This is a genomic window from Neomesorhizobium albiziae (genome assembly GCF_900114255.1).
Lineage (GTDB): Bacteria > Pseudomonadota > Alphaproteobacteria > Rhizobiales > Rhizobiaceae > Neomesorhizobium > Neomesorhizobium albiziae.
Genome location: NZ_FOSL01000013.1, coordinates 56,371 through 109,182 on the forward strand (window position 1 = coordinate 56,371; position 52,812 = coordinate 109,182).

At 60.7% G+C, this 52,812-nt stretch carries 65 protein-coding genes, 2 tRNA genes and 1 riboswitch (1 of these 68 only partly in view); of the genes, 38 read left to right on the plus strand and 29 right to left on the minus strand.

Going from position 1 to position 52,812, the window contains the following annotated elements; all coding sequences use genetic code 11:
- Positions 1-1,230: the 3' end of a hybrid sensor histidine kinase/response regulator gene (locus tag F3H98_RS19425; protein WP_149762000.1), read on the plus strand. It extends 2,265 nt beyond the left edge of the window; 1,230 of the gene's 3,495 nt are visible here — the last part of the coding sequence; the start codon falls outside the window, past its left edge; it ends in the stop codon at positions 1,228-1,230.
- Positions 1,231-1,334: 104 nt separating this feature from the next.
- On the opposite strand, the gene F3H98_RS19430 is transcribed toward F3H98_RS19425, so the two are convergent.
- Both F3H98_RS19430 and F3H98_RS19435 read right to left on the minus strand, forming a co-directional pair.
- Positions 1,335-1,994 (minus strand): response regulator transcription factor, encoded by a 660-nt coding sequence (locus tag F3H98_RS19430; RefSeq protein ID WP_149762001.1) that lies wholly within the window; start codon positions 1,992-1,994, stop codon positions 1,335-1,337.
- Positions 1,995-2,141: 147 nt separating this feature from the next.
- On the minus strand, positions 2,142-2,579 hold the full coding sequence (locus tag F3H98_RS19435; protein ID WP_149762002.1) for a hypothetical protein: 438 nt from the start codon (positions 2,577-2,579) through the stop codon (positions 2,142-2,144).
- Positions 2,580-2,699: 120 nt separating this feature from the next.
- On the opposite strand from F3H98_RS19435, the gene F3H98_RS19440 reads away from it, so the two are divergent.
- The 3 genes from F3H98_RS19440 to F3H98_RS19450 all read left to right on the plus strand — a co-directional run bounded on the left by F3H98_RS19440 (position 2,700) and on the right by F3H98_RS19450 (position 5,142).
- Entirely contained in the window at positions 2,700-3,047 is a 348-nt protein-coding gene (locus F3H98_RS19440) for a DUF952 domain-containing protein (protein ID WP_149762003.1), read from the plus strand.
- The gene (locus F3H98_RS19445; RefSeq protein WP_149762004.1) at positions 3,047-4,135 is read left to right on the plus strand and encodes a quinone-dependent dihydroorotate dehydrogenase; all 1,089 of its coding nucleotides are present in this window, start codon (positions 3,047-3,049) and stop codon (positions 4,133-4,135) included. The genes F3H98_RS19440 and F3H98_RS19445 overlap by 1 nt, the downstream gene beginning before the upstream one ends.
- 101 nt (positions 4,136-4,236) lie before the next feature.
- The gene (locus F3H98_RS19450) at positions 4,237-5,142 is read left to right on the plus strand and encodes a histone deacetylase family protein (protein WP_149762005.1); all 906 of its coding nucleotides are present in this window, start codon (positions 4,237-4,239) and stop codon (positions 5,140-5,142) included.
- Here the strand turns inward: F3H98_RS19450 and F3H98_RS19455 are convergent.
- Positions 5,139-5,402 (minus strand): DUF6460 domain-containing protein, encoded by a 264-nt coding sequence (locus tag F3H98_RS19455; protein ID WP_149762087.1) that lies wholly within the window; start codon positions 5,400-5,402, stop codon positions 5,139-5,141. The genes F3H98_RS19450 and F3H98_RS19455 overlap by 4 nt on opposite strands.
- A 126-nt stretch (positions 5,403-5,528) precedes the next feature.
- On the opposite strand from F3H98_RS19455, the gene F3H98_RS19460 reads away from it, so the two are divergent.
- A tRNA-Gly gene (locus F3H98_RS19460) sits at positions 5,529-5,602 on the plus strand.
- Positions 5,603-6,002: 400 nt separating this feature from the next.
- The gene (locus tag F3H98_RS19465) at positions 6,003-7,355 is read left to right on the plus strand and encodes a phosphatase PAP2 family protein (RefSeq protein ID WP_244621795.1); all 1,353 of its coding nucleotides are present in this window, start codon (positions 6,003-6,005) and stop codon (positions 7,353-7,355) included.
- A 281-nt stretch (positions 7,356-7,636) separates the two neighbouring features.
- Here F3H98_RS19465 and F3H98_RS19470 read toward each other — a convergent pair whose 3' ends face one another.
- The 3 genes from F3H98_RS19470 to F3H98_RS19480 all read right to left on the minus strand — a co-directional run bounded on the left by F3H98_RS19470 (position 7,637) and on the right by F3H98_RS19480 (position 10,987).
- Entirely contained in the window at positions 7,637-9,187 is a 1,551-nt protein-coding gene (locus tag F3H98_RS19470) for a CYTH and CHAD domain-containing protein (RefSeq protein WP_149762006.1), read from the minus strand.
- 368 nt (positions 9,188-9,555) lie between these two features.
- Positions 9,556-10,452: a tellurite resistance TerB family protein gene (locus tag F3H98_RS19475; RefSeq protein ID WP_149762007.1), complete on the minus strand. Its 897-nt coding sequence runs from the start codon at positions 10,450-10,452 to the stop codon at positions 9,556-9,558.
- Positions 10,453-10,486: 34 nt separating this feature from the next.
- Positions 10,487-10,987: a hypothetical protein gene (locus tag F3H98_RS19480; RefSeq protein ID WP_149762008.1), complete on the minus strand. Its 501-nt coding sequence runs from the start codon at positions 10,985-10,987 to the stop codon at positions 10,487-10,489.
- 554 nt (positions 10,988-11,541) lie between these two features.
- Here F3H98_RS19480 and F3H98_RS19485 point away from each other — a divergent pair.
- Positions 11,542-12,717, plus strand: coding sequence for a dipeptidase (locus F3H98_RS19485; RefSeq protein WP_149762009.1), 1,176 nt, complete (start codon positions 11,542-11,544; stop codon positions 12,715-12,717).
- Positions 12,718-12,861: 144 nt separating this feature from the next.
- Here F3H98_RS19485 and F3H98_RS19490 read toward each other — a convergent pair whose 3' ends face one another.
- A complete protein-coding gene (locus F3H98_RS19490; RefSeq protein WP_149762010.1) occupies positions 12,862-13,647 on the minus strand; it encodes an ABC transporter substrate-binding protein in 786 nt (261 codons plus the stop codon).
- A 78-nt stretch (positions 13,648-13,725) separates the two neighbouring features.
- Positions 13,726-14,820 carry a 2'-deoxycytidine 5'-triphosphate deaminase gene (locus F3H98_RS19495; RefSeq protein WP_149762011.1) on the minus strand — a complete coding sequence of 365 codons (1,095 nt, stop codon included), beginning with the start codon at positions 14,818-14,820 and terminating at the stop codon, positions 13,726-13,728.
- Between the two features lie 76 nt (positions 14,821-14,896).
- Positions 14,897-14,974: riboswitch (SAM riboswitch) on the plus strand.
- 45 nt (positions 14,975-15,019) lie between these two features.
- Between F3H98_RS19495 and F3H98_RS19500 the strand changes: the two genes are divergently transcribed.
- On the plus strand, positions 15,020-16,213 hold the full coding sequence (locus F3H98_RS19500) for an O-succinylhomoserine sulfhydrylase (protein ID WP_149762012.1): 1,194 nt from the start codon (positions 15,020-15,022) through the stop codon (positions 16,211-16,213).
- Between the two features lie 254 nt (positions 16,214-16,467).
- Positions 16,468-18,000 carry a hypothetical protein gene (locus F3H98_RS19505; RefSeq protein ID WP_149762013.1) on the plus strand — a complete coding sequence of 511 codons (1,533 nt, stop codon included), beginning with the start codon at positions 16,468-16,470 and terminating at the stop codon, positions 17,998-18,000.
- A 152-nt stretch (positions 18,001-18,152) separates the two neighbouring features.
- Here F3H98_RS19505 and F3H98_RS19510 read toward each other — a convergent pair whose 3' ends face one another.
- Together F3H98_RS19510 and F3H98_RS19515 are read right to left on the minus strand one after the other, a co-directional pair.
- Positions 18,153-18,479: an MmcQ/YjbR family DNA-binding protein gene (locus tag F3H98_RS19510; protein ID WP_149762014.1), complete on the minus strand. Its 327-nt coding sequence runs from the start codon at positions 18,477-18,479 to the stop codon at positions 18,153-18,155.
- 4 nt (positions 18,480-18,483) lie between these two features.
- Positions 18,484-19,089 carry a CDP-alcohol phosphatidyltransferase family protein gene (locus tag F3H98_RS19515; RefSeq protein WP_149762015.1) on the minus strand — a complete coding sequence of 202 codons (606 nt, stop codon included), beginning with the start codon at positions 19,087-19,089 and terminating at the stop codon, positions 18,484-18,486.
- 238 nt (positions 19,090-19,327) lie between these two features.
- Here F3H98_RS19515 and apaG point away from each other — a divergent pair, with 238 nt between their 5' ends.
- Positions 19,328-19,720 carry a Co2+/Mg2+ efflux protein ApaG gene (gene apaG / locus F3H98_RS19520; RefSeq protein WP_149762016.1) on the plus strand — a complete coding sequence of 131 codons (393 nt, stop codon included), beginning with the start codon at positions 19,328-19,330 and terminating at the stop codon, positions 19,718-19,720.
- 34 nt (positions 19,721-19,754) lie between these two features.
- Here the strand turns inward: apaG and F3H98_RS19525 are convergent, their stop codons facing one another.
- The 3 genes from F3H98_RS19525 to F3H98_RS19535 form a co-directional block, all read right to left on the minus strand.
- The gene (locus F3H98_RS19525; RefSeq protein ID WP_149762017.1) at positions 19,755-20,744 is read right to left on the minus strand and encodes an Hsp33 family molecular chaperone; all 990 of its coding nucleotides are present in this window, start codon (positions 20,742-20,744) and stop codon (positions 19,755-19,757) included.
- Between the two features lie 173 nt (positions 20,745-20,917).
- Positions 20,918-21,832: an ornithine carbamoyltransferase gene (gene argF / locus F3H98_RS19530; RefSeq protein WP_149762018.1), complete on the minus strand. Its 915-nt coding sequence runs from the start codon at positions 21,830-21,832 to the stop codon at positions 20,918-20,920.
- Complete coding sequence (locus F3H98_RS19535) at positions 21,829-23,037, minus strand: aspartate aminotransferase family protein (protein ID WP_149762019.1); 1,209 nt, start codon at positions 23,035-23,037, stop codon at positions 21,829-21,831. The genes argF and F3H98_RS19535 overlap by 4 nt, the downstream gene beginning before the upstream one ends.
- Before the next feature lie 399 nt (positions 23,038-23,436).
- Between F3H98_RS19535 and F3H98_RS19540 the strand changes: the two genes are divergently transcribed.
- Positions 23,437-23,955 carry a GcrA family cell cycle regulator gene (locus F3H98_RS19540; RefSeq protein WP_149762020.1) on the plus strand — a complete coding sequence of 173 codons (519 nt, stop codon included), beginning with the start codon at positions 23,437-23,439 and terminating at the stop codon, positions 23,953-23,955.
- A 41-nt stretch (positions 23,956-23,996) separates the two neighbouring features.
- Here F3H98_RS19540 and F3H98_RS19545 read toward each other — a convergent pair whose 3' ends face one another.
- From F3H98_RS19545 to F3H98_RS19555, 3 genes are all read right to left on the minus strand, one after another.
- A complete protein-coding gene (locus F3H98_RS19545) occupies positions 23,997-25,007 on the minus strand; it encodes a magnesium and cobalt transport protein CorA (protein WP_149762021.1) in 1,011 nt (336 codons plus the stop codon).
- Between the two features lie 87 nt (positions 25,008-25,094).
- Positions 25,095-25,817, minus strand: coding sequence for a phosphate signaling complex protein PhoU (gene phoU / locus F3H98_RS19550; RefSeq protein ID WP_149762022.1), 723 nt, complete (start codon positions 25,815-25,817; stop codon positions 25,095-25,097).
- 116 nt (positions 25,818-25,933) lie between these two features.
- Positions 25,934-26,158, minus strand: coding sequence for a hypothetical protein (locus F3H98_RS19555; RefSeq protein WP_149762023.1), 225 nt, complete (start codon positions 26,156-26,158; stop codon positions 25,934-25,936).
- 188 nt (positions 26,159-26,346) lie between these two features.
- Between F3H98_RS19555 and F3H98_RS19560 the strand changes: the two genes are divergently transcribed.
- Complete coding sequence (locus F3H98_RS19560) at positions 26,347-27,432, plus strand: LacI family DNA-binding transcriptional regulator (RefSeq protein WP_244621796.1); 1,086 nt, start codon at positions 26,347-26,349, stop codon at positions 27,430-27,432.
- A gap of 10 nt (positions 27,433-27,442) precedes the next feature.
- Here the strand turns inward: F3H98_RS19560 and F3H98_RS19565 are convergent, their stop codons facing one another.
- The gene (locus F3H98_RS19565; protein WP_149762025.1) at positions 27,443-28,357 is read right to left on the minus strand and encodes an AraC family transcriptional regulator; all 915 of its coding nucleotides are present in this window, start codon (positions 28,355-28,357) and stop codon (positions 27,443-27,445) included.
- Between the two features lie 166 nt (positions 28,358-28,523).
- Here F3H98_RS19565 and F3H98_RS19570 point away from each other — a divergent pair, with 166 nt between their 5' ends.
- Positions 28,524-29,258: an SDR family oxidoreductase gene (locus tag F3H98_RS19570; RefSeq protein ID WP_149762026.1), complete on the plus strand. Its 735-nt coding sequence runs from the start codon at positions 28,524-28,526 to the stop codon at positions 29,256-29,258.
- A 22-nt stretch (positions 29,259-29,280) separates the two neighbouring features.
- Positions 29,281-29,649: an Atu4866 domain-containing protein gene (locus F3H98_RS19575; RefSeq protein ID WP_244621797.1), complete on the plus strand. Its 369-nt coding sequence runs from the start codon at positions 29,281-29,283 to the stop codon at positions 29,647-29,649.
- A 45-nt stretch (positions 29,650-29,694) separates the two neighbouring features.
- Here F3H98_RS19575 and F3H98_RS19580 read toward each other — a convergent pair whose 3' ends face one another.
- Complete coding sequence (locus F3H98_RS19580) at positions 29,695-30,975, minus strand: sensor histidine kinase (RefSeq protein ID WP_149762090.1); 1,281 nt, start codon at positions 30,973-30,975, stop codon at positions 29,695-29,697.
- A 139-nt stretch (positions 30,976-31,114) separates the two neighbouring features.
- Here F3H98_RS19580 and ppk2 point away from each other — a divergent pair, with 139 nt between their 5' ends.
- Positions 31,115-32,020 carry a polyphosphate kinase 2 gene (ppk2, locus tag F3H98_RS19585; protein ID WP_149762027.1) on the plus strand — a complete coding sequence of 302 codons (906 nt, stop codon included), beginning with the start codon at positions 31,115-31,117 and terminating at the stop codon, positions 32,018-32,020.
- A 53-nt stretch (positions 32,021-32,073) separates the two neighbouring features.
- Here the strand turns inward: ppk2 and F3H98_RS19590 are convergent, their stop codons facing one another.
- Positions 32,074-32,601: a nuclear transport factor 2 family protein gene (locus F3H98_RS19590; protein WP_210249697.1), complete on the minus strand. Its 528-nt coding sequence runs from the start codon at positions 32,599-32,601 to the stop codon at positions 32,074-32,076.
- 292 nt (positions 32,602-32,893) lie between these two features.
- Complete coding sequence (locus F3H98_RS19595) at positions 32,894-33,418, minus strand: hypothetical protein (protein WP_149762028.1); 525 nt, start codon at positions 33,416-33,418, stop codon at positions 32,894-32,896.
- 93 nt (positions 33,419-33,511) lie between these two features.
- On the opposite strand from F3H98_RS19595, the gene F3H98_RS19600 reads away from it, so the two are divergent.
- From F3H98_RS19600 to F3H98_RS19630, 7 genes are all read left to right on the plus strand, one after another.
- A complete protein-coding gene (locus F3H98_RS19600; protein ID WP_149762029.1) occupies positions 33,512-34,780 on the plus strand; it encodes a tyrosine-type recombinase/integrase in 1,269 nt (422 codons plus the stop codon).
- Positions 34,781-34,874: 94 nt separating this feature from the next.
- Positions 34,875-35,546 carry a hypothetical protein gene (locus tag F3H98_RS19605; protein WP_149762030.1) on the plus strand — a complete coding sequence of 224 codons (672 nt, stop codon included), beginning with the start codon at positions 34,875-34,877 and terminating at the stop codon, positions 35,544-35,546.
- A gap of 106 nt (positions 35,547-35,652) precedes the next feature.
- Entirely contained in the window at positions 35,653-35,829 is a 177-nt protein-coding gene (locus tag F3H98_RS19610) for a helix-turn-helix transcriptional regulator (protein ID WP_149762031.1), read from the plus strand.
- A gap of 9 nt (positions 35,830-35,838) precedes the next feature.
- Positions 35,839-36,045, plus strand: coding sequence for a hypothetical protein (locus tag F3H98_RS19615; protein ID WP_149762032.1), 207 nt, complete (start codon positions 35,839-35,841; stop codon positions 36,043-36,045).
- Complete coding sequence (locus tag F3H98_RS19620; protein ID WP_149762033.1) at positions 36,042-36,362, plus strand: hypothetical protein; 321 nt, start codon at positions 36,042-36,044, stop codon at positions 36,360-36,362. The genes F3H98_RS19615 and F3H98_RS19620 overlap by 4 nt, the downstream gene beginning before the upstream one ends.
- Entirely contained in the window at positions 36,359-36,652 is a 294-nt protein-coding gene (locus tag F3H98_RS19625) for a winged helix domain-containing protein (RefSeq protein WP_149762034.1), read from the plus strand. Before F3H98_RS19620 ends, F3H98_RS19625 begins: the two co-directional genes overlap by 4 nt.
- Positions 36,649-37,119, plus strand: coding sequence for a hypothetical protein (locus tag F3H98_RS19630; protein ID WP_149762035.1), 471 nt, complete (start codon positions 36,649-36,651; stop codon positions 37,117-37,119). The genes F3H98_RS19625 and F3H98_RS19630 overlap by 4 nt, the downstream gene beginning before the upstream one ends.
- 252 nt (positions 37,120-37,371) lie before the next feature.
- Here F3H98_RS19630 and F3H98_RS19635 read toward each other — a convergent pair whose 3' ends face one another.
- A complete protein-coding gene (locus F3H98_RS19635; protein WP_244621801.1) occupies positions 37,372-38,544 on the minus strand; it encodes an ATP-binding protein in 1,173 nt (390 codons plus the stop codon).
- 673 nt (positions 38,545-39,217) lie between these two features.
- On the opposite strand from F3H98_RS19635, the gene F3H98_RS31155 reads away from it, so the two are divergent.
- Positions 39,218-39,373, plus strand: coding sequence for a plasmid mobilization protein (locus F3H98_RS31155; protein WP_188130481.1), 156 nt, complete (start codon positions 39,218-39,220; stop codon positions 39,371-39,373).
- 221 nt (positions 39,374-39,594) lie between these two features.
- Here the strand turns inward: F3H98_RS31155 and F3H98_RS19640 are convergent, their stop codons facing one another.
- Positions 39,595-39,840, minus strand: coding sequence for a hypothetical protein (locus F3H98_RS19640; protein WP_149762037.1), 246 nt, complete (start codon positions 39,838-39,840; stop codon positions 39,595-39,597).
- 122 nt (positions 39,841-39,962) lie between these two features.
- Between F3H98_RS19640 and F3H98_RS19645 the strand changes: the two genes are divergently transcribed.
- From F3H98_RS19645 to F3H98_RS32315, 5 genes are all read left to right on the plus strand, one after another.
- Positions 39,963-42,407 (plus strand): hypothetical protein, encoded by a 2,445-nt coding sequence (locus F3H98_RS19645; RefSeq protein ID WP_149762038.1) that lies wholly within the window; start codon positions 39,963-39,965, stop codon positions 42,405-42,407.
- Positions 42,367-42,861: a hypothetical protein gene (locus tag F3H98_RS19650; RefSeq protein ID WP_149762039.1), complete on the plus strand. Its 495-nt coding sequence runs from the start codon at positions 42,367-42,369 to the stop codon at positions 42,859-42,861. Before F3H98_RS19645 ends, F3H98_RS19650 begins: the two co-directional genes overlap by 41 nt.
- 221 nt (positions 42,862-43,082) lie before the next feature.
- Complete coding sequence (locus F3H98_RS19655; RefSeq protein WP_149762040.1) at positions 43,083-43,310, plus strand: hypothetical protein; 228 nt, start codon at positions 43,083-43,085, stop codon at positions 43,308-43,310.
- 5 nt (positions 43,311-43,315) lie between these two features.
- Entirely contained in the window at positions 43,316-43,975 is a 660-nt protein-coding gene (locus F3H98_RS19660) for a hypothetical protein (protein ID WP_149762041.1), read from the plus strand.
- A gap of 4 nt (positions 43,976-43,979) precedes the next feature.
- Positions 43,980-44,219: a hypothetical protein gene (locus F3H98_RS32315; RefSeq protein ID WP_149762092.1), complete on the plus strand. Its 240-nt coding sequence runs from the start codon at positions 43,980-43,982 to the stop codon at positions 44,217-44,219.
- A 136-nt stretch (positions 44,220-44,355) separates the two neighbouring features.
- On the opposite strand, the gene F3H98_RS19670 is transcribed toward F3H98_RS32315, so the two are convergent.
- On the minus strand, positions 44,356-44,670 hold the full coding sequence (locus F3H98_RS19670) for a hypothetical protein (protein ID WP_149762042.1): 315 nt from the start codon (positions 44,668-44,670) through the stop codon (positions 44,356-44,358).
- A gap of 409 nt (positions 44,671-45,079) precedes the next feature.
- Here F3H98_RS19670 and F3H98_RS19675 point away from each other — a divergent pair, with 409 nt between their 5' ends.
- Positions 45,080-45,280: a hypothetical protein gene (locus F3H98_RS19675; RefSeq protein WP_149762043.1), complete on the plus strand. Its 201-nt coding sequence runs from the start codon at positions 45,080-45,082 to the stop codon at positions 45,278-45,280.
- Between the two features lie 38 nt (positions 45,281-45,318).
- Positions 45,319-45,389: transfer RNA gene (locus tag F3H98_RS19680), tRNA-OTHER, on the plus strand.
- Between the two features lie 25 nt (positions 45,390-45,414).
- Here F3H98_RS19680 and F3H98_RS19685 read toward each other — a convergent pair.
- Positions 45,415-45,735, minus strand: coding sequence for a hypothetical protein (locus tag F3H98_RS19685; RefSeq protein WP_188130475.1), 321 nt, complete (start codon positions 45,733-45,735; stop codon positions 45,415-45,417).
- A gap of 321 nt (positions 45,736-46,056) precedes the next feature.
- Positions 46,057-46,266, minus strand: coding sequence for a hypothetical protein (locus F3H98_RS19690; protein ID WP_149762044.1), 210 nt, complete (start codon positions 46,264-46,266; stop codon positions 46,057-46,059).
- A gap of 321 nt (positions 46,267-46,587) precedes the next feature.
- Between F3H98_RS19690 and F3H98_RS19695 the strand changes: the two genes are divergently transcribed.
- Positions 46,588-47,187, plus strand: a complete 600-nt coding sequence (locus F3H98_RS19695; RefSeq protein WP_149762045.1) for a hypothetical protein — start codon at positions 46,588-46,590, stop codon at positions 47,185-47,187.
- Positions 47,188-47,466: 279 nt separating this feature from the next.
- Positions 47,467-47,712, plus strand: a complete 246-nt coding sequence (locus F3H98_RS19700) for a helix-turn-helix domain-containing protein (protein WP_149762046.1) — start codon at positions 47,467-47,469, stop codon at positions 47,710-47,712.
- 25 nt (positions 47,713-47,737) lie between these two features.
- On the opposite strand, the gene F3H98_RS19705 is transcribed toward F3H98_RS19700, so the two are convergent.
- A complete protein-coding gene (locus F3H98_RS19705; RefSeq protein ID WP_149762047.1) occupies positions 47,738-47,974 on the minus strand; it encodes a hypothetical protein in 237 nt (78 codons plus the stop codon).
- A 314-nt stretch (positions 47,975-48,288) separates the two neighbouring features.
- On the opposite strand from F3H98_RS19705, the gene F3H98_RS19710 reads away from it, so the two are divergent.
- Positions 48,289-48,840, plus strand: coding sequence for a hypothetical protein (locus F3H98_RS19710; RefSeq protein WP_149762048.1), 552 nt, complete (start codon positions 48,289-48,291; stop codon positions 48,838-48,840).
- Positions 48,841-49,167: 327 nt separating this feature from the next.
- Here F3H98_RS19710 and F3H98_RS19715 read toward each other — a convergent pair whose 3' ends face one another.
- Positions 49,168-49,932, minus strand: a complete 765-nt coding sequence (locus F3H98_RS19715) for a helix-turn-helix domain-containing protein (protein WP_149762049.1) — start codon at positions 49,930-49,932, stop codon at positions 49,168-49,170.
- 234 nt (positions 49,933-50,166) lie between these two features.
- Between F3H98_RS19715 and F3H98_RS19720 the strand changes: the two genes are divergently transcribed.
- The gene (locus F3H98_RS19720) at positions 50,167-50,598 is read left to right on the plus strand and encodes a hypothetical protein (RefSeq protein ID WP_149762050.1); all 432 of its coding nucleotides are present in this window, start codon (positions 50,167-50,169) and stop codon (positions 50,596-50,598) included.
- A 198-nt stretch (positions 50,599-50,796) separates the two neighbouring features.
- Here F3H98_RS19720 and F3H98_RS19725 read toward each other — a convergent pair whose 3' ends face one another.
- A complete protein-coding gene (locus F3H98_RS19725; RefSeq protein WP_149762051.1) occupies positions 50,797-51,081 on the minus strand; it encodes a helix-turn-helix domain-containing protein in 285 nt (94 codons plus the stop codon).
- A 104-nt stretch (positions 51,082-51,185) separates the two neighbouring features.
- Here F3H98_RS19725 and F3H98_RS19730 point away from each other — a divergent pair, with 104 nt between their 5' ends.
- From F3H98_RS19730 to F3H98_RS19745, 4 genes are read left to right on the plus strand one after another with little or no spacing between them, the layout of a single operon-like run.
- Entirely contained in the window at positions 51,186-51,446 is a 261-nt protein-coding gene (locus tag F3H98_RS19730; protein WP_149762052.1) for a hypothetical protein, read from the plus strand.
- Positions 51,447-51,481: 35 nt separating this feature from the next.
- Positions 51,482-51,784 (plus strand): hypothetical protein, encoded by a 303-nt coding sequence (locus F3H98_RS19735; protein ID WP_149762053.1) that lies wholly within the window; start codon positions 51,482-51,484, stop codon positions 51,782-51,784.
- Complete coding sequence (locus F3H98_RS19740; protein WP_149762054.1) at positions 51,781-52,020, plus strand: hypothetical protein; 240 nt, start codon at positions 51,781-51,783, stop codon at positions 52,018-52,020. The genes F3H98_RS19735 and F3H98_RS19740 overlap by 4 nt, the downstream gene beginning before the upstream one ends.
- The gene (locus F3H98_RS19745) at positions 52,017-52,301 is read left to right on the plus strand and encodes a hypothetical protein (protein ID WP_149762055.1); all 285 of its coding nucleotides are present in this window, start codon (positions 52,017-52,019) and stop codon (positions 52,299-52,301) included. The genes F3H98_RS19740 and F3H98_RS19745 overlap by 4 nt, the downstream gene beginning before the upstream one ends.
- 80 nt (positions 52,302-52,381) lie before the next feature.
- Here the strand turns inward: F3H98_RS19745 and F3H98_RS19750 are convergent, their stop codons facing one another.
- Positions 52,382-52,771, minus strand: coding sequence for a thermonuclease family protein (locus F3H98_RS19750; RefSeq protein ID WP_149762056.1), 390 nt, complete (start codon positions 52,769-52,771; stop codon positions 52,382-52,384).
- Between the last annotated feature and the right edge of the window lie 41 nt (positions 52,772-52,812).

Consider the following 52,812-nt stretch of genomic DNA (forward strand, 5'->3'; position numbering starts at 1 on the left):
GAAGCCGACCATGCTCTCAAAAGCGCCAACGAGACGCTGGAGCAGCGCGTCAAAAACCGCACCGCCGAGCTGACGCGGGTCAACGAAGAACTGGCGCAGGCGCAGATGCTGGCCGAGGAGGCCAATCTCGGCAAGACGCGCTTCCTCGCGGCGGCCGGCCATGACATCCTGCAGCCGCTCAACGCGGCGCGTCTCTACTGCTCTTCGCTGATCGAGAAGGCCGGCAAGGGCAACGTCGCCGACGCCGCCAACAGCATCGAATCCTCGCTGGAATCCGTCGAAACCATCCTGGGCGCCGTGCTCGACATCTCGCGGCTGGATGCCGGCGCTATGAAGCCGGCCGAGACCGTGTTCAAGCTCGATGGGCTGCTCAGGCAGATCGGCACCGACTTCCTGCCGATGGCTGCGGCGAAAAACCTCGAACTGATCATCGTGCCATCGTCGCTGGCCGTAAACACCGACCGCAATCTGCTTCGCCGGCTGATCCAGAATCTCGTTTCCAACGCCATCAAATACACCCGCAAGGGCAAAGTGCTGGTTGGTGTGCGCCGGCGCGGCGAGCTTGTCGAGGTGCAGGTGATCGACACCGGCATAGGCATCGCCAAGGACAAGCTGAACACCGTCTTCCGCGAATTCACCCGGCTCGACGAGGGCGCGCGCGAGGCGCAAGGCCTCGGCCTTGGCCTTTCCATCGTCGACCGCATCGCCCGGGTGCTGAAGCTCGAAATCCAGATCGGCTCGCGCAAGGGCAAAGGCACGCGGTTCTCCATCGTATTGCCCGTCACCGAGGCGTCCGAACCGCCGGTACAGCTGGAGAAGCGCGCACCGGTGCCGGCCGCGGCAGCACTCGACGGGCTATCGGTGCTCTGCATCGACAACGATCCGCGCATCCTCGACGGCATGCGGCTGCTGCTGGACGGCTGGGGCTGCGAAGTGCGCACCGTCACCGGTTCGCACGATTTCGACCGTTCAGGCACCGTCGGCGTGCAGCCCGACATCATCCTGGCGGACTATCATCTGGACGGCGAAAACGGCCTCGATGCGATCCGCAAGCTGCGGGAAGGCTATCGCGCCGACGTTCCGGCGATCCTGGTCACAGCCGACCGCTCCAACGAAGTGCGCGCGGCAGCCGACGCGATCGACGTCGCGGTGATCAACAAGCCGATCAAGCCAGCCGCGCTGCGCTCGATGATCACGCGCTTCCGCCGCATGGCGACGGCGGCGGAATAGTTCTCAGAGCATTTTGCAGCCAGGTGAACCACCTGGCGTCGCACAAATGCGGCTAAACAAACAGATAGAGCGGAATGCCCGTTTCAACTTGAATGCATTTCGCTCTAGCTGCTTGCCTGCAGTGGATCGGTGCCGATCTTCGACAGCAGGATCACCGCCTGGGTGCGGCTGTCGACGCCGAGCTTCTGCAGCACCGCCGAGACATGCGCCTTGATGGTGGCTTCCGAGACATCGAGCTCGTAGGCGATCTGCTTGTTGAGCAGGCCTTCGCCGAGCATGCTCAGCACCCGCGTCTGCTGCGGCGTCAGCGATTGCAGCCGCTTGATGAGATCGGAAATCTCCGGGTCGCGCTCGACCCCTAGATCGATGCCCACCGGCGCCGCGACGCCACCGGCCAGAACCGCTTCGACGCCGCTGCGAATCTCCTCCATGCTGGCGGATTTGGAGATGAAGCCGGAAGCGCCGAGTTCCAGCGCGCGCCTTATCGTCTCGGGATCGTCATGCGCCGACACCACCACCATCGGCACGGCCGGATGGACGCCGCGCAACGATACCAGCCCGGAAAGCCCGCTGGCGCCCGGCATCGACAGGTCGAGCAGCACCAGGTCGACATCGTCATTGGCGGCGATCAGCGCCTTGGCGCTGTCGAAATCGCCAGCTTCGAGAATGCCGGTACTTTCGGTGAAGCCCGCAAGTGCCTGCTTCAGCGCACCGCGAAACAGCGGGTGGTCATCCGCGATCACGAACTTGTAGCCCGTTGGCACTTGTCCCTCCCGTTCTCCCTGACCGACTCTCTTTTTGTTATCGTATGGGATGCCGGGTCAATTAAACGGCGAAGTTGCGCATTTTCAAGCAACAAAGCAGCCGATTGGCTGGACGGGATGAAATAAAGCCAGCGCGGATTGGGCGGTTCAGGTCTTCTGCGGTTCGGCGCCGGGTTCACCCTTGCGCCAGTCCTGCTCGAAATCCCTGACAATATCCATGAAGCGGCGGAAGAAGCGCTCCATGTAGCCCAGCGATTTCTCGAAATCCTCTTCCGTGGGGAGCACCTTGCTGGGGTCGAGCCGCGATGCGGTTTCGATCTCGGCGACGCGTTTTTCCAGGCCGGACACGCGATCCTGAAGCCGCTCGACCTCATCCTGGAAGGCCGAACGCTCATCCGCCGCCATCTTGCACACCAGCTGTCCCGAACGCTCCTCGCAGATCGACATCTCGCCGGTCTTGCGATCCATGCGGACATAGCCGTTGGCCGATTTTTCCATCGTGTAGCGCTCGGTGTCCTGCGCCGCCGCCGGCAGGGACAGGGCGGATACAAGGAAAGCCGAGGCGACGACGCTCTTGAACTGCATGATTGCCTCCGTTCGGTTCAGGCGATTTCTGGCACGGGTTTACGCCGGAAATAGGGACGCCGGCATGACAATCAACAGGCTGCACTTTCGCGGCCAGCACTTTGCGATTATAGGGCGGCCATGCACAGCACCATCTACAAGATCGTCACCGAAACCGCCTGGCGCGAGGCCGAGAAAGCCGGCGTATTCACTGGCGCGCCCATCGATGTCAGCGACGGCTACATCCATTTCTCCACCGCCGGGCAGGCGAAGGAGACGGCGGCCAAGCATTTCGCCGGCCAGACCGGACTGCTGCTGGTGGCAATCGATGCCGAGAAGCTCGGTGGCGCGCTGAAATACGAGCCGTCGCGCGGCGGTGCGCTGTTTCCGCATCTCTACGCGCCGCTCGATATGGCCGCCGTCCGCTGGGTGAAGCCGCTGCCGCTCAATGCTGCGGGCGACCATCAATTCCCGGTCATGGAGGCCTGATGAACCCGCTTGAATGGTTCGGCCGCCAGGCGCTGTTTGCCTTCGATCCCGAGACCGCCCACGGCATTTCCATCGCGGCGCTAAAATCCGGCCTGCCGGTTTGTGGCGGAGCACCGTCGAGCGAGCGCCTCAAGACCAGGCTTTGCGGCCTCGAGTTTCCCAGTCCGCTCGGCATGGCCGCCGGTTACGACAAGAACGGCGAGGTTCCCGACGCCCTGCTCGGCCTGGGTTTCGGCTTTGCCGAGGTTGGCACCGTCACGCCGCTCTCGCAGCCCGGCAATCCCAAGCCGCGCATCTTCCGGCTGACCGGAGACGAAGCGGTGATCAACCGGCTGGGTTTCAACAATGAAGGCCATGACCGCTGCCTCCTCAGGATGAAGGCGCGGGCCGGCCGGCCCGGCGTCGTTGGCGTCAACATCGGGGCCAACAAGGACAGTCCCGACCGCTTCGCCGATTACGAACTGGGTGTGAAGCGTTTTGCCTCGCTTGCCTCCTATCTCACCGTCAACATCTCCTCTCCCAACACGCCGGGCCTGCGAAACATGCAGGCGCGCGAAAGCCTGGCCGAGTTGCTTTCCCGGGTCATCGCCGCGCGGGCAGCGGTGACGCCCGCCGGCGCGAAACCGGTGCCGGTTTTCCTGAAAATCGCGCCCGATCTCGTCGAAGCCGAACTTGCCGATATCGCCGCCGAAGTGAAGGAGAAAGCGATCGACGGCGTCATCGTTTCCAACACGACGCTGTCGCGGGCCGGGTTGAAGGGCACCGCGCATGCCGGCGAAGCCGGTGGCCTGTCGGGAAAACCGCTGTTCGAACGATCGACCATCGTGCTTGCCCGGATGCGCAAACTGCTCGGCCCCGAGATGGCGATCGTCGGCGTCGGCGGCGTGAATTCGGCCGAGACGGTGCTGGAGAAGGTCCGGGCCGGTGCCGACCTCGTGCAGCTCTACACCGGCATGATCTATGCCGGCCCTTCGCTGCCCGGCCGCATCGTCAAGGAGTTGGCGCGTTTTGCCGAGAACCAGGGCCTCGCCAGCCTGCGCGACATCCGCGACACGCGGCTGGCGCACTGGGCGGACCAGCCGCTCTAAGCGCTCCGCCGCCACGGGGTGCGCGCCAGCGCAAGAAGAGCGCGATCCAAGTCCGATTGCCGGGCTTCCCAAACCGCTGTGCTCCACGGCAAGATGGCGGCATGAAGCTGCCGATCGCCCACCATCCCGACTATGACGCCAAACTGCCGCCGACCCATCGCTTTCCGATGAGCAAATATACGCGTCTGATGGAAAGCCTGGCGGCGCGGGACATGCTGGGCGGCGCCATCGAGGTGCCGACGCCAGCCGATCCGGAATGGCTGAACCGGGCGCACTTGCCCGCCTATGTCGAGCAGGTGCTGACCTGCACCGTGCCTCCCAAAATCGAGCGCGAAATCGGCTTTCCGATCGACCCACGGGTCTCGCGCCGCGCGCAGCTGGCGTCCGCCGGCACCGTGCTCGCCGCCCGGCTGGCGCTCGAGCACGGCATAGCCTGCAACGCCGCAGGCGGCAGCCATCACGCGCGCCGGGACCAGGGCGCCGGCTTCTGCACCTTCAACGATGTCGGCGTCGCCGCCTTGCTGCTGCTCGCCGAACAGCTTGTCGGACGCGTGCTGGTTGTCGACCTCGACGTCCACCAGGGCGACGGCACCGCCGACATTTTCGCCGGCGATCCCCGCGTCTTCACCTTTTCCATGCATGGCGAGCGCAATTATCCAGTGCGCAAGATCGCCTCGGACCTCGATATCGGCCTGTCCGACGGCACCGAAGACGCGGCCTATCTCGAAACGCTGCGCGATGTCCTGCCCGCCGTCATGGCCCGCTCGGCGCCCGACCTCGTCTTCTACAATGCCGGCGTCGATCCGCATTTCGCCGACCGGCTCGGCCGCATGAAACTGACCGACACCGGGCTGCGCGAGCGCGACAGAACCGTGATCGGCCATTTTCGCGAGCGCGGCATCCCGCTTTGCGGGGTTATCGGCGGTGGCTATTCGGCGGATATCGCAGCCCTTGCTGAGCGCCACGCCATCCTGTTCGAGGTAGCCGCAGAATTCACCCAGATCTAGCGGCGGTAGCTGAACAGCCGCAGGATCAGGAAGGCCGGAATGACGATGGCTGCTCCCAGCAGGAAATAACCGAGGAAGCGGTCGACTGCCCGGAAACCCATGTTCCAGAGATCGACGAAGAAATCGCGGATGCCGTAAAGCACGTCGAAGGGCGACCAGCCGAAGGCGCTCATCACGATGCCGACCAGGAATGACACCACGATCAGTTTCAAGAACACCCGGATGGGGCTGTCCCCGAGAAAACGCGTCAAACCCGACATCGGCTGATCCTTCATCCACCAGCGTCCGCAGATACGCATTTGCGATGCCGGCTTCAACCCATTTCGGCCAAGGCCGGCTGTTTGCGATTGCGGAAAGCGGCGAGGCCGTGATAACCAGAAAACCACGCGGGTATGATGTAATGGTAGCTTGTCAGCTTCCCAAGCTGATCGCGCGGGTTCGATTCCCGCTACCCGCTCCAGCAATTTCAGAGCCTTACAATTCAATTCGCTTAACACGTTGTGCAATGCCAATAGCATCGCAAAAACATGACTCGGCAGCGTTGTAGTCTTCGCAGCTACGCATCAAGTCTCCCCAAACTCGATGCAACTCGGCCGCGGCCACGCCTATGTATTAACGACGTGCACCAGAAAGCCAATTAAGTCGGCGTTTCGACAATGAAGAACATCTTCATCTTCATCGAATCAATCCTCATGAGCATTCTATCGGCCTGACATCACAATATTGCCTGCCTCATTTTTCGTTCTTTTGCTCGGAAGTGCTTCGCGGTATAATTTGCCTTTCGCCAATCGTTGAGACGGAAACCCGTAAAAGTAAAAAACTTCCGTCTTTGGGTCGGGGGATAAACTGAGGAGACCCAAATGCACAGCGCCTTTTACAGGGCCTGCGTGGTGATCCTTTTGTCAGGAAGCTGCGCTTTCGCCCAATCAGAACCGATCGAACCAGAGGCTGGAACCTGGAAGACCTGGGTGATCACCTCGGGCAAGGACTTGCGAGTCCCGCCGCCACCGGATAATTCCGCAACCGAACTGGATGAACTCCGCAAACTTGCCGCAAACAACGACGCAGAGGCCACAGCCAGGATCACGTTTTGGGATGCCGGTTCGCCCGGCTATCGTTGGATCGAGCTGGTCAACGATCGCATTCTCGACAACCAGCAAATCCCCAACGCGCATCGAGTCTACACCTATCTGACGATGGCGATCCACGACGCCACCGTCGCGGCTTGGGAATCGAAGTACTTCTACAATCGGCCGCGCCCGAGCGAGGTGGATGCGACACTGCCGACCGCGCTGCCGACGCCTCGGAGTCCGGCCTATCCCTCTGAACACGCGGCAGCTGCTGGAGCCGCCGCTGGGGTTCTTTCCTATTTCTTCCCGGATGAGGCGTCGTCGTTCCAGTCGATGGCTGAAGAAGCGGCGCAGTCGCGTGTTCTGGCCGGCGTCCAGTTCCCAAGCGATAGTTCCGCAGGCCTGGAGTTGGGGCGGCGAGTGGCAGAGCAGGTAATTGCACGGGCAAAAGCCGATGGTTCGGACGCGGCCTGGAACGGAACAGCCCCGACCGGTCCGTGCATTTGGGTCGGAGACAAACCCGTCAATGCCACCGTGCCTAACTGGAAGCCAATTCTGCTGGCCGCACCCGATGAATTCAGACCGCCGGCACCACCCGACTGCAAGTCCGAGGCCGTGAAAGCGGAGACCGACGCGGTCCGGCAGTTCGAGCGAAAATTCCCCAACAACTACAAAGCGTTCTACTGGCAAAGTCCATCCGGTTTGCTCACCAGTTGGTATGACTATGCCAGCAGGTGGATGTTCGAGGATAAGACGGACTCGAACCCGCCCCGCGCCGCGCGGTCTTACGCGATGCTGGCAGCGGTCTACTACGACGCCTTAATTGCAAGCAATGACGGGAAGTACGCCTATTGGTACCTGCGGCCCAACATGCTTGACCCGAGCATCACTCCCCTGTTCGCAGTGCCTTCGCATCCCAGTTATCCGTCGAACCACTCCACACTCTCGACGGCTCGAAGCGAGGTCCTGGCGTACCTGTTTCCCGACCGTGCGGAGTTCATCCGCGCAGTCGGTAAGGAGGGGGGCGATTCCCGCATCTGGGCAGGCATCCACTACGAGATGGACAACCGGGCGGGTGTCACACTCGGCAAACAAGTCGCGGCGAAATTCATCGAGCGGGCAAAAAACGACGGAGCGGACTAGCGGACGACGCCTCAACGTAGACCGATTCCAAAGTTCGTGTAGCTGGTGCCTACCGGACCTGCGCTTTGGATCAGCCTCCGCCATGGCACCTTGGTGATCTGAACGTCGGTTTTCTGAGCTTCTACGCCGGAAGCTGCCAGTCCGCTGACGGCCTAAAGGCTGGCGCGTCCGGGACATGCACCCGGACGCCTGCAACGCTTTGGGCCAAAAACCAGCACAAGCGACTGGAAGTGCCGCGCCGCCGATATGTGGCGCAAAGTTGCTATTCGGCATGAGGCCCGTCACTTCCAGAACGGGCGGGTTTCTTCGAGGTTTCGCCACAGGGTCTTTGCGCCAGTCCAGCCAAATTCGGCGCGCGCCTGGCTTGCCCCGATCACCCAGCCGATCGCGCGTTGCGCTACTGGATCGCCGGTTCCGGGGGCGTCCGTTCCGGACAGCATAGCTCTCACTGTCGCTGCATCGTTGAGGTCGCCGAAGACCGTCTGAAGCTTCTTCAAGCGCTTCAGGAACGGATCGACACGCTTCGAAGGGTACAGGGGAGCGAAGAATTCGACGGCATAGCGCAGTTTCTTCAGCTCCTTCCGCAATTCGTGGCGCTGCTCGGTGTCAAGCGTCTCCAGTCCGCCCGCGCGCTTGCCGACCCTTTTCCAGAGCTTGCTCAGTGCTTGGCCCGCCAACTCCGCAACCGGCGTCGCAAGTCGCGCGGTCTGGCCAAAATCCTGCGGAACAAGCCAGCCACGCGTCTCAACGAACCGCGCCAGATCAATGAGGAACGCCTGCACACGCGTTTGGGCGAGTAATTCACGAAGGCGCTCGCGTACTTCCTTTGCCTGCCGTGAGAGTGCGTACGACAGGGCCGTGAGACCGGTTTCATCCTGATGGATCTTGGCCTCGCGCTGCACGATGTCGTTCGCAACCACATCGAGATCCCTCAGGCTCCCGACCTCCTGCCCAAGCCAGCGCGCTTCGTCCTTAAGCCGCGCCATTTCCGGGCTCTTCAGCACCGGGGCGTAGACGGAGAACACGCTGCGTAAGCGGCGAAGGCCAATTCGCAACTGGTGTGGCCCCTCGGGATCGTCCAGCTTTCGGACGACAACGACATTCGTGGCGATCTGATCCAGGCACTCGCGCAACATATCGCGCGCCGCGTGCTCGGCGATCTGCGTCGGATCGAGAACAACCACCTGGGCATTTCGGGGCGCCAGCGGTGTGTCGATCCGCCCCTCGTCCGCCAGCAGATAGCCACGCGCCGCCTTGGAAAGCCGCGAGAACCTCAGGCCGCCGTCGGGAAACAGCACATGCGCAATGTCGAACAATCCGCCCGGGTTGCCCTCGATGAGTTCGATCTCCACTTCGCGCAACTCGGCCGAGCGCTTTCCGGCGCGAACCTCGCCCACATCGGCGGCCAACTCGGCGCGGGTGCCGTCCTCCAGCGCCAGCTCGGTGGTGGACCGCTTGATCATCGTCTCGCAGACGGGCTGGAGCGGCGCGCCGTTGACGCACTGAAGGACCTCGTCCCGGACCGAGGCATCGGGAATCGCTTCGAGGCATAGCCGGCCGCCTGGCGCAAAGTTTTCCACCTCGCCAACCTGCGAGAGGCCGCCATGCAGCTCGGCCCCGGTCTTGACGGTCTGTATCCAGCGCCGCCCGTCGCGCCGCAGCCGCAACGCGATCCCCGCCTTCTTCAGCGCGTGTTCGGGTGTATCCAGATAGATGCTTCTAAGGGTTTTTGTCCTTGGCCTGCCATTGGCCAGCTTCGACGCCTTCACGCGCGCCCAGAACTCGCTCGACGTCGGTTCGTCGAGGATGAATTTCAACTCGATCTCGCTCATATGACAGATTTATGTCAGCGTTGTTCCAGCCCTAACCTATCCGGCACATGCCGGCAAGCGACCGCAGCGTGCGGCGTGGGGAAGCCGCAGCGAGCCTTACGACTGGGGGTTGCCGCGAACCGTTGGCAAACTCCAGACGGAACAGAGGCCGCTCGCGGCCCTCCTCACAGTCACGCTTCTGGCCATCAATCCGCTGCCAGCTTCATGCGCAGGCAAAGGCACGACTCTGTCGAAGGCGCTATCGACCGGCGTGCTCGCGATGGCAGAGTCCTACATCGCGCCAAAGCGGCGGCCGGATCGATTTCCGGCCGCCTCGTCACATGTGGCATCCATCAGCTGGCTCGCGCCCGCAGATGGAGGACGCGATTTCAGGCGCGCCCCAAAGTTTGCTCGACCTGCGCCTTCAGCCCCGGATCGATGCCGAGGGCACTCGCGAGCCTGTCGAGATAGTTTCGCTCTGCGGGTGTGTCGACCGCCACCGCCAGAACTGAAGCCGCGTAAGCCTGAAGCCTCAGTTCCGATGAGTTCGCGGCGTTCACGATCTCACGAGGATCCACAGGCGTCGTCAGCTGTTCGGCCAAGGCCCGGCGATCAGCTGAACTCATGCCGAGTTGATCAAGTCGCCCAGCGAAGCGGCGCTGCTCATCCTCGTCAATGACACCGTCGGCCTGCGTCGAGGCGACCATTGCCTTGACGAGCAGGCCGGCGAGAGCATCGGCGCCGCCGCTGGCCTGACCTGGATGAAAGCCGCTGTCGGGCGGTGGCACCATTGCGGCCGCTGCAGCGGTCCCAGGCGCCTTCTGACCGGATTCGGCTCCTTGCTGTGCCTGATATCGTTTGAGCGCCTGGTAGGCGAGGACACCTATCACCGCCATACCGCCATAGCGGGCTAGATTGTTCACCCCTGCGCCTTGCGGCATTTCAGCCTGCTGCTGGTGCGAGCCCGGAGATGACCGTGGCTCTGCTGGTATCCGCTCGCCGCCACGTGTGCCCAGGTCAGGTCCACCGGTGCTGTCAGTAGCGCCGCCGAGGATGCTGCCCAGAATATCGCCAAGCCCACCAGAGCCTCCAGGCGCTGCGCGGCTGGTCGCGGTGTCACGACCACCGGCCGCACCGCCAAGAAGGCTTCCCAGAATGTCGCCGAGGTTGCCAGGGCCGCCCGCCGCCGCCTTGGCGGGACTTGCCCCTGCATCCTTCTCGCGGAGTCCGTTTCCGCGGAGGGCTGCTTCAAGCATTTGCTCAAGCACTGATTGGTTGCTGGCCATCGAAGTCTGCTCCCTTGATGTCGTTTCTGTCACGTCATGCGGTAAGCTTTAGCGCTTTCGAGATCTCTTCCAGGGTCGCCTTCTCGGCATCGCTCACCTGGACGCCGCCGAAGCCCAAGAAGCCGCCTTCACTTGAGGCATCGGCCACACGCTCGCTGATCTGACGAAGCCAACCCTTGAATCCAGCGGTGTCATCCGGCGCCTTTGTGTCAACGAGCGCGGCACTTTGAGCGAGCGTGGCAAGGATAATGCCCTTCATCTCGGATGCCTCTTTTCCCGCGAGCTTGCTCTGGACCGTGCTGCGTGCCGCTGAGCGTCCATCGGAGGTCTCAAAGTCGGACACGACCGCTTTGATCAAGCCGTTCGCCTTCGGATCGGACTTGGCCGCGACGAGTGCACTGCCGCTCGCCAAGCCTTCCTTGGTCAAGCCGATCAAACCGCTTGGATCTGAGAGCGTGACGGCCATTCCGGCCATCATCACGCTGCCGAGCACCTGGCTCCATTCCTCTGCAGTGAAATTTGCTTTGGTCGCCATAGGCGTTCTCCTTTCTGATCAGAAAGAGACCCAAGGGCACGACGCCAGGCCGCGCCCTCGCCGGGCGCAGTGTGCGCCCCAGAAGGGCCAAAGACCAATAAACTTATCGACCTGCGCATACTTCTTGATCGAACGTGCAAGTTGGGCCCACGCGCGTCTCTGCCTCTTTCTATTTATGCAGGTCAGTCGATCGCCGTCGCCGACAGGATGATCTTGAATGCCGGCAGCCGCCCACCGGCCGAGGGTCAGCGTTCGGGTCTCGATGGACTAGCCCGTAGATTGAACGAAACTTGTCCGCCCGGTGCGGGATCGAAGATGCGAGAAAAACGAGCTCCATAGTTTTACAGCGTCACTGATTTCGTTTATGAATTTTGGGTGGATCGAAGGTCAGTTTTACAGCTAAGGATCTGAAATATAACGGGTAAGCTCAGCTTCCCAAGCTGATCGCGCGGGTTCGATTCCCGCTACCCGCTCCAATTCTTTCAGACATAATTCTTCAGGCGAATCGTTCGCCGGACCGGCTTCCTTGGGGAGACCGGCGGAAGAGGAAGCATATGAGGCGGACTTTCAAATTCGTGCTGTGGGGCGTGGCGCTTCTTCTCGTCGCCGGCCTGGGATTTTTCTTCTTCGTCCTGCCAGGGCAGGTGGAGGCTGCGCTCAACGGCGTCCGGCAGCCCCCGCCCTACACCGCCTCTCAAGCGGCGAGCGAACTGCACGGCGCGATCCAGATCGCCGACCTGCATGCCGACCCCTTGCTGTGGGGGCGCGACCTCCTGAAACGCGGCGCGCGCGGCCATGTCGACATTCCGCGCCTCGACGAAGGCAATGTCGCGCTGCAGGTTTTCTCGGTGGTCACCAAGTCGCCGCAGAATTTGAACATCGAACGCAATGACGACCGCTCGGACGACATCACGCTGCTGGCGATCGGCCAGCGGTGGCCGCTGCGCACCTGGTTCAGCCTCAAGGAGCGCGCGCTCTACCAGGCGGACCGGCTCAGCCGCATGGCGGCGGCGTCGGAAAACAGGTTCGTGCTGATCAAGACCAAACGCGACCTGGCGCGCTTCCTGCAGCGCCGCAAGGCCGAGCCGGGCATTGTCGCCGGTTTGCTCGCCATCGAAGGCGCCCATGTTCTGGAGGGCGACCCGGCCAATGTCGATGTGCTGTTCGATGCCGGATACCGCATGATGTCGGTGGCGCATTTCTTCGATACGGAGATGGGCGGCTCCGCGCACGGTGTCGACAAGGGCGGGCTGACCGACGACGGGCGCGAGATGATCCGCCGCATGGAGGCGAAAAAGATGATCGTCGACCTGTCGCACGGCTCGGCGGCGCAGGTTGCCGACGTGCTGGCGATGGCGACGCGCCCCACCGTCGTTTCGCACACCGGCGTCAAGGGCACCTGCGACAACAACCGCAACCTCAGCGATGAGCAATTGCGCGCCATCGCGGCCAATGGCGGGCTGGTCGGCCTCGGTTTCTGGGAAACCGCGGTGTGCGGCGCCGACGCGGCCGCAATCGCACGGGCGCAACGTTACACGGCCGACCTGATCGGCATCGACCATCTGGCACTGGGCTCGGATTTCGACGGCGCCGTGGAGACGCCGTTCGATGCGAGCGGATTGATTGAGGTGACCGAGGCCATGCTCGCCGCCGGTTTCACCGACGAGGAGATCGGCAAGGCGATGGGCGGCAACCAGATCCGCTTCCTGCTGGAAAACCTGCCGGACTGATCCGCCAGCGCGCGAACGACGGCGCCCGCGCTGGCTTAGAGCCGTTCCGGTTCTTCAGAACCGGTAACCCGTTCTAACTATTTGTTTTGCCGCATTTATGCGGACGCCAAATGACTCCATTTGCAAAATGCTTTAGAAGCGGCCTCAGTCGTTGCCGTAGATGTCGAAGTCGAAATATTTGGCGACGATCTTGCCGTAGGTGCCGTCGGCGACGATGGCGTCGATGGCGCCGTTCAGCTTCTCACGCAGCGCGTCGTCGCCCTTGCGGACCGCGATGCCGGCCTCGGTCTCGGTGCCCTTCACGTCGCCGATCATCTTGCAGCAATCCTTGCCTGCATTCTTCATCCATTCGACCAGAACGAACTTGTCCGAGATCACTGCATCGAGCCGCCCGTTGATCAGATCCTGCACGGCCTCTTCCTGGGTCGGATAGGATTTCACCTCCGCGCCCGCCTTGGCGTAGTGCTCATCGGCGTAGATGCTCTGCGTGGTTCCGGCCTGCGCGCCGACCGTCTTGCCAGCGAGCGCTTCCGGCTCGGTTGCAGTCAGGGCGCTGTCCTTCAGCGCGACCACCGAGAGCGGCGTCGTGTAGTATTTGTTGGTGAAGTCGACCTTTTCCTTGCGCTCCTCGGTGATCGACATCGAGGCGATGATGGCGTCGTACTTGCCTGCCTGAAGCGCGGGGATGATGCCGTCCCAATCCTGGGTCACGAGTTCGCATTCGGCCTTGAGCTGCGCGCACAGCGCGTTGGCGATGTCGATGTCGAAGCCTTCCAGCTTGCCATCGGCGGTTAGGGTGTTGAAGGGCGGATAGGCGCCTTCGGTGCCGATCTTGATCTTCGTCGCCTGCGCGAAGGCCGAGCCCGCGCCAAGGGCCAGAACGGTAGCGGTTACGGCTGCAAGCCGAACGAGTTTCGTGGATATCGACATTGTTCTCTCCCGGGGATGGATTGTTTTGCCGCAGCCAAGCACGGCGGACCTGATTGGGCAAGCGAGCCGGCGAGAATTTCAGCCGGCGGCGCGGAAGTGCTTCGACAGCTTCAGGCCCTGCGCCTGATAGTTGGATTTCAGATCAACGCCGTAGAGTGCCTTCGGGCGGGCCAGCATATGTTCATAGACCAGGCGGCCCACGATCTGGCCGTGTTCGAGAATGAACGGCACTTCATGGCTGCGCACCTCGAGCACCGCGCGGCTGCCGGTACCGCCGGCGGCCGAATGGCCGAAGCCCGGATCGAAGAAACCGGCATAATGAACGCGGAATTCGCCGACCAGCGGGTCGAAGGGCGTCATCTCCGCCGCGTAGAGCGGGGGCACGTGGACGGCCTCGCGCGACACGAGGATGTAGAATTCGTCCGGGTCGAGCACCAGTTCGCCGGCGCCGTGGTTATACAACGGCTCCCAGAAATCGAGCACGTCGTGGGCGGCGCGCTTGTCGACATCGACAAGACCGGTGTGGTGCTTGCCGCGATAACCGACCAGGCTGCCTTTTTCGCCGCCGAGGTCGATGGAAAGCGCGATGCCGCCACCCGAAATGTTCGGCGGCTCGGTCGCGACCAGCATTTCGGCGCGGTGCAGATCCTGCAGTTCGCTCTCGGACAAAAGCGCATTGCCCTTGCGAAACCGTATCTGCGACAGCCGCGAGCCGGTGCGCGCGACGATCGGGAAGGTGCGCGGGCTGACTTCGAGATAGAGCGGCCCGGTGTAGCCTGCGGGGATCTTGTCGAACTCGTGGCCACGGTCGGTCATGACACGGGTGAAGATGTCGAGCCGGCCGGTCGAGCTTTTGGGGTTGGCCGAAGCGGAAATTTCCGCCGGCAGCGCCAGCGTCTCCAGAAGCGGCACGATGTAGACGCAGCCGGTCTCCAGCACGGCGCCATCGCTGAGGTCGATTTCGTGCAGCTTCAGTCGGTCGAGCTTGTCCGCAACCCGCTTGTCCGGCCCGGGCAGGAAACTGGCGCGCACCCGCCACGCCTTCTGCCCGAGGCGCAGGTCGAGGCTCGCCGGCTGGATCTGGTCCGCGTCGAGTGGGCGCACTGAACGAAGCGCGCCGGCGTCGAACAATGCCGCGATCTCGTGGTCGGGAAGAATGCCGGTCGTGCGCAATCGTTGCTCCGCAATTTTGAGCGTGGAGGTTTAATGATGGTCCTGATTGACGCAAGCCGGCGCAAGGTTTATTGGGTCGTTATCCCGTGGTGATTTGGCCGGTCGGCTTGCAGCCACGTTAAATAAATCGCTAAAGGGCCGTTGATGGACCGGTTGCGATTTTTCGCCGCCGGTTTTTTTGTGTTTGAGGAAAAGCGTGATGACGACGACAGGCAAGCGCAGTTGGAAGCCCGCAACCCAGCTGGTGCACTCCGGAACGCTGCGTTCGCAGTTCGGCGAAACGTCGGAGGCGATGTACCTCACGCAGGGATATGTCTACGGCTCGGCCGAGGAAGCCGAGGCGCGCTTCAAGGGCGAAGAGCCCGGCTTCATCTATTCACGCTATTCCAACCCGACCGTCGACATGTTCGAGAAGCGCATGTGCGCACTGGAAGGTGCGGAGGATGCGCGCGCCACAGCCTCGGGCATGGCGGCGGTGACGGCGGCCATCCTGTGCAGCCTGAAGGCCGGCGACCACATCGTTGCGGCGCGCGCGCTATTCGGCTCGTGCCGCTGGGTGGTCGAGACGCTGGCGCCCAAATACGGCATAGAGGCGACGCTGGTCGACGGTACCCAGATCGGGAACTGGGAGAAGGCGATCCGCCCGAACACAAGGCTTTTCTTCCTCGAAAGCCCGACCAACCCGACGCTGGAAGTGATCGACATCGCGGCGGTGGCCAAACTCGCCGATCAAGCAGGCGCGCGGCTGGTCGTCGACAATGTGTTCGCCACGCCCTTGCAGCAGAAGCCGCTCGAACTCGGCGCGCATATCGTCGTCTATTCCGCCACCAAACACATCGACGGCCAGGGCCGCTGCCTCGGCGGCGTCATCCTGTCGGACAAGAAGTGGATCGACGAGAACCTGCACGATTATTTCCGCCACACCGGGCCGAGCCTGTCGCCGTTCAACGCCTGGACGATGCTGAAGGGCCTGGAAACGCTGCCGGTCAGGGTGCGCCAGCAGACGGAAAGTGCTGCCAGGGTCGCAGACTTCCTCGCCGACCATCCGAAGGTCGGGCGCACCATCTATCCCGGCCGCGCCGACCATCCGCAGGCCGACATCGTCAAGCGGCAGATGAGCGGCGGCTCGACGCTGATCTGCTTCGACCTGAAGGCGGGCAAGAAGGCCGCTTTCGCCTTCGAGAATGCGCTTGAGGTGATCCGCATCTCCAACAATCTGGGCGACGCCAAGAGCCTGATCACCCATCCGGCGACGACGACGCACAAGAACCTGACCGACGAGGCTCGCGCCGAACTCGGCATCGACCCGGGCACGCTGCGGCTCTCTGTCGGACTGGAAGACGCCGACGACCTGATTGAGGACATCGACGCGGCATTGAGGGCGGCAGGCTGATTTTTAATGCATGTCGCCCGAAAGTGTCCTCGGTTTCGGGAGAAAACGACATGCACAAACAAGAAGCTACAGCGTGGCCGCCGAGCCCATTCGGCGCGACGGGCTGTAGGCCGCCGGCAAAATCCGCCGGCCGCGCGTCTCTTTCCATCGCGTCCTTGGCCGACGGGCGCGATGTGTCTATTCTGCTTGCGGTTGTCCCGGCAATTTCCTACCAGCGATCGAACGATTCTCCCTGTTGAAATGGAGACTTTCGCATGCGTTACATCCTAACGATCGTTTCCGTTCTTGCGCTCGGAGCCCCGGCCTTCGGCCAGACCGTCGACAGCCAGGGGGCCAGCCGGCTGACCGAAGCCCTTTCGCGCTATGTCACCGCGGACGCCTTCGGCAAGGGCGTGCTGGCAGTCGCCGTCGATGGTGACGCCTACAGGATCACCGTCGACTTTACCGCACTGGCGGCCCTGCTGCCCAAGCAGGATCTCGCGAAATTCGAGATCGGCGCGTATTCCTTCAAAGTGAAGCCGCGCGGCGACGGAAAATGGGATGTCGCCGGCGATCTGATTCCGAACGGATCGTTCGAAGCGAATGGCCCGGACGGACTGCAAAAAATGCAATGGACCGTCGTCGACGGCAAATTCGAAGGTGTCTACGACCCCGAACTGGCGGCGTTTGTCAGCGGGTCGGGCTCGCAGACCGGCCTGACCATGCGGTCGAGCGACCCGAAAAGCCAGATGGACGCCAGCATCGGCGCCGGTACGCTGACCATGGAGGGGACGAAGTCCGCGACGGGCGGCGTTGATTTCACCTCGAAGCAGACAATGAGCGATTTCCTCGAGTCGATCAAAGTTGACGACCCGGAGACCGGGATCAATCTTCCGGTCACGATCAGGGCGCGGGAAGTGTCGCTCGACGCAACCGGCAAAGGGGTGCGCACCAAGCCGTTCCTCGACCTCATCGCATTTGGCGTGGCCAATGGCGAGGAGACCAGGCTGAAGGCCAACCAGGCCGAGCTGAAATCGCTCCTGCGCGCGGCGCTGCCGTTCTGGGACAGGATCGACGGCAGCTACCGATTCAGCGATTTCGCCGCGGAAAGCCAGGTGGGAAGCTTCGGCGCCAAGGAATTCGGCATCACCGTCGGAATGGACGGCATCGGCAAGGACGGCACGCTGAACTACACGTTCAACGTCACAGGGCCTAAGTTGCCCGAGCAGTTGCTGCCCGCCTGGAGCGTGCCCTTGCTGCCCACGGACATCAGCCTCAGCATCGGCGGCGCCAACATCGATCTCGACGCTGTAGCACGCAAGGCGATCGAAGCCTTCGACCTCAATCAGGATCCGCCAATATCGGCCAAAGTCGGTGCGGAGCTTTCCGCCCAGATGATGGCAAATTTGCCGAAAGTGGTCATTTCCCGCAGCATCGTGAGAAACAAGGACAGCGAAATCGGCGTAGAGGGAGAAGTGACGTTTCCCGACGGCAAGCCGGAGGTCAACATGACCATCGACGCCGCCGGATACGACAAGATCGTCGAAGCCTTGCAGGCGGCCGCCGCGACGGACCCGCAAGCCGGCCAGTACCTGCCGGCGATGCTCGCCGTGAAAGGTTTCGCCAAGACGCTGCCTGACGGCCGCGTCCAGTGGGCGATCAACCGCGCAGCCGACGGTTCGGTGAGGGTCAATGGCGTCATGCTGAAGCCGGCCGACCCGCCGACGCCGGAAGCCGACGAACTCCAGGATGGCGGCGTATCCGAGCCCGGACAAGGCGACGGCGGCGCCATCCTCGCGCCACAATAGAGCAGTTCCGGTTCCTTCAGAACCGGTAACTCGCTCTAACTATTTGTTTTGCCGCATCTATGCGGACGCCAAATGATTCCATTTGGCTGCAAAATGCTCTGGGACCGGCTCCCGGCGCCGTCGCTAATACCGGCAGCCCGGCCGCTCCACCGTCAACGCAGCAGCTTCCTGGGAGCAACGGATTTCCATGCCATCGTCATGGCGTGGCGGACGGTTTCCCGGTCGGCGCTGTCGAGCAGCACCCGCGTCCAGCCCTTCAGGCCCCAGGCGCCCTTGACCGGCTCGAACATCCCGCGCGACGTTTCCATCAGAAGCTGCTGCTCGTCGGGCGCGAGCTTCAGCACGGCACGGCCGTCGGCCTCGCGCAGCGTGGCGAAGATTTTCTTGGCGACGCGAAAATCAGTCACGTCGAAATGGCCGCCCTGCCGGCTTTCGGGGAAGCTCAAGGCGAGATCGCGAAACTCTGCTTGCGTCATCATGGCCTTAACCGAAGGTGCGCGCGGCCAGCACGATGCGCGACAGCGCGGTGTAGAGACATAAACTCCCGAAAACGTACGCGATTTCCGGAAACCAGGCGGGAAAAACACAGAAAATCGCAAAAACCGCGATCGTTTCGGAGGCCTCAGTGAGCCCTGTGGTGAAGAACAGCGACTTCGAACCGCGCGCCGCCGTTTGCATTTTCCGCTTCTCGGCCATCACCGCATAAGCGAGGAAACTGGAGCCGTTGACGTAAAAGGAAAACAAAAGGAAGGCCCCCGCGAGGGCGTTGGCCGCCGGATCGGCCAGCACGAAGCCGAGCGGTATCGCGCCGTAGAAGACGAAATCTAGAACGATGTCGAGATAGCCGCCGAGATCCGTCTTGCCGTTTATCCTTGCCACCGCCCCGTCGAGCCCGTCGCCCAGCCGGCTGACCAGCAGGAGGACAAGACCGCTCCAGAACCAGCCGGCGGCGATCGCCAACGCGGCGGCAAGGCCGACGCCGCAGGCTGCAAGGGTCAACGCGTTTGCGCTTATGCCGGCAGCCGCAAGCCTGCCACCCAGCCTGTCGAGAAACGGATCGATACGGTCGCGGGCCCAGCCATCCAGCATGCGAATTCCCCATGTTTCCAGGCCGGATTAAAGCATGTCGCGCAAAAGTTCGCAGCGGTTTTGCGATAACGACATGCGCAAAATCAAAGGCTTAAAGCGCGGAAAGCAAAAATCGCGACGCGCTTTAAGTCATGAAATCAAGTCATGCGGAAATCACAATCGCGCGCGCCAACAGAAGGCAGTTGACCGGGACCGCCTCTGGGTCGAGAATCGAAGTGCAAGTATAGCGAGTCGCCCCATGTATCGCGCCGTGACACGCAAAATCGCCGTAAGGGTCGAGCCCTTCTATCTCGACGATCGCTCCGAGCCGGCCGAAAATCGCTACGTCTGGGCCTATCGGGTCACCATCGACAACCAATCCGACGATTTCGTGCAGCTTCTGTCGCGCTACTGGCATATCACCGACGCTGCGGGCCGTGTAGAGGAAGTGCGCGGCGCGGGCGTGGTCGGCGAGCAGCCGGAACTGAACCCCGGCGACAGCTACCAGTACACGTCGGGGTGTCCGCTGGCGACGCCGTCGGGCATCATGAGTGGCCGCTATACCATGCGCAACGAGCGCGGCGAGACCTTCGACGTCACCATCCCGACATTCTCGCTCGACATCCCCGACCGGACACGGACGGTGAATTAGTTCTCTTCTCCCTGTTCACAGGAGAGGGAAACGTTCACTCCACCGCCGCGAATTCCGCCGGATTGAATTCGTAGGCCTTCGAGCAGAACTCGCAATTGACCATGATGGCGCCGTTTTCGGTGCTTTCGACGATCTCCTCTGCGGAAAAGCCGTCAAGGATGCCGCGGATCTTTTCGCGCGAGCAGGAGCACTGGTCGACGACATGCGCGCCTTCGAAGACACGCACGCCGTGTTCGTGAAACAGGCGGTAAAGCAAGCGCTCGGCGCCGACGGTCGGATCGATCAGTTCCGAAGGCTCGATGGTCGCGAGCAGCGCCTGCACTTCCTGCCAGCTGCCGTCGGTCGGGTCGTGATCCCTGCCCTGGTCGCCGTCGCCGCCTGGCAGGTCGGGCAGCCGCAGCCGCTCCGGCGCCTCGGGAAGGAACTGCGTCAGGATGCCGCCTGCACGCCAATGCTCCTTGCTGCCGCCCTCGCCCGGCACCAGCATTTTGGCGACCGCGAGCCGTACGTCGGTCGGAATCTGTTCCGACTGGCGGAAATATATACGGGCGACTTCCTCCATGGAGGTGCCGTCGAGTTGAACGATGCCCTGGTAGCGCTGGGTGTGGGCGCCCTGGTCGATGGTCAGCGCCAATACGCCCTTGCCAAGCAGCTTTTCGGGCGACACGGCGTCGGCGGCGATTGCAGCGGCCAGCCGCTCCTCGTCGAAGCGCGCATAGGCGCGCACCGCCTTCGGCGTCGAGAAATCGGCGACCAGCATGTCAACCGGCCCGTCCGAACGGGTCTGCAGGATGAACTTGCCTTCGAATTTGAGCGAGGTGCCAAGAAGCACCGTCAGCACGATCGCCTCAGCAAGCAGCCGTGCCACCGGCTCGGGATATTCGTGGCGGCCAAGAATCTGGTCGAGCAACTGCCCGAGTTGGACGCTCCTGCCGCGCATATCGAGCGGCGCCACCGAGAAAGGCACGACGTGGTCGTCGCCGGCAAAGCCGAATTCGCCAAGTTTGCGTTCTGTTTCAGCCAATGGATCAGTCCTCGCGCCCCGCCTCAGGATGCGTCCCAAAACGCGCGTGTCAAATGGAGATTACGGTGATGCCGTGAGATAGGGATACGGGCCGCGCCGATCAAGCCCGGTTCGTACCGCGGTGGCCATGCTTTCAGCCGGACGCTGCTCTAGGCGCCAGCAGGGCCTCTCCGTCAGGCGCCGAGACACCAGGCAAGCACCGCCTTCTGCGCATGCAGCCGGTTTTCCGCCTCGTCGAACACCACCGAATTGGGGCCGTCGATCACCTCGTCGGTGACTTCTTCGCCGCGATGCGCCGGCAGGCAATGCATGAACAGCGCGTCAGGCTTGGCGTACTTCATCAGCGCCGCATTGACCTGGTAGGGCAGGAAGACATTGTGGCCGCGGGCGCGGTGTTCCTGGCCCATCGACACCCAGCAGTCGGTGACCACGCAGTCGGCGCCGGTGACGGCCTCCTCGGCCGAGCGGGTGAACGAAATGGCGCCGCCGTTCCGCTTCGACCAGTCGATGAATTTTTCGGCCGGTTCGCTGCCCTCGGGCACTGCCACGTTGAGATTGAAGGAAAAGCGCGCGGAAGCCTCCAGCAGCGAATGCAGCACGTTGTTGCCGTCGCCGGTCCAGGCGAAGGTCTTGCCCTTCACCGGCCCGCGATGTTCCTCGTAGGTCATCACGTCGGCCATCAGCTGGCAGGGATGCGTGTCGTCGGTGAGCCCGTTGATCACCGGCACAGTGGCGTGTTCGGTCAGTTCCAGCAGCCGCTCATGCGCGGTGGTGCGGATCATGATCGCGTCGACATAGCGCGACAGCACCTTGGCGGTGTCGGCGATGGATTCCGAACGGCCGAGCTGCATTTCAGTGCCGGTCAGCATGATGGTCTCTCCACCGAGCTGGCGCATGCCGACATCGAAGGAGATGCGGGTGCGCGTCGACGGCTTGTCGAAGATCATCGCCAGGACCTTGCCGTCGAGCGGTTGGCTTCTTTCGCCCGCCTTGAGCCTGCCCTTGCGGGCGACCGCATCGTCGAGCATGGCGCGCAGGTCGGTGGCCGAGACCTTGGAGAGATCGGTAAAATGCCTGGGTCTGCTCATGCGCTCTGCTTCCGTTCCGTGGCGGACGGAGCATGCGACAGGCTGGCCGCTCCCGCACGGATGCGGTCGAGGCCGATGCGGATATCCTCATCGGTGACAGTCAGCGGCGGCAGCAGGCGGATCACATTGTCGCCAGCCGGCACGGCAAGCAGTTCTTCGCCGCGCAGCGCCGCGTTCACCTTGGCGTTCGGTTGCTTGCATTTGAGGCCGAGCATCAGGCCGATGCCGCGAATATCCTCGACGACATCCGGATAGGCGTCGGCGATCGCAGCGAGACCCTGCTTCATGACCAGCGCCTTGCGGCTGACGTCGTCGAGGAAGCCATCCTCCAGAACGACATCCAGCACGGCGTTGCCGACAGCCATGGCGAGCGGATTGCCGCCGAAGGTGGTACCGTGAACGCCGGCGGTCATGCCGATGGCCGCCTCGTCGGTCGACAGGCAGGCGCCCATCGGGAAGCCGCCGCCGATACCTTTTGCGATGGCCATCAGGTCAGGGGTAACGCCCGACCATTCATGCGCGAAAAGCTTGCCGGTACGGCCGATGCCGCACTGCACCTCATCGAAGATCAACAGCAGGCCGTGCTTGTCGCACAACTCGCGCAGGCGCTTCAGGGATGCGGCCGGGAACTGGCGGATGCCGCCCTCGCCCTGCACGGGTTCGAGCAGGATCGCTGCAGTCTCGGGGCCTATCAGCTTTTCGGCGGCGTCAACGTCGTCGAAGGCAACCTGGTCGAAACCGTCGACCTTGGGGCCGAAGCCTTCGAGATATTTCTGCTGGCCGCCGGCGGCGATCGTCGCCAGCGTGCGGCCGTGGAAGGCTCCCTCGAAGGTGATGGTCCGGTAGCGCTCCGGATTGCCGTTGACGAAATGATAGCGGCGCGCCGTCTTGATCGCGCATTCCAGCGCCTCGGCGCCCGAATTGGTGAAGAACACCTTGTCGGCGAAGGTGGCGGCAACCAGGCGCTCGCCGAGGCGACGCTGGCCGGGAATCTCATAGAGATTGGAAACATGCCAGAGCTTGGCGGCCTGCTCGGTGATCGCGGCAACGAGGTGCGGGTGGCCGTGGCCAAGCGAATTGACGGCGATGCCGCCGGCGAAATCAAGATATCGCTTGCCGTCCTCGGTGATCAGCCAGCTGCCTTCGCCGCGGTCGAAGGCCAGGGGCGCGCGGGCAAAGGTCTCGTAAAGCGCCGATCCGCTCATTATATCACTCCGGAAAGAAAGCAGGGACCCGCGACATTCATGCCGCTGATCCCTTCGCCGGCCAAAAAATCAAAAAGCCGCCTCAGCGGCGGCTTTGTGGTTATATCAGTTTTTTTGGCCATGAAGTCAACGAAAACGTCACGCAACGGTAAGCTGCGACGACAAAACCCGACACACCTGGCCGGATACGACGGCAAGTTGTTGAAAACCGAAAAAACCGATTCCTGCCGCGAGGCAGACTCTTGTCACAGAGTCAGCCGATAAGGTAGTTTAAGGGCAACAAAAGACTAGATTTCGTGCGGCGGACCTAATCACAAGCGCATATGTGGTACGTCCCCGGCTACCGCCGGGTCGTGAATGGATTCCGACCGTTGCACGCTGGATCAGGAGCAAGGTCTCATGAACTGGAATGACGAACGCGTCGAACTTCTCAGGAAACTCTGGGCTGAGGGTTTGTCGGCGAGCCAGATCGCGGCGCAGCTCGGCGGCGTCAGCCGCAATGCGGTCATCGGCAAGGTTCATCGGCTGAAGCTTTCGAGCCGTGGCAGGGCAACCGCCGCACCGACGCGGCAAAAGAAGACCTCGCAGGCATCGACCGCCACCAAGTCGGTGACGCGCAGCTCGACATCGGTTCGCTCGATGCCGGTTTCGGTCGGCGCCACCGCGCTTCAGCAGCAGTTCGATGCCGAGCCCGTCGCCCGCCACTATATCCGTCCGGTCGAGAACGTGGTGGTGCCGATCTCGCGGCGGCTGCAGCTGGTGCAGCTCAGCGAGCGCACCTGCAAATGGCCGAACGGCGACCCGCTGTCGGAGGATTTCAGCTTCTGCGGCAACGAGTCCGCCGAAACCGGACCTTATTGCGGCTATCATTCAAAGATTGCGTTCCAGCCGGCTTCGGAGCGCCGGCGGAACCGCTGACACCCGCCATCCTCCCTGGGCGGGTACCTTCGGCTGGCGCATTATAGCCAGCCGTTTTTTCTGAACCGCCAGTAGAGGAACGCGCAGGTGGACACGATAAACATCAGCACCGTCTGATAGCCAAACGTCATCCTCAATTCGGGCATGTTGTCGAAATTCATGCCGTATATGCCGGCAACGGCGGTCGGCACGGCAAGGATGGCGGCCCAGGAGGCGAGCTTCTTGGCGATCGCCGTTTCCTGACTCTGGCCAACCAGCAGGCTCGCCTCGAAGGCAAACGCCAGAACCTCGCGCAGATTGTCGATCTTTTCCTGCACTGTGCGGATGTGGTCGGTGACATCGCGAAACAGCGGGTGCATGGCGGAGCGGATCTGCGGCAGATCGGCGCTGGTCAACCGGCGGCAGACCTCGACCAGCGGGCCCGCGGCATTGCGCAGGCGCAGGAGATCGCGGCGCAACATATAGAGCCGCTCGATGTCGGCGGCCGTCATCGGCTTGACCAGGACGCGGTCCTCGATCTCGTCGACCTCCGCCTCGATCTGCTCCAGCACCGGCATGTAGTTGTCGACGATGAAATCGAGGATGGCATAGAGAATGAAATCCTCGCCCTTCGACAGGGCCGACGGGCAGCTTTCCCAATGTTGGCGCACCGACGTATAGGACGTCGAAGGTCCGTGGCGGACGCTGACGATGTAGCCCGAGCCGACGAACAGATGCGTCTCTCCGAAGGTGACGCGGCCCTCGAACAACTGCGCGGTGCGGGCGACGATGAACAGGGCGTCGCCATATTGCTCGACCTTCGGCCGCTGGTGCGGATGCTCGGCATCCTCGATGGCTAGATCGTGCAGGTGGAACTGGCGCTGCACACGCAGCAGGAGATCGCGGTCGGGTTCGAGCAGGCCGATCCAGACGAAATGGCCCTCCTTCGCCGCCCACTCGCCCGCTTCGTCCACCGGTATGTCGGCAACGCGGTGTCCGGCCGCATAGACGCTCGACGCGACGATGCCGGCTTCGGGTGCGCCGGATGCCTTGATATTGCGCGGCAGTTCCATTTCAGCCTCCCGAAGGCGCTCACCTTCGCTCGGAACCCTACTCCCCCCACCCTAGCGCATTCCCGGTCGACCTTCGAGCCCGTTACTTCAGCCGGCGGATTCCGCCTTCACGACCACGCGGTGGCTCTTGTCTTCCTTGGGCCGGTCGGGCGGCATCTGCTCGCCGGTCACGACGTAATAGACGGTTTCGGCGATGTTCGTGGCGTGGTCGCCGATGCGTTCGATGTTCTTGGCGCAAAACAGAAGATGCGTGCAGGCGGTGATGTTGCGCGGATCCTCCATCATGTAGGTCAGGAGTTCGCGAAACAGCGACGTGTACATGGCGTCGATCTGGTCGTCGCGGTCGCGCACGAAGCCGAGGCGCTCGACCGAACGCGACGCATAGGCGTCGAGCACGTCCTTGAGCTGGGTCAGCGCAAGTTCGGCCAGCGCCTGCAGGCCACGGAACAGGCTGAACGGATGGCGGGCGTTGCTGACGGCCACCACCCGCTTGGCGATGTTCTTGCCGAGATCGCCGACCCGTTCGAGATCGGAGGAAATGCGGATCGCGCCGATAATCTCGCGCAAATCGTCGGCGACCGGCTGGCGCTTGGCGATGACGATGATCGCCTTGTCGTCGATCTCGCGCTGGCCTTCATCGAGAAAGGCGTCGTCGTCGATCACCTTGCGGGCGAGGCCGGCATCGGCATTGACGAGCGCCGAAACGGCCTGGTCGACCATGCGCTCGGCACGACCGCCCATGCCGGCAATGCGGTTGGCGAGAAACTTCAGTTCCTCATCGAAAGAGCGCGACGTGTGCTGCGACTGCATGCTGTTTCCGTCTTCCTCCCGGCCGCGACTCCCTCGCGGCCGTTTCATCCTCCATAAGCTAGTCGGATGACGGAAAAAAGAAACCGGCAAGGCCGCATGCCTTCAATTCCGCCGGTTCACGCGATAGCTTGACCTTTTGCCGGCTGAACACATGCGGCCCAGGCGTTGCTCCTTGTGTGTTCGGACTTCGCAGGCGTCTCGGGACGACTTTTTTCAAACAGGCGGACCAGCCAGTGCAGGCCCTGCCATTCCGGACCATCTAGCGGATCGGCAAGCGGGTGCTTGCGCCGCAGCCTGTTGCTCTCCACCAGTTCGTCGATCAGAACGCTGAATTCGAACATTGGATTTCTCCTCTTTAGTCAAAGCTTGAGCGCAACCGGCGGATGGAGCCGCCGAGCGATTCCGCTCAAACAGAATGAATCGATTCAATCAAACGACATGATTGCCTTGAACCGATTCAAAATTTATATCAATCGCGGGGAAAGTCAAGCGAAATTGAACCGATCCAATCATGGTGCTATGGAGACCATTGAAGAGCATCTGCGCAGGAGGCGAATTGTCGAACAAAGCGATCAGGCTGGCCGATGTCGCCAAAGCAGCGGGGGTCTCGCAAGGGACGGCGTCGAACGTTTTCAGCCGGCCGCAAATCGTCCGCGAGGAGGTGCGCGAGCGCGTCCGCGCGGTGGCAAAGGAGATGGGCTACAACGGCCCCGACCCGAGAGGCCGGATGCTGCGCGCCGGCAAGGTCAACGCCATCGGCGTCGTTACTTCGGAGCCGCTCTCCTATTTCTTCAACGACCCTTACGCCCGCGTGCTGATGGAGGGCATCACCGAAGCCTGCGACGCCGGCGGCGCTGGCATTTCGCTGGTGTCGTCGCAGAACCGCGAGGAACTGGCCTGGAATATCAACAGCGCGCTGGTCGACGGCTTCGTGCTGTTTTGCCTGGAGGGCGACAGCCGGCTGATCGAACTGACGCGCGAGCGGACGCTGCCCTTCGTTGCGCTAGCGCTCGGCTTCGAGGATCAGTCCATCCCGGCCATCGGCGTCGACAATATCGCCGGCGCCAGGATGATGGCCCGCCATGTCGCGGAACTCGGCCATCGCCGCGTCGCCATCCTCTCGCTGCCTTTCGCCGACGACCGCTTTGGCCCCGCCTCCATGGATGACGTCCACGCGGCGATCTATGCCACCTCGAGCGACCGCATCGCCGGTTATTTCGAGGGCCTCGCGGAATTCGGCATCGACACCGCGAAGGTGCCTGTCTTCGAAACGCAGAATGACGGGCAAACTACCCGCGCCGGACTGGAGTATCTGTTCAGCCAGGCCGAACCGCCAACGGCGATCCTTGCGATGTCCGACCGCATCGCGCTCGACGCACTGGACTGGCTGCGCCAGCGCGGCATCAAGGTGCCGCTGGACGTTTCGGTGGCGGGCTTCGACGGCGTGCCGGAAGCCGCCCTTTCCAGCCCGCCGCTGACGACGGTGGCGCAGCCAATTGCCGAAATCGGCCGCCGCGCGGTGAAGGCGATCCTCGATGGCGCATCGCCGGGATATCGCGAGATGCTCGACCTTGAGCTTGTCGTGCGCGGCTCGACCGCAACGCCGAAAAACTAGGTTCCGCCAGTCATGCCGTCTGGAGGTCGAGCCCTTGGGCGCGCAGGCGCGTGACGTCCCGTACAGGCGGCGCGCCGAACAGGCGTCGGTATTCGCGGGTGAATTGCGACGGACTTTCATAGCCCACCTCGTAGCCCGCCGCCGCGGCGTCGAACGCGCCGCCAACCATCAGGCGGCGCGCTTCCTGCAGGCGGACCTGCTTCTGGTATTGCAGCGGGCTCATCGCCGTGACTTCCCGGAAATAGTGATGGAACGCCGACGGGCTCATGCGTGCTTCGTTCGCCACCACCTCGATGCTGAAAGGCTGGGCATAGTGCTCCTTGATCCAGGCGATCGCCCGCCCGATCTGATGGATCTTGCTGCCGGCGGTGGCGATGTGCCTGACCGCCCCGCTCTGCTCTCCAGCGAGCAGCCGGTAATAGATCTCGCGCAGCAGCAGCGGCGCCAGAAACGGAATGTGCTCCGGCTCGTCCAGCAGGCGTACAAGCCGGATCGCCGCGCCGGCCAGGTCGGATGACATGTCGCTGATGAACAGACCGCGCTCGACGCTTCCCTTGGCGATCGCCGAGGCGCCTTTCTCCGTCAGCACTGACGCCAGCATCGCGGCGTCGAGGTCGATGCGGACACAGAGATACGGCAGTTCCGGAGAAGCCTTGGTCACCTGCCCTGAAAGCGGCAGGTCAACAGACACGACAAGGTATTTCGCCGGATTGTAGCAATAGCGGAGATCGGCCAGAGCGACCTCCTTCTCTCCTTGGGCGATTATACAAACCGCCGGATGATGCAGTATCTGCAATGGCTCGGTCGGCTGGCTCTGCCTGATCAGGCCGAGGCCCGGAATCGCAGTCTCGTGCACACCATCACCCGGAGTGTGGCGCATCGTCACCTCGGCTAGCAATCCCATATTTTGCTCGGTCTTCAGCATGGAGCTTGCTTTTCACGAAATTCCGCCGTGCACAAGGGATAGATCGTCAGGCAAGACGCATTTCTGGAGGATCAGGCAATCTTTGCGGAGGATCGGTCTACTGCCTGATCCTCCAGAACACATAGTTTCCGTCGTGTCAGAAATTTCCAAACCACAGGAGACGGAAATGTCAGCCATCGAAAACAAGGTCGTTCTGGTCACCGGCGCCTCGAGTGGCATCGGCGAAGCGATCGCCGGTGAACTTGCAGGCGCCGGCGCCATCGTTTTTGCCGGAGCCCGCCGCACCGACCGCTTGGAACGACTGGCCGAAGAGATCGCCGCCAAGGGTGGAACGGTACGCGTATCGGCTCTCGACGTTACATCGCGGGAAGCGGTCGCGGCATTCGCCGACCGGGCGCGAAAGGAGTTCGGCCGCATCGACGCCATTGTCAACAATGCGGGCGTCATGCCGCTGTCGCCGCTCAATGCCCTCAAGGTCGACGAGTGGAACCAGATGATCGACGTGAACATTCGCGGCGTGCTGCATGGCATCGCGGCTGTGTTGCCGACAATGGAAGAACAGGGCGAAGGACACATCATCAACGTCGCATCGATTGGAGCGCACCACGTTTCTCCGACGGCTGCGGTTTATTGCGCAACCAAATACGCGGTTTGGGCAATTTCCGACGGGTTGCGTCAGGAAACCGAGCGGCTACGCGTCACCGTCATCTCGCCGGGAGTGGTCACATCCGAACTGGCCGAAACGATCTCCGACGACACGGCACGCGCGGCGATGCGCGATTTCCGCAAGACGGCAATCGAGCCGGACGCAATTGCGCGCGCCGTGCGTTTCGCCATGGAGCAGCCAAGCGATGTCGATGTCAGCGAAATGATCGTGCGTCCCGTCGCCAGCCCCCACTGAGTCAGCGCAAGGAGAGATGATGATGAGATACACAGAAACGCGCGGCCTCGCGGGCGCGATCGCCGCCGCGATGGTGATCTTCGGCCCGGTTGCGTCAGATCAGGGCCGTTCGCAAGCAACCGGGATATCCACGCCGAAACCGGAGAACAGCATGAAGAACCATCCTTATGTCGGCATGTGGGTGACTGCCGATGGTCATGTCCGCCAGGAACTGCTGGCGAACGGCCGTTACGATGAAGCGCGTGGCGCACGCAAAAGCGCCTACCAGGGGCGCTACCAGGTTACCGGCAGCCATATCGACTATTGGGACGACACCGGCTTCACCGCCGACGGAACATTCGTCGACGGCGTGCTCTATCACGGCGGCATGGTTTTCTATCGGGAACGATAGCCTGCATACCATCAGGCGCGGCGACGCTATCCCTGCCGCCGCGCTTCAAGTCTTCGCCACCGGCAGGTGGACCGTGAAGGTCGCCCCCTCGCCCACCTTCGATTTGATCGACAGACGCGCATTGTGGCGGGTGAGGATGTGCTTGACGATGGCGAGGCCGAGGCCGGTGCCCTTCTGGGCCCGGCTGGTATCGACATCCACGCGGTAGAAACGTTCGGTGATGCGGGGAATGTGCTCCTCGGCGATGCCGGGGCCGAAATCCCGGAACGACACTGCGACTTCGGGATCCGGCCCCGCGCGCGACGGCTCGATGGAAACCACCACCTTGCCGCCGGACTGGCCATATTTGCAGGCATTTTCCAGAAGGTTTTCGAAGACCTGGAAAAGCTCGTCGCGGCTGCCGGGAACTTCGACGGGACCTTCCGGCAATTCCCTTACGATGACGACGCCGGACTCGCTCGCCAGCGGGGTCAGCGTGCCGATGACGCTTTCGACGGTTTCGCGCACGTCGACCTTGCTGCCTGGTCCCAGATAAGGCTTCATCTCAAGCCGCGACAGCGACAGGAGGTCGTCGATCAGTCGCGCCATGCGGCCGGTCTGGTTCTGCATGATCTGCAGGAAATTCTCGCGCGCGCCGGCATCGTTTTTCGCCGGGCCGCGCAGCGTCTCGATGAAACCGGCGATCGAGGCAAGCGGCGTGCGCAATTCATGGCTGGCGTTGGCGATGAAATCGGCGCGCATGCGGTCGATGCGGCGGGCTTCGCTCTGATCTTTGAAGATGATCACGAACAGCCCGGTGTCGCTGCCGACCGGCGTCGCCTCGACGCGGAAGACGCGCTCCACCGGCACCCGCTCGGCATAGTCGATGGCGCCGGGGATGCCGGTCGCCAGCACGCGCTGGATAAGCTGCTGCATTTCCGGGGCACGGAATTTCATTTGCAGCGGCATGCCTTGCCCGACTCCGCCGAAGGACACCGCAGCAGCGGCATTGGCGTGCACCACCACGCCCCTTGCGTCGAAGACGAAGAGCGGGTCGGGCACCGCAGCGGCAAGGTCGGCGACCGGCAGCGTGTCGAGCACGGTTTGCCCATTGGCGGCCGCCTGATCGGCACGGCGCTGACCGACAGTGCGGCGCGGCGCCAGCGCGGCCACCGCGATGACCAAGGCCACCGCGAGCCAGACCGCCCAGGACGGCGGATCACCCGCCATACCGAGAGCCACGAGTGCTGCGACCGAAACGATCAGCGTCCAGCGGGCTTCGGAGAGCCGTTCGGCGACGACCGCCGTGGCGCGCCTTGGGTGGCCGTTTCTGGCTTCCTCGTCCATCAGCATTCCCGCCGCCAGCGGTCCGATTCCGACATTTTGCATCGCTCCACCAGGGCGATAACCCTATCTGCAACTTCCGGCTGGACCGGCTCAGAGCCACCCAATAGCATGCTGTTTCCCAAGGGAAAGGCATGTGGCGATGAAAAATGAAAAAGCGGCGGGCGGCGCGGCAGGTTCGTCAGCAGTCAAGATCCGGCTTGGCAAGAAGGAACGCGTGTTCGATATCGACAGTCCGGAGCTGCCGGACTGGATCGACAAGAAGGCGCTGTCTTCCGGCGGCTATCCCTACGACAAGAAGCTCGACAGGGACACCTATGACGAGACGCTGGAAAAGCTGCAGATCGAACTGGTCAAGCTGCAGGCATGGCAGCAGGCGACCGGCGAGCGCGTTCTGGCGATCTTCGAGGGACGGGACGCCGCGGGCAAGGGTGGCGCCATCGACGCGACGCGGGCTTACATGAACCCGCGTACTGCGCGTAACGTCGCCCTGCCGAAACCGACCGAGACCGAACGGGGCCAGTGGTATTTCCAGCGTTATGTCGACCACTTTCCCACAACGGCCGAGTTCGTCACCTTCGATCGTTCCTGGTACAACCGCGCTGGCGTCGAACCCGTAATGGGCTTCTGCACGCCGGAGCAGAATGCGCGCTTCCTCATGGAGGCTGAGCATTTCGAGCGCATGATCGTCAATGACAACATCCGCTTCTTCAAGTTCTGGCTCGATATCGGCCAGGAAATGCAGCTGAAGCGCTTCCACGACCGCCGCCACAGCCTGCTCAAGAACTGGAAGTTCTCGCCGATGGACGTCGCCGGCATGACCAAATGGGACGACTACACGCAACGCCGCGACGAGATGCTGGAGCATACGCACAGCGAGCATGCGCCGTGGATCGTCATCCGCGCCAACGACAAGCGCCGCGCCAGGATCGAACTGGTCCGCCGCATCCTGTCGAGCCTGCCCTACACCGGACGCGACGCCGCCGCGATCGGCAAGCCGGATCCGAAAATCATCGGCGAAGGGCTCGACTATGTGAAGGCCTCATAAGGAAACGGGACGGCTTCGCGCGAAGAGCAGTTCGCGGGAAGCCGTCCGAGAAGCTACTTCTTGGTCAGCCAGGGATAGCGGGCGGTGTCTTCGTCGCCGTAGTCGGGGTCGAGATAGATGAACAGGCGCTGGATCTTAAAATCACGGATTTCGAACACATCACACCAGCGACCGGCGTGAGTGACGCCGGCGCGCCACTCGCGTCCGTTCGTCGTTCGGCCTGAACTGGTGCCTTCCACCACGACCATGTCGCCCTGCTGGACATAGTTGAAATAGGCATAGTCGTGCCTGACCGCCGCGATGATCGCCGCTGTCGAGGCGAACACACTTTTGACCGCTTCCACGCCATCGACGACGCCATACTTCGGAAAGAAAAATTGAACATCATCAGCGAAAAGATCGAAAATATCGTCGCCTCGGTCGAGGCGCTTGAGATACTCCAGGGCCACCGACTTGCGTTGCTCGTCCGTCATCGCCTGCGTTGCTACTGCCATGGCAATTTCCTTAAGCTTGGCCTGTCGTCGGATGCAGGCATCCAACTTTAGCGAACTTTTGCGGGCCGGGTTTTCCTTGATTTCCAAGAGTTCGGCCGGCGCGTCGCCGCTCTGCGTGCCGCCGACATAAGTCGTATTTGCTCATTTTTCCCCCGCGAAACGGATGCTGAGACGCCATCGTCCAATGGCGACATGTTGACGTTATCGTATCCAACATTGCCCGTGCCGCACGGTCAGGAAGGAAGAGAAACTTGTGTGTGACGGAACATGGGAGCGGTGTTCTCAGGCCGCGGTCTCTTCAGAGTAGCCGCCGCCGTCTTGATCGCCGCAAGCGTTACCTGATGGATATGATCGAACCTGGAACCAAAGGATGCGCAGATCAGGAACCGGTCCCGCGTATCTCGTCGGACGGACGATGCGGGGTCTTTTCCCAGCGAAAAGGATCGCGGAAGAGCTGCCAGACCGCGCGCCACGCCGCGAGGGATATCATCAGCCAGTAAAACGGGGTGAACAGGGCCACATGGGCGAAACGCCGCCGCTCTTTGCGCGAAAGCGAAGTCCATCCCAACACGAGGAACGACAGGTAGCCCAGGCTGATGTTGGCTGTGTCGACGGCAAGCATCAGCGAATAGCCGGTCCCCGCATCCAGGAATACCAGGTCGGCGACCAGGAAAATGGCGCTTGCGATCAGCAGAGGATGCAGGAGAGCTGATATAAGCAAGCCGGCAAACAATATCTGGGCGACGGCAAAAGAACCACAACCGATCTCCCGCTTCAAGCGCAGGGGTGCGCGCATGTGAACCAGCCAGGTCTGGGTCCAGCCCTTGAACGGATGTTCGTCGTCGTTTATCATCGTTCGTGAATGTACTGGAAGCCACTGAGTCGAAAGCCGTTTTCCGTTCATTGTTGTTCGCTGACGGTTGCCTACTTCCGGGAGATTTGTTGCTATCCTGTTGATTCGGCCATTGGTTGCATCTGCGGTTAGGGAGACTAGGCCATGAAAAAGAAACTCACCGCCATCGTGCTCGGAGCGCTCCGTCCCAACGTGAGCGCCTATTATGTTGCGGATACGGAGCAGAAAGGCTTGCGGGTTCGTGTCGCTCCATCGGGCACCAGAACCTGGAATGTTGCTTACCGGATCAAAGGGGTGAAGGGCGTGAAAAGCACTTCCCTTGGCCCCTGCGATCCGGATGGCAAGAAAGGACTCGGCCTCGCTGACGCCCGCGAAAGGGCGGCTGCAATCATGAAAGCTGCGCGATTGGGCCGCAGCCTGATCGAGGAAGAAGAGGAGGCTCGGCGGACCAAGAGCGAGCGGCTGAAGGTCACGGAACTGATCGACCGCTACGCGAAACACATCAAGAATCCCAAGCGCAAAGGCGGCCCCCTCCGTAGCGCCGTCGACATCGAGCGGCGTCTGATGCGAGCGTTGGAGGCGAAACTCGACACCGCAGCGGACTCGTTGAGGCGCATTGACATTAGTTCCCTTCTTGATCCCGTTTGGGAGGAATACCCACGCGAGGCCGAAAAGCGCCGGCAGGTAATCGGGGCGATGTACCGCTGGGGGATTGCGAAGGGCTACGTGACGGCCGATCCGACGCATGGAACCGAATCCTACGGCGACGGCGAGCCAGGCCAACGGAGACTTGAGCCGGGAGAGACCAAGGCATTTTGGGAGTGGCTGGATGAAGGGGCTGAAAGTATGCCCCCTGACTGCATCGCCGTGCTTCGCCTGCAACTCTGCCTCGGCAATCGCGCCAGCGAAATCGGCGGCATGGACACATCCGAGCTTTGCTGGATGGGCGATACACTCTTCTGGAGGCTGCCCGCCGCCCGAGCCAAGAACAAAAAGGAACACTTCAAGCCTCTCGTGGGCCTAGCTCGCGAAATCGTCGACGAGGCCCTGAAGAGGCGCAAACACGGGCCGCTGTTTCGAACCGCCAATTCGGATCGCCCGATTACAGCTACTGACATTGGCGGCGCGCTTGGTAACCGTACGTTGCCGTGCGCGCATTTCACCTCTCACGACCTCCGGCGAACCGTAGTCAGCGGCATGGACGAGCTTGGAATTTCGCTCGACACCATAGCCGCCGTCATCAGCCACCAACGTGGCACGAAAAATACGCGAACGTTGATTAAGCACTACAGCCGCGCGAATTTGGATATGCGCGTCGAAACTGCGTTGTCGACCTGGGACGCGCGGTTGCGCGATATCATTGCGGGTCGCGCTGAGCAGCTCGGCGACAACGTCGTAAAGTTGCGCGCATGACGAGATCCGCAGGGATAGGACGGCCATCCGACAAGCCGGTTAAGCACCACCGGTTTCCCTGCGGTCCTCACGGTGCAGTCGCGAAGGTGCAGCGATGACAAGAGCCTTTTCACGTTCACAGCCTTCGATTTGGAGGCGGCAGCAAGACTGGCCTTTCGAGCCTTCAGGACACTATTTTTTGGCTCGCGCTGCCCAGATTCTGTGTCCTGATGCCAACGAAGGTCTTCAAGATAAGGCGGCAGCCCCAATGCGGCGGCAGCTTGCGGACGGAGAGCTTCGTGCGGTTGCCCTCCTGGGTAACGGCACGCTTGCACCGGTACGATCTGACGCGTGGGTTGTGGACGAGAATTTCTCCCAATGGTTTTCGGCGTGCCAGATCACGAATTTCGCGCTGTTTGGCTCCGGCATACACCCCCTGGCGGGTGTTACTTACCATTGGTTGTTCGTCGATCGCGCGGGACTAGATAGCATTGTGGGAAGTGCGAGGATCGCCCCCGGGATTGAGGCGTTCCCGGCTGATCGCGGCCTCAGGGGGCGACGGCCGGCGTACGACTGGCCAGCGTTTGATGCGGAAGCGACCAGCAAACTAGAAGAAGAAGGAGCCTTCAATCCGGCAGTAGACGCCAATTGGAACAAGGCGGCACTAGAACGTCACATGCAGGAATGGTGCGCCAAGAACTGGGGCAAGGAGCCAGGCGAATCCACTATCCGTGACAAACTCACTAAAGTTGAAGCGGATTTCGTCGCGGGCCGAAAAAGCCAATAAATCATTTCCGACCTTTCCGGCTTTTCCGTCCGACTTCAGCAGACGAACAGAGCAAGTTTCTCCCGCATTCACCGGCGTTCCGGTGCGTTCATCAAAGGAGAAACACATGACCAAGCTTGCAGTGAGCATACCCGAGGCGGTTCAGATGACCGGCATCGGACGTTCGTCCATCTACTTGCTCTTTCGCGAAGGCAAACTTGCCCGACGCAAGAGCGGCAAGCGCACCCTGATCCTTGTCGAGGATCTAGAGCGCTACGTCAAAAACCTTCCGGCGGCATCGTGAGGTGCCGTCATGAAGCTAAAAACTGAAACCGCCGCCCCGATTGCAGTCGGGAACGGCGGCGATATTTCCAAAGCTGTGACGGCTGGAGATTATCGCACCCTTACCCTCAGCGCAACGGAAATCGCCTCGTCGATCATCGCGGCGCGCTTCCGGCTCTCTCCCTGCATGGCTCGTCTCGTCTGCGAGCTGGCCCAGCTCGGCGGGAGGCTCGCATGAGAGTGGACACCCTCAACAATACCGCGGCAATCCCGCTTGTCTCTCATCGGAAGAGCGATGACGACTATCAGGCCGTCGTCGCCCAGATCAACGACCGCTGGCGTGTCATCGTCTGCAAGGACGGCATCCAGTGGATATTGCAGCGTAGGACGCGGGCAGAGAGCCCGGATGGAGCGCGATGGGAGGGCCGGAGCTACCTCCGGAGCCGAAACGCGTTGATCAGCGTCAGCCGTGACTCTGCGGGCGAAATTAACCCCAAAGCGGCGGCGATCCTCGAAGCCCTTCCGAGCATGATCGGGATCGGGGGTGCGATATGAGTCAGAAACTTCGCATCCTTGCCAAGATCGAGCCGGACGGCGGTGTCCACGAAGTCGTTGGGCGCGATGCCTGGGCCCTGCTCAATCTGCTTCGTTCCGGCGAGAACGGCTGCACGCCGATCGACACCCCAGGGCCGCGTTGGTCACACTACGTGTTCAAGCTCCGGCGCGCCGGTTTCATCATCGAGACCATCGACGAGTCCCATGGTGGGCCATTTGCCGGGTCGCATGCCCGGTATGTGCTTCGATCGACTGTGACGGTGCTCGAAGAGCGAGGAGTCGCAGCGTGAGCAAGCGCGAGTTCTCGAAAGTTTCCCCGGCCGTTTGGCGGTCGGGGAGATTCACCGGATTGGAGTGCAGCACCGCCCAGGTGCTGTATCTCTATTTCCTCACCTGTGAACACCAAAACAGCGCCGGCTGCTTCAGGCTGCCAGATGGCTACGCCTGTTCGGATCTAGGATGGGACGCTGCCAAGTACGCCGCGGCCCGAGACAAGCTTATTGCCGCCGAGCTTATCACTGTCGATCCGGGGACAGCCGAAATCTATGTGGATCGTTGGCTGAAGCACAATCCGCCGATGAACGAGAAGCATGCGCTCGGGACGCAACGCATCATTGAGAACATCGAGAGTGATGCGATCCGCGAGAAAGTCGAGGCCGATTTCCTGGAAGCCGATGAGGCACGCTCTTCAAAGGTGGTGGCCTTGCACTCATCAGCCCTTGCAAACACCCGCATAATGCGTGGCGGGAGGGGCTGATGGGCATACCCTATGCATACGGTATCGAGACCCTATCGATATATAGAGACAGAGACAGAGACCTGAGACAGAGACCGAGAGAGAGACAAGACAGAGACAAAAACAGAGAAAAAGACCTAAGAGGGTCAAAAGCGTTTTCGCCAAAAAAAGAGGGCTTTGGAGGGAAAGAGCCTCAATCCCGAACCGTTTGCGCACTTCATGGAAGCCTCCCATGAATGGCAACACGCTCCTCTCCGAAAATTCCATAGTTTGCTAGGCCATGCCAGGCATCGCCCTGCGCATATACTGGTCGAACAGTGGAACCGTAAAGGCGGTATCTCCATGCGCGGGGGAATAAATCATTCCCTTCAGTATCAGGCCATTTCTGACAGGTGCAACCGAAGTTGTTTTCACGTTGAGTTTCTCGGCAATATCACCTGATCGATGTGTGCCACCGCCCAATTCGGCCAGTGCCCGCATATATTTCCGCTCGGACGGAGTGCAGCGATCGAAACGCACCTTAAAGAAACTTTGATCAAGCTCCTTTATGGCCATCTGTGTAGCCGCCTCCACGATTTCGAGACTTATCACTTCGGTTGGTGCAGCATTCCAAGCCTCATAGGCCCACTGCTGTAGAAAATATGGATATCGCTCCGTCTGCGCCAAGATTGATTCAATGGCATCTTGCTCAAAAACGACGCCTTCGGATCGAGCAGGGTTCACTATGGCTGCAATAGCATCGGGACTTTCGAGCGCCCCTATTTGGGGGAATCGAAAAAGACGCTCGGTGTATGACTTCGAATTTCCAGCGAGGCCCAATATTTGGGGCAGGCCGGCTCCAATCAGAATGAGCGGTAGCGAAGCCTGATTAATTCGGTGGATCGCCATAATCAGTGAGCTGAATTCCTTCTCCGAAAGGTATTGAAGTTCGTCCATGAGGATCGCGACCGGCCGACCCGCGCTCTTTGCAGCATCGGCAACGACCTCCACTAGGGCGGGCAGGTCAACCTCTAAATCGCCACTGTCGGCGACGCCGACTTCGGGATCGACACTCAATCCCACCTCAATGTCGCTGACCTTGACGGAAAGCCCGCTAAGGAAGCTTTTCAGAACTCGTAGGCCTTTCCGCGCTTTCTCTTTGGCATTCTCGAGAAGGCTAAGTTCGTAAAGGATGCTTCTCAGTCCAGGCACCAACAGCGCGGGAAGAGTCTTTCCTTCGTGAGCTTCAATGAGGATCGTGGCGTACCTCTCTTGTTCAGCTATGCTGCGGATTTTATTAAGCAACACCGTCTTCCCAACGCCGCGCAACCCTACAAGAACTAGACTCTGCGCAGCTTTCCCGATGGCGATTCGGCGCAGGGCGACTGTCGCCTGCTCAATGAGCTCACTTCGTCCCGCAAGTTCTGGCGGCGGACTTCCTGCGCCAGGGGCGTAGGGATTTCTCACTGGATCCAATTTTGAAGCACCTTACCCGTTTATAGCTCGTTTGGGATATAAACGGGTAACTCTCTAATAAGTCAATGACCTGCCCTCCGGCGTGCGGATCGGTGCTAGAGAAACCAAATTGCGCATCCGCACATCGCCAATTATGCGGAACGCCACTATTGCTTAAGGGCTGTAGGATGATCCTGTGCAATCACAGGAGACGGCTCTCATGCGCCCGCCGCGATGATAGTCACCATCAGGTGAATTTTCTCGGATGAGGCGCGTGCCCAGAAGGGCACGCGGAGCGGCGCAATCCCTGCCGATCAAGATGTATGGATTTTGGTCTGCCTGTCGCAACCAGAGCTACCGTCGCCCGGACCCGCTGTGGCCGGTGCGATTGCGAAGAGTGCGATCAGAACTGCGATGACGATGCGCATATCGGAACTCCTGCTTATCAGCCCTGAGAACGGTAGCGCGCACCCAACTCCTTGACGAGGGCGGGCACTTCACAATTTTGAGAGGTCTTCTCGGGCCGCTCCGGGAAAGGGTTAGCAAACTTCTGGACGCAAGCGGACAATAGAATACGACGGCGCACACTACTGAACGTCACTTAAGTATCTGTTTTTATTAGCATTTCGTCCTTACATTGCTTCCGGTGATCTGCTAGAATCACCACAGTGATTTGGAGGCAGCAATGCGATTTGCCGAAGCAATGGACGACTTGATTCAGGTCCGCGTGGCGCGCGACGAAAAGCGCCATTTGATCGAGATTGCCCGCAAGCGTGGGTTGACGCTTTCGGAGTTTCTTCGCGAAACAGCGACCGATGCGGCTCGCAGGGTGGCGGCATAGCCATGGCTCTCGTAACCGCTCCTCCCATCACGCTCATGCAACTCTGGCGGCTCCATCGGAACGAGTGCCGCGCGATTGGTGGCATCGTCGCTGACGCCAGAGCAGGAACGTTGCCGGGTGTCGCACCTCTTCCGAGCGGTCACGGCTTCAAGGTGACGGATCGGTCTGCGGCGTTGGCTGCGATGAGCAGGGAGTTAGGGTGATGGAAACGCCTTCTGCCTTCAGGTGCAGGGGAGCCACTCGTGTTCCTTGAAGCAGTAGCCGTTCTCAGCGAGACGCGAGGTCAAATTGGCCTTATCTGCGCACGCCTTCTTAACGAGGTCTTCGCTGATCTTCTCGCCGTCGTGATTTTCGCCCGCTTCGCAAGCGTAGCTCGCATCGTAAAACTGCAAGATGACGGGCTGAGCGTCAAAAGCAAAGCTTGGCGTGGAAAAGACTATAGCAGTGCTGAACAGAAAGACCTTCACGTCACCCTCCATGGCGATTTCTTATCATATGGGGCGGGATAGTGCCAAATACAGTACGCTCGCCTGTAGATACGATACTTGGAGAGGCTACTTATGGCAGCCCGACCGAGCGCTTTGCCGACATGCTGGGCATTGCATCGGTCATTACCAACAGGGCGACACTTGGAAATGTTACGCCCGAGGATGTAGTATCCGCTCCTGGCCAGTTCAGCGCCTACGGGAAATCTCTGCCTGCCGGCGCAGAGGAATTTCGCGGACTTGCAGAGCAGGCGTGGGGCACGGCGCAGACCATTGGCCCGGTGACGCCCGCGACCTATTACTCGACACCTGCCGCTGCAAGGAACCTTCCAGGCGGGCTGGAACCCGTCGACCAGACCACGGGCCACGTCTACCACGTTGATCCCCAGAACCGCGCCTTCCGTACGGCAAAGGGCTTTGTGCAGCCCACCGCCGAACTGGTCGCGAATGTTGCCCAGCGCGCCTCACAGACCGCGAGAGCGGTTGCATCTGGGGCTATCAATGCGGTCGGAAACACGGTCGAGGCTGTTGGGAATGTTACCGCCCGAACGGGTCGCGGCCTTGCCGCCCTGGCACCAAACGGCCTTCTAGGGCCGAGAGCGCAGCCAAGCGTTAGCTTTGACAGGATTGGCCCGAACCGACCCAATCCGCCGCAGCAGGGCATTACCGATATCGCACAGAGCGCGGTCAACGATGTGCTCGGGCCCGATTACTCGATCGATGTCATATCGGGGACGGAAGGGAGCCTTCCTCAGTACGGCTCGACTCGTCACAAGACTGGCCTTGCCGCCGATATCCAGATCAAAGACCCCACGGGGCGCACGCTCAATGCGATCCGCGACAAGCAGGCAATGCTTGATGTCGCTCAGGCCATGGCGGCAAAGGGAGCGAAGGGAATTGGCATCGGTTCCAACTACATGGGCGCGACGGGCATCCATGTCGATCAGGTGACGCCGGGACCCGGGCAGGATTACGAGTGGGGCAATATCGGCAATGCCAACGCCGGCCTTCTGGCCGATGCCCGACAGTTCAAGGAAATGCCCGCGTCGTTCTACGACAAGACTATGCCCCAGGAAATGGCGGCTCCACGTGCCAATCCTGGCCCCCTGGAGAGCGAATACCAGAAGATGGCGTCAACTATGCAGGAGGCCGGCGTTCGCGGCCTTGGGGCTCCACAGACCTATTCAGCGCCGGTCGGCAAGGTGGCGCGTGCCGCACTAGGTCCGGTGTCTGCGGGTGCTACGCCGGGAACCGGAAAGCTCGGCGGCACCGCTAGAGCGGTGGCGAATCAACCAGCCGCTCGTTCCCCGGCATACACTTCGGCGTTGGCCGAAATGTCCGCCATGACACAAAATCCTGCTCGAGCTCGCTACGACGCTCTACCTGAATGGGGGAAGGCGGCAGTTGCGGCGAGCGACATAGGCGGACTAGTCGCCAACGCTGCCACGGTGGGCTACGTCGACAAGGCCGCCGCTGGGGCCCGCTCGTTGTTTAGCGGCAAGACATATGAGCAAGAACTCGCTGACCTGACTGGCCTCACCAGAGCCGCGGAACGCAGAGCCGGAATGGCAGGTTTGGCAGCTCGGTTGACCGGCGGACCGGAGCCCCAGCTTGGCCCCGCCCCTCGGTCCACGTTTGAGAACATGGTCGCGGGCATGGATAGCCCGGTCTACGGCCCTGGACAGATAGCGCCATCATCCGCTCCTCAAAAGTCCACACCATCACCGGTTCGCCTTGACAATCTGGCGTTTGCCGGTCCGAAGGGCACATTTAGCGTCCCGTCTAAACCATCCGCCCCGACGACTGCCGATCTTGCGGCGGCATATGGGCAACTGGCGACTATGGCCGATGTCGGGATTGCAAACCTGTCTGGCGCACCATTGGCAGCCCCTCAGAAGCCTTCACTTGAACAGGTCGCGGCGGTCGCCTTGCGGGGGACGCCTGCACCGGCCCTGTCGGCTCCTAAAACGGTCAAGACACAGACAATTGCTCCGCCCCAGAAACAAACCCTGGCAGTGCCACAGCAGGCCATAGCTGCCCCACTAACGACGATAGGAGCTTTTCCCACAGCACCAGCGCCTCCGAAGTCCAAGATACCGGAGAGGGTGGCCAAGGCTGCGCTTGGTGGCCTTCTCGGCGGAATACCTGGCGCGGCGCTTGGAGCTTTAAGCCCGGAAATCAGCAAGACGATGGGTGGACTGCTTGGCGGGCTGGGTGGCCTCTTCGGAAATGCTCCCAATCCCCAGCGATCGAACTTTGGCACTGGACTACAGGCGATGAGCGACATTCTAGGCGGGGGCGGTACCGCCGGGGCGACGGCTTATTCCCGATCCACTCCCGGCTATTCGGTCACCAACCTCGGTAACGGCTGGGTCGAGAAACAAAACCAATTCGGGGTGAAGTCCTACGAGCACACAGGCTTCAACCAGAGCCTTTTCGGCGGGGGCGGCATGTTTGGCGGTGGGTTCGGTTCAGGGCGCGATGCGTCGAAAGCAGAAGCAAATCGCGGTGACGGTGGTGTCTCTTCGGGTGGTCGCGGGCTCTGGTGATCTGAAAGCATCTAACTTCAACAAGGCAATCAAAATGCGGACAGAACAAGCAGCGCCCCAACCCCAACCGTTGAGCTGGCCAGAACTCTGGGACAAGCTCATCCTGTGCAACTCCAGGGTATCTGAAAGCGTCGACGAACCCGCAACATTCGTGGGCTTGCAACAGCTCCTGGCGTCCCTGATGGACTCGCAATGCGTCAACAGTGACGACCTCATCACCCTCATCATCTACAGCCACGCGGTCCATACGGCGGCCGAGAAGCTGCGAAAGGCTGCGAGGGGTTCGGAAGCCGACCGAATGTTCGAATTTGCTCAGTCATTCCTCGCCATGTCGCTCAGGAACATCGCTCATATCTCGATGTCAGATGCGCTCTCCGTTCAGGTAACAAAGATCAGCAGAGAAGCTAGGGCGATTGTCTCGGAAAGCAGCCTCAACCACGGGAAACCGAACTGATGAGTGCTGCAACACGGTCCTGCGGCGATTGCAGCAGAGGCTGCAAGTTGATGGGTATTCGCTCAATTCGAAAACCGCCCGGCAGATGGTGCCAACATTGCTCCTCGCAAACCTCGTGCGACATCTACGTTGAACGGCCACGGGAGTGCGCCGAGTTCGAATGCGCGTATCTGCAAAAGCCGGATGTGGTTGGGGAACATTGGCGGCCGGATAAATGCGGAATGGTAATCTCCATAGAGTCCGTTTTCGGCGCACGTCTCGGCCGAGTGACTGTGTTCGTAGACCATGACCGTGAGCAGGCGTGGACGGACGAGCCCCACTATTCGGACCTCAAGGAGTGGGTGCGAGACAACAGCCTGCTAGGCCGCGATATGATGGTCGTGGGGGGCGACCAGCACCGCGTTGCTCGTGACATGCCAATCGACATGAAGCCGGAACAGGAGACCTGATCGCCATGGCAGTGATTCCGCTGAAAGGAGCCAAAGCAGGCAGGGAAATCGCCAAACCCCACGAGGTCACGCCACAAGAGGTGAAAGCTCTCGCCAGCTATGAGCGAAAAAAATCCGCCCGCCCGCCACTTCCGCGGATAAAAATTGCCATGGGGAAGAAGGATGATGGCACGTCCGAAGCATGCTTGACGGTCGACCACGCAGATGCGCTAACCGGGTACAAATTGCTTCAGGAGGCGACAGGCTGTGAAAGCCGCGCGTTCTTTGAAGGCACGCTCGATGCCGCCGGCGCAATCTCACGGACCATCAATGCGATTGACGAATCCAAGATGAACTATGCCCTCGCATTCGTTGCGGGCCTTCACCCTCAGGACCAGGTCGAGACAACGCTTGGCGTGCAGATGGCAGCAATACATTTCGCGACCGTAAAGGCGGCGGAGAACTTCGCAGGGGCCAGAACTGTGGAGGTCCTGGACATGCAGGAACGGGCGCTCAACCGCCTGGCCCGAACGTTCGCTGCTCAAGTGGAGGCCCTGAAGCGTTATCGAAGCAAGGGAGAGCAGAGGGTCATCGTCGAGCGCGTGACCGTTCATGAAGGCGGCCAAGCCATCGTCGGCAATGTCGCCAGCGGGGGGGCGGGGGAAGAGGCAAAAAATGTGCGTTAAACCCATGCATTCCGCACCGCGTTGCTCGGCCAAGAGCAAGCGGAGCGGCATTCAGTGCAAAGCTCCGGCGGTCAGGGGAAAGCGGGTCTGCCGAATGCATGGAGCTCGATCAGGAGCCCCCACCGGCGAGAAGCACGGGCGGTACGTCCATGGACTGCGGACGAAAGAGGCGGTCGCAGCAAAGCGGGAAGTCAGGGAGTTGTTGCGTTCGGTGAGAGACTTGCTGGCGCAAACTCCCCACTGAAAACAGACGGCGAACAGTGGCGCTTTTTGCCGTTCAGGCCGGCTAACCGAAGGAGCAAGAGCATGACACGCATGAAACGCATTCGTCTCACGGTCGCGATGACGGTGGCGCGCTGGCTAGGCGTCCCGGTGGACGTTCACGGCACTTTTTTCATGGAGGGGAAGAACAGCTTAAGCACGTCTGGTCGCGATAACTCTCCGAAGTAGCGAACATGTCCGTCATTCATGTTTCGGGCAACGAGTATATCGGTCTTGGCATTTAGAGGGGCGGTCAACGCCTTCACGAGGGCATCTAATCCCGATGCAGATTGGACAAGCCAGAACGATGTAGGTTCCGCCCATGAGGCGTTCTGACTGCCTCGCATGGCAGCCATCGCTTTGACCATCCCACCATACCGGTCATTGTAAGTGCTGTCCGATGCGATACGGAACGTCACCCAATAGTCAGCCATGGTTTCCTCCCAGGTTTAGCGGGAGGGAACTTAGACGGCTTCAGGTGAAATCGCCGTGACTCAGGCGAAGAGGAAATAGACCGTGGCGGTGCCCGCGATAACGGCAATCAGCCATATCGCAATCGTCCACCGGCCTGATTTCGGCCCGCTGTATTTCTCGTAGCCCGTCATGCGTTCCCCTCCTATTGGGAACAAGCAGTCCTCACTCTCGGTGGTCGACAGCTTGAGGTTTGCGCGGTTCGTCGCCATCAACACCACTCTGACGCCGCGCGAGAGAAGTTCCACTACGTCTTTGTGAATAGTGTAACTGCCCAAAGGCAGATATGTTGAACTGTCGTCCGGTTCTTTACGACAAACGGACGCTTGGAAGTCAACTCAGGTGCTTTCGTCCTACTGGGAGATAACACCTATGCGTATCAATGGCAGCGCCAGTCCAGAGCAGCTGGCCATCCTTCACCAAATATTCAACGAGCGCTGCCGTGCAGCGGGTATCGGACCGGGCCAGCCGGATCATGAAACTTTGGCCCTCCGAATTATGAGCCTGTTTGAGAGTGGCGTTCAGACTGCCGAAGAATTGAAAGATGCGCTGGACGCACGGCACGCAGCGTAGAACTTTCGCTAGCCGGCGCTTTTTTTACTCCGCCGACAGCGCCCGTAGTTCAACTGGACAGAGCAGCAAGTAATCTCAGGCAATGCAGGTTCGAATCCTGCCGGGCGCACCGATCCATTCGTTGGTGCTTACGATCAACCATCGCTGCATCCGGACGGCACGGCTCGGCCGATGCCCCAAGACAGGCGCCCCTGTATGATGGTCAACGTCTGTCGGCCGTTCGAAAAGGTCGTTCCCTCTGGCCCCATTGACGGCAGATCGATTGCGGCCGCGTCGTTGACGGATACCGAAGCGTATTCACCGAGGAGACGCACCGCCAGGCGCGTTCCGTCTTCGCATGTGTAATTGCTGACAGGATAGGGGTCGCCCACACCTGTAGAGGCGGCGTACGCGGGATGCTCGAAGTTTGCGAACATCAGGACACTCGCTGCCGCGATCGATAATTTTCTCAACATAATGGTTCTCCGAGCTTACCCGCCAGCGTAGATGGAACGGACTCGGCGTTGGGATCAAGTTGTCTCGGCGGGGTGCGAGTCGAAAACGCGAGGGTGGGCGCGGCGGCTGACAACCTGCGCAGCATTTTGGGGGGTGCTAGGACCGGTCGTTCAGCCGCCGCGCCCGCGTTCATTTAGGGCAGATCGAAGGGCAACTATAGTTAAATATTGGCAAGATGAGCGCCGAAACCCCGCCCTGCATGCTGATAGTGTCGCCTTCCGACAGTCTCGTTGCCACAGCGGCCCCTCCCGACGCCGATCAAAGCATTCGGCAGTCTGGCACTAGTAGCAGCGCGTCACATATGAGCCGTAGAGCGGGCTTGTGTAGCACCGCGTCATCGGCGGCGGCGCGAGCGGTGCGGGAGCTGCCATTAATTGCCCGCTGAGTTGCAACGCCGCAGCCTGTTGCTGAGGCGTCCATTTCGGTGTGACGAGATCAGCAGAAGTGCAGCCGGTGACAAGCAGTGCCGCAAAAAGCGCGAGTTTTTTCATTTCACGGTGATCCCCCATCCCATAGGGATTGCTACCATATGGCGAGTGAAGAGGCAGCTCATCCGTTGGGGGGATTGGCGATACTGGCCGCGCCATCCTTCGAGGCTTCATTCGAGGGGCAGGCAGAAGTGATGATTCATTGGGCTACTACAAGGCCGCCAAAAAATAGACAGTAGGCACTTTCGCCAAGTGAATTTGCGCGCCGGAGCGGCCCATCTGAACTTCTGGTAGCCCGCGGGCTATTTGAACATATGGGCCGTTATGTTACGCTAACGTGGCATTATACTGACGGATGATGGCTTTTACTTTGGGGAGGTGGCAATGCGCATTTTCTCTCAATTCGCACTACGTGCTGCACAAACTCTCGCATTCCTACTGCTGCTGGTCACGCTTGCACCCCCAGTCAGCTCACAGACCACCGCGCCCAACGACACGATCCAAATCATTGCTCAGATGCAGAAGGTGATCAGTCAAACATACAAACTGGAAAGTGCCGGCGAAGGGATCATGCATCTAGAAACTCTTGCGCTGCTCGCAGCCTACGGTGGCTGGACACGTTACGAGGGCGAAGCCGCCACGGGAGGCATACAGCCGAACGAAAACTACAACATCGTCAAGTTCATCGGGCGAATAAAGCCGGACCTGGCCAACGCGAAGAAAGCAATAGAGCGAAACAAAAGCGCGACCGAGGAAGAACTGAAACGATTCTCGGATATCCTCGCCAACGTCGAGAAATCATCCACGGTAGCAATTGAAGTGCATGACCTGCTTGAAGAGGGCAAGATCGACGAAGCCAACGCACTCTATCGCGACAAATCGATCCCTTTGATACAGTCGATAAATGCGGATTCATATACATTGATTTCAGGCTTGGAGAAGAAGATTGACAAAGCTGCGCTTCATGCCCGTCTCGCCAAGTAGGACGATGGTCACGCGTCGGCAGTGTGGTGCGGGGGTTTTCGCCACTGACGGCAGCGGTATTCACTGGCTTCGACGGGATTGGGCGGATACAGAGTGCGTGGCGGTCGCTAGCCGAAGTACAGGCCAACGAGCATCAAGCCTCCATGAGCGAAAAGGTGGGAACCAATAACCCGCACCCATGTGTTGCGGGACGGTGCGGCACCCCATTGCGTTGCTCCGCCTCGGAGGCTGATAAGCAGGAGCCGCCCGGGCAGGGGAAAGTAAATGGTGTCAGCCAGCATGAATATCGTCGAAATCTTTGTCGCCAATCTTCGCGCCGTTCGCCGCGCAAGAGGGGTCTCTCAGGTCGATCTGGCCAATTCGGCTGGTTTGAGCATGAGATATGTCGGACTGCTTGAACGCGGCGAAAAGTCGCCAACGCTTACGACCGTAGCGGCGATTGCCGACGCCTTGTCCGTTGAGCCTGCTGAATTGATCTCGGGGCCCATCCCCCTTGATCGAGTGGTCAAGCTGGCGTCCGGCTGAGTGCGGCGTCTTGGGCGAAGGGCCGTCAATCGTCTCGGCTGGGGATTGGTTTTCCTTGTCTACCCTTCGGCGACTTCATGAACGCGTCAGCCTTGCCCTTGGCAACGAGTTCGATGAAGGAGCTATTTTCCCGTAGAGTGTATCGCAGGCCTGACCCTGCCAGTTCCACGGTCACCGTGCCATCGCCCGCCGCGTCGAGTAGGCGCACCACTCCCCGCAGCGCCACCTCATCCCCGATGTCGAACCGTCTTTTCCCTGCCATGGATAAAACCCCAAGCTTCTCCCGCTCCGTGAATCATGGGGCGAGGTTCGACGTTGGCAAGAGTGTTCTTTGCCACAGAAAGGCATGCTGGAAGCGCGTCAGCCGTCTCCCGCTGTCCCTACAGCCGCCCGATGCGGAAACGCTTCCAGCCGGCTTCTCTGAGTCATCCCGTGAGTGAATCCTCGCTGATTTTTGTCCGTTAACAGCAATAGCGAGGAAAAGAGGCATAAAGGTAAAGTTTTATCGATTTTGATCGTTGGAACCGCTTCCATGAACTCGCGGGGGGTAACCGTGAAACATGGAAGGACTAGCAAATGCATGGCACACTTCCCCCTGTTCGCCGAGCAAGGATCGTTCGGCGCGATAACACATGGACCTTCAACGAAAGCGAGATACTGAAAGAACATTGGCCAGATGTTTCGTTGCTGAGGAAACGTCTGCCTCATCGTTCGGAAAAAGCAATTCACTGGATGGCAAAACGGTGTGGTCTCATCTCTCCAAAAGAGCAGCACATATGGACCGCGGCCGAACATTCGAAACTGCGGCGCTTTGCTGGCGAGGGCATGACCCGGAAAGCTATTGCCGCCGAACTCGGGGTCACGCCAGAACAGGTCGCCAGTCGGCTTCTGTACACAAGGATCAATATAGCGAAGCAGCCGCCGAAGTTGCTTGGTGATCCTTTGGTCGATGCGATTCGGCGGCGGGCATTCGATATGAGGATGACTATGGCGGAACTGGATCGATCTCTTGGTCGCAGGAAAACCTTTCAGAGTTGCTTTGCCGGAAAGCGAGTAAGCCCCGCGCACATCATGCATGCAGTCAGCGCGCTTGGTGGAAAGATGGTCATCGAATGGGAAGCGGAATGAGAATTGAAAGCAGCCTTGTCTCGGATGCGACCGAACATCAAATCGGTATGCTTGACGTTGATGGAGGCGCAGATTTTGGACCCGAACCGACCGTCCTTTCATTTGTCTGGGCCGCAATGGCGAAAAAACGTCGGCGTCCCGGCCTCTGATGGTGCGCCCCCTCCACCTCGGAGAGGGCGCTTATATCACGAGGGCTTTGCCGATCATTTCAATGGCGGCTGTGCATAATGCACACCGGCACCCGATCATTAGTGGCGTTCAGTTCCTCGGGCCCCCCTCCCTTTTGATCAGCCAGGGCGCATCAACCGGCAAGCGGCTGAGAACCCGTTATTTCGCAAAGGCAATATTCACGATCTGCGCCTCTGTGAGATTGAGCTGCTCGCTCGCCAGCTTAAAGTCATCGTCAGCCTCGCTCAGGAACCGAAGGTCCTCTTTGAGGCAACTCTTCGGTTCATATTGCTTGAGCTTCACCAGAACGATCGGGGCAACAGTCGGCTGGAAGAACATCAGACTTTCGCTCTGGGTCTGAATAGCACCCCGCATGGTGCCGTCCGCCTCCCTCATCTTTGTGAGAGTGGCCAGGCGAACGGATCCCTCGTAGACCGTCAGAAGGTGGATAAGTCCTGTGTACGAGCTCATGTAGACCGTGCCCTCATGGGCACGCGCACCATATTCGCGCTCGCTATCTATCTGATAATAGTCCGCAAACCTAAAATGGTCTGAAGTGTCGTCCCACTGGATACGATAGATCGATTTGTAGATCGAGCCAGGTCGCGTGAAACTGCGCCGATACGCGCTGAAGAAACCTTCATAGTTTCGGTGCGTATGGCGAAGATAACCGCCGAAAACATCGTCGGCGACATCCACGTCGCCGAGAGTGTTTTCAAGCTGTGGTTCGACATCGAGAGCGTTGCTTACATCTACAAGAGTTTGGTCACGTATCGGCTCGCCAGAGAGTAGGTTGCGAATCGTTTTCTCGTCATATCCAGTTTTTTCGGCCAGATAAACTCGAGTCCATCCTTTATTCCTAAGGGCTCGTTGAAGGCTTTTTGCACGCTCAATTCTGAACTCTAGGTCCGACCCGCGAGACATAACCTCCCTCCGTTAATTCGGAAGTAAAATTGCTGGTATTTCCCGGTTTGGCAAGCACGCTTCCGGGTACTTCCGAAAGCTCCTCAAAGAAGTGGTCACACGGAGCTTTGCCTGCTTCTCGCTTCCGCTTGAGGGCCTATTCGGAATGGTTAATGGCGATTAACTTTTGATCATCCCGCTACCAACGGGGCCAACGAGACCAAGGTCTCACAACCAAAACGTGGAGGAATGATCATGAACCGCAAGGCCCTTTTCATCGCTGCTGCGATGCTTTCTACCGCCTCGGCAACCGAGGCTTTTGCAGACTGCTCCTCGGGCTTTATTGCTAATGTTCTGTGCGAGACGGGCGTCATCAATCAGGAGACGGCTAACGGCCTGGATGGCATCCATGCTGGCATGGGCCGGCCCATTGAGACGCAGATCCTGCCGGGGGTCGCCGATGCATTTTATCCGGGGTCCGGGAATGCTCTCAGGGCGTGGGACCAGATGAACCGCGGTGGCGGCTTCGGTGGCGGTATCCCGACCCCGAACGGCGGCGGCCACCGCCAGGCGCAGTTCGGCAATTTCTGCTTCACCGCGCTCGGTCGTGCTGGCCCCGGCCACGCTCAGCCGGTTGGCTCGTTCTGCACCGACAATTACGGATATCCCGGGACGATCGGGATGTAATCTTGATGGAAAGAAGGTGCCCTCATGGCCCCTTCACCGATTGGATATCTGCCCCTTCTAGGCCAGGCTGCACCCTTGGCCCCAGGAGGGGCAGATCTCGTGTTTTTTCCGGGGTCTTCCGCCCATGTCCAAGCTGCAAGCTAAAAGACGGAAGGCGAGGACTCCACGCCTCGTTGGTAGCCCCGGAACCCCTGCTTCTCAGTCGTCGTTCGAGGCGTTCAGTTCCTCGGGCGGCTTTCCGCTTTCATAGTCGCGCGTCTTGAGTCGAACTCCAGCGCCGCCACCGTTTCGATTGATAAACTCAATCCCTGCGACGTTCAGTGCAGCCTCCAGAGCGCGGATTGTTGCCCCATGCCCGGAGAGTTCCCCGACCATTGCCTCCAATCGTTTGATGGTCGGTACGGAAACGCCAGACTTTTCGGCAAGGTCAGCCTGAGACCATCTCAACAGTGCCCGGCCGCCTCTCAGATGTTCTGCGTCCATAAAATTTGATCCTTTTTTGATAATTTGATCCGATAAGGATTGATTTACGATCCCATATAGATTAAATAATCCCTAACGGATCAAAACGCAAGGGAAGGGCAATCATGTTCGACAGGTCTGAAATCATGAAAGCCGCTTGGGCTCTTTGGAGTGCCCACTACGACGCCCATCCAAACCTGGCTCGGGAGTTCGAAATCGAAGAGTTTGGCTTCTATCTGTCAGTCGCCTGGCGAAACGCACGTGATGCAGCAATGACTGGGACGGCAAAACGCAGGGCCTCGATCAGCCGCGAAATCGATCAGCGGGTCGATATCGAACGGCGGCGGCGCGAGCTAGACGCCGAACTCGCATCCATTGCCGGCTAAAAAAACAGAGCGCTAACACCAACGGGAGAATGAAAATGCCGAACACTGCTGTTCGGGCGGCCGCCGAAGGTTTGCCCGCCAAAAAACCGCTGACCTATATGGATCTAGAAAGCGCCATGCACGATGCCGTCAACATGGCGGAAGTTGCGTGCGAAATAATCGAACGCACACAGTGCGCGGGCAACAGGACGACTAACGGCTACCGCCTTGCCGATAGCGAAATGCATATGCTCACATTCGTGATTTATCACACACTCGAACTCGCGAACGCCCTCAAGGCGAAGTTTAACGCGATCCATGAAAGCAACGGCGGCGAGCCGGAAGGCGGTGCAGCATGAGCGCCGCCACCAAAAGCGTCAGCGCCGCCGACGTTGATAGAGCATACCACCTGAGTGCGCTCCTGGGCGTGTGCGAATATGCCTGCCGAATGCTGGAGCACGTAGGTGACAACTACCGCCAGGGGCTCCAAAGCAATATCGCCTCCACACTCGAACTCGCCGGGAAGATGGCGGGTGAGGGCATCGAAATCCTCGAAACGATGGAACAAGCACAGAAGAAGGGACCGGGGGCATGACACGCCTGAATGTCATCGAGCCGGCGATTTGTCCGGATACCGTTGTTACAGGCGCGTTGGAGTTGGATAAAGTTGGCGGCAACGTTCGGCTGGTACTCTATTCGTCACAGCGTTCGCTGCATGACGGCAGTCTGGAACATCTCGTCTGCTCGAAGCTCTTTGGCAGCCGGCGCGACCTCTTGAAGATTGCTCTCGGCATTGTCCGCGAACTGACAGACAACGCGCCCGCCGAAACTATATCGGCAACGCTGGATTGTCTGGAGGAGGGTTCCCGGCACTGAGCGATGTCGCCGAGTTGCGACATGCGGCCCGCCAAGGCTAACCTTGGCGGGTTTTCGCGTTCGACTCGTCCTTCGGCCCTCTATTTGCACCAAACTCCGGGAACGTGCGGCCATGAAACAGCATGGCCTTCACTCACCAGAACCATTCCAACGTCACGGCCGTCCATAAGACTGATCTGGACCAGCTCACGGCTACCATCGTTTTCACCGAGCCATTCGATTGCGTAGCCGGCAGACATCAGTTCCAGCATGCGGTACGTCGCAATCTTGGCGAACTGTGGTTCCTGATCGCACTCTGCATGGGCTGGGTACTCCGGCGTGTCGATGCCCTTGAGCCGCCATTTGACGCCGCGCTCCCATCCGGTGTCGCCGTCTACGAGACAGGTCACCTTGCGCTCGGCGCGATTGCCGCCTTTGCAAGTTCGATGGCACTTACTGCTGTCGGCAAGGTCGATAATACCAAAAGGCAAAGAACCGACACCCCACGCATACCTAGCCTTGTCCCCGCATC

Excerpts from the sequence above, each read along its gene's own strand:
- apaG (WP_149762016.1), top strand. The coding sequence starts at position 19,328 with ATGTATCGCGCCGTGACACGCAAAATCGCCGTAAGGGTCGAGCCCTTC.
- F3H98_RS19615 (WP_149762032.1), top strand. The coding sequence starts at position 35,839 with ATGAAGCTAAAAACTGAAACCGCCGCCCCGATTGCAGTCGGGAACGGC.
- F3H98_RS19575 (WP_244621797.1), top strand. The coding sequence starts at position 29,281 with ATGAGATACACAGAAACGCGCGGCCTCGCGGGCGCGATCGCCGCCGCG.
- F3H98_RS19695 (WP_149762045.1), top strand. The coding sequence starts at position 46,588 with ATGCGCATTTTCTCTCAATTCGCACTACGTGCTGCACAAACTCTCGCA.
- F3H98_RS19440 (WP_149762003.1), top strand. The coding sequence starts at position 2,700 with ATGCACAGCACCATCTACAAGATCGTCACCGAAACCGCCTGGCGCGAG.
- F3H98_RS19600 (WP_149762029.1), top strand. The coding sequence starts at position 33,512 with ATGAAAAAGAAACTCACCGCCATCGTGCTCGGAGCGCTCCGTCCCAAC.
- F3H98_RS19570 (WP_149762026.1), top strand. The coding sequence starts at position 28,524 with ATGTCAGCCATCGAAAACAAGGTCGTTCTGGTCACCGGCGCCTCGAGT.
- F3H98_RS19470 (WP_149762006.1), bottom strand. The coding sequence starts at position 9,187 with ATGAGCGAGATCGAGTTGAAATTCATCCTCGACGAACCGACGTCGAGC.
- F3H98_RS19455 (WP_149762087.1), bottom strand. The coding sequence starts at position 5,402 with ATGTCGGGTTTGACGCGTTTTCTCGGGGACAGCCCCATCCGGGTGTTC.
- argF (WP_149762018.1), bottom strand. The coding sequence starts at position 21,832 with ATGAGCAGACCCAGGCATTTTACCGATCTCTCCAAGGTCTCGGCCACC.
- phoU (WP_149762022.1), bottom strand. The coding sequence starts at position 25,817 with ATGCAGTCGCAGCACACGTCGCGCTCTTTCGATGAGGAACTGAAGTTT.
- F3H98_RS19620 (WP_149762033.1), top strand. The coding sequence starts at position 36,042 with ATGAGAGTGGACACCCTCAACAATACCGCGGCAATCCCGCTTGTCTCT.
- F3H98_RS32315 (WP_149762092.1), top strand. The coding sequence starts at position 43,980 with ATGCATTCCGCACCGCGTTGCTCGGCCAAGAGCAAGCGGAGCGGCATT.
- F3H98_RS19485 (WP_149762009.1), top strand. The coding sequence starts at position 11,542 with ATGAGGCGGACTTTCAAATTCGTGCTGTGGGGCGTGGCGCTTCTTCTC.
- F3H98_RS19565 (WP_149762025.1), bottom strand. The coding sequence starts at position 28,357 with ATGCTGAAGACCGAGCAAAATATGGGATTGCTAGCCGAGGTGACGATG.
- ppk2 (WP_149762027.1), top strand. The coding sequence starts at position 31,115 with ATGAAAAATGAAAAAGCGGCGGGCGGCGCGGCAGGTTCGTCAGCAGTC.
- F3H98_RS19655 (WP_149762040.1), top strand. The coding sequence starts at position 43,083 with ATGGTAATCTCCATAGAGTCCGTTTTCGGCGCACGTCTCGGCCGAGTG.
- F3H98_RS19580 (WP_149762090.1), bottom strand. The coding sequence starts at position 30,975 with ATGGACGAGGAAGCCAGAAACGGCCACCCAAGGCGCGCCACGGCGGTC.
- F3H98_RS19500 (WP_149762012.1), top strand. The coding sequence starts at position 15,020 with ATGACGACGACAGGCAAGCGCAGTTGGAAGCCCGCAACCCAGCTGGTG.
- F3H98_RS19595 (WP_149762028.1), bottom strand. The coding sequence starts at position 33,418 with ATGAACGGAAAACGGCTTTCGACTCAGTGGCTTCCAGTACATTCACGA.
- F3H98_RS19625 (WP_149762034.1), top strand. The coding sequence starts at position 36,359 with ATGAGTCAGAAACTTCGCATCCTTGCCAAGATCGAGCCGGACGGCGGT.
- F3H98_RS19450 (WP_149762005.1), top strand. The coding sequence starts at position 4,237 with ATGAAGCTGCCGATCGCCCACCATCCCGACTATGACGCCAAACTGCCG.
- F3H98_RS19555 (WP_149762023.1), bottom strand. The coding sequence starts at position 26,158 with ATGTTCGAATTCAGCGTTCTGATCGACGAACTGGTGGAGAGCAACAGG.
- F3H98_RS19505 (WP_149762013.1), top strand. The coding sequence starts at position 16,468 with ATGCGTTACATCCTAACGATCGTTTCCGTTCTTGCGCTCGGAGCCCCG.
- F3H98_RS19645 (WP_149762038.1), top strand. The coding sequence starts at position 39,963 with ATGCTGGGCATTGCATCGGTCATTACCAACAGGGCGACACTTGGAAAT.
- F3H98_RS19685 (WP_188130475.1), bottom strand. The coding sequence starts at position 45,735 with ATGTTGAGAAAATTATCGATCGCGGCAGCGAGTGTCCTGATGTTCGCA.
- F3H98_RS19740 (WP_149762054.1), top strand. The coding sequence starts at position 51,781 with ATGAGCGCCGCCACCAAAAGCGTCAGCGCCGCCGACGTTGATAGAGCA.
- F3H98_RS19725 (WP_149762051.1), bottom strand. The coding sequence starts at position 51,081 with ATGGACGCAGAACATCTGAGAGGCGGCCGGGCACTGTTGAGATGGTCT.
- F3H98_RS19690 (WP_149762044.1), bottom strand. The coding sequence starts at position 46,266 with ATGAAAAAACTCGCGCTTTTTGCGGCACTGCTTGTCACCGGCTGCACT.
- F3H98_RS19490 (WP_149762010.1), bottom strand. The coding sequence starts at position 13,647 with ATGTCGATATCCACGAAACTCGTTCGGCTTGCAGCCGTAACCGCTACC.
- F3H98_RS19515 (WP_149762015.1), bottom strand. The coding sequence starts at position 19,089 with ATGCTGGATGGCTGGGCCCGCGACCGTATCGATCCGTTTCTCGACAGG.
- F3H98_RS19700 (WP_149762046.1), top strand. The coding sequence starts at position 47,467 with ATGAATATCGTCGAAATCTTTGTCGCCAATCTTCGCGCCGTTCGCCGC.
- F3H98_RS19475 (WP_149762007.1), bottom strand. The coding sequence starts at position 10,452 with ATGGCCAGCAACCAATCAGTGCTTGAGCAAATGCTTGAAGCAGCCCTC.
- F3H98_RS19715 (WP_149762049.1), bottom strand. The coding sequence starts at position 49,932 with ATGTCTCGCGGGTCGGACCTAGAGTTCAGAATTGAGCGTGCAAAAAGC.
- F3H98_RS19465 (WP_244621795.1), top strand. The coding sequence starts at position 6,003 with ATGCACAGCGCCTTTTACAGGGCCTGCGTGGTGATCCTTTTGTCAGGA.
- F3H98_RS19675 (WP_149762043.1), top strand. The coding sequence starts at position 45,080 with ATGCGTATCAATGGCAGCGCCAGTCCAGAGCAGCTGGCCATCCTTCAC.
- F3H98_RS19510 (WP_149762014.1), bottom strand. The coding sequence starts at position 18,479 with ATGATGACGCAAGCAGAGTTTCGCGATCTCGCCTTGAGCTTCCCCGAA.
- F3H98_RS19545 (WP_149762021.1), bottom strand. The coding sequence starts at position 25,007 with ATGGAACTGCCGCGCAATATCAAGGCATCCGGCGCACCCGAAGCCGGC.
- F3H98_RS19535 (WP_149762019.1), bottom strand. The coding sequence starts at position 23,037 with ATGAGCGGATCGGCGCTTTACGAGACCTTTGCCCGCGCGCCCCTGGCC.
- F3H98_RS19730 (WP_149762052.1), top strand. The coding sequence starts at position 51,186 with ATGTTCGACAGGTCTGAAATCATGAAAGCCGCTTGGGCTCTTTGGAGT.
- F3H98_RS19745 (WP_149762055.1), top strand. The coding sequence starts at position 52,017 with ATGACACGCCTGAATGTCATCGAGCCGGCGATTTGTCCGGATACCGTT.
- F3H98_RS31155 (WP_188130481.1), top strand. The coding sequence starts at position 39,218 with ATGCGATTTGCCGAAGCAATGGACGACTTGATTCAGGTCCGCGTGGCG.
- F3H98_RS19610 (WP_149762031.1), top strand. The coding sequence starts at position 35,653 with ATGACCAAGCTTGCAGTGAGCATACCCGAGGCGGTTCAGATGACCGGC.
- F3H98_RS19445 (WP_149762004.1), top strand. The coding sequence starts at position 3,047 with ATGAACCCGCTTGAATGGTTCGGCCGCCAGGCGCTGTTTGCCTTCGAT.
- F3H98_RS19705 (WP_149762047.1), bottom strand. The coding sequence starts at position 47,974 with ATGGCAGGGAAAAGACGGTTCGACATCGGGGATGAGGTGGCGCTGCGG.
- F3H98_RS19605 (WP_149762030.1), top strand. The coding sequence starts at position 34,875 with ATGACAAGAGCCTTTTCACGTTCACAGCCTTCGATTTGGAGGCGGCAG.
- F3H98_RS19735 (WP_149762053.1), top strand. The coding sequence starts at position 51,482 with ATGCCGAACACTGCTGTTCGGGCGGCCGCCGAAGGTTTGCCCGCCAAA.
- F3H98_RS19660 (WP_149762041.1), top strand. The coding sequence starts at position 43,316 with ATGGCAGTGATTCCGCTGAAAGGAGCCAAAGCAGGCAGGGAAATCGCC.
- F3H98_RS19710 (WP_149762048.1), top strand. The coding sequence starts at position 48,289 with ATGCATGGCACACTTCCCCCTGTTCGCCGAGCAAGGATCGTTCGGCGC.
- F3H98_RS19480 (WP_149762008.1), bottom strand. The coding sequence starts at position 10,987 with ATGGCGACCAAAGCAAATTTCACTGCAGAGGAATGGAGCCAGGTGCTC.
- F3H98_RS19720 (WP_149762050.1), top strand. The coding sequence starts at position 50,167 with ATGAACCGCAAGGCCCTTTTCATCGCTGCTGCGATGCTTTCTACCGCC.
- F3H98_RS19670 (WP_149762042.1), bottom strand. The coding sequence starts at position 44,670 with ATGGCTGACTATTGGGTGACGTTCCGTATCGCATCGGACAGCACTTAC.
- F3H98_RS19435 (WP_149762002.1), bottom strand. The coding sequence starts at position 2,579 with ATGCAGTTCAAGAGCGTCGTCGCCTCGGCTTTCCTTGTATCCGCCCTG.
- F3H98_RS19540 (WP_149762020.1), top strand. The coding sequence starts at position 23,437 with ATGAACTGGAATGACGAACGCGTCGAACTTCTCAGGAAACTCTGGGCT.